A 41,859-nucleotide genomic window follows, 5' to 3' on the forward strand; every position below is an offset into this window, starting at 1 on the left:
GTCATCGGGACCGAGGGGTTCGAACCCCTCGGTCCCGATGCGTGCCCGGTCGGCCGAGGCTGGTCCCGCGCGGGCCCTGAGGTGTTATGGAACCGTCATGTCCCGCGCCGGGCTCAGAACCAGCCCCGCCGGGCGCCGAGCTGCCGGACGGCGGCGTCGAGGTGCGCGGCCACGGTGCGGACGTCGGTGTCGGAGTGGCTCAACCGCAGCCGGCCGCCGACGTCCCGTCCCTCGCTGAGCAGCCCGCCCCGCCGGTCGACCTCCAGGACGACGTCCACGCCCTGCGGGTCGGCGAGGAAGGTGACCTCCAGCTCGTTCACCCGGCCTCGCAGGCCGGGCGGCGGGCTGAACTCGACCTCCTGGTAGAAGGGCAGCTCGCTGCCGCGGACGTGGCCCTTCTCCACGTCGGCGCCGCGGAAGGCGAAGCCGAGACCGTCGAGCGCGTGCAGCACGGTGCGCTGCACGGGCAGCGGCAGCACGGTGACCGGGTCGAGGTCGCCGGGGTCGACCGAGCCGGGGATGTCGACCCGGGTGCGCAGGCCGACGCGCATGCCGCGCAGGTGCCAGCCGTCGATCGCCGTGATCGGGCACTGCCACGGCACCGGCAGGCTGAACGGGACCTGGTACTGCTGGCCCGGCTCCAGCCGCCCGGCCCCGGCGATGGCGGCGGTGCCGAAGGTGACCTCCTCGCGCCACGAGGAGTCGCCGCTCTCCACCTCCACGGTGGCCTGCAGCGCGACGCGCACCTCCGTGACGTCCTGCGGCACCGTGCCCCCGGTGACGTGCACGGTGCCGGTGACAGCGCCGCCCGGGGTCGTCTCCGGCCGGTCGAGCACGGTCTCGACGCCGGCGCCGCCGGAGCCCAGGCGCGCCATCATGCCGCGGAAGGCCATCGGTCCTCCTCGTTCGTGGGGGTCGTCGGACGGGGTCGGGATCACGACGGTCGGAGCCTGTCACGGGGCTCGTCCGCGTGTCACCGCCCCGTGACCAGGGCACCGGGTCCGGATGGACCTCCCACCGGCACCGTCACCGAGGAGGGGAACGTGAGGGAGACCTTCAGCCTGGGCCGGATCGCCGGCATCCGCGTCGGCGTGAACGCCAGCGTCCTGGTGATCGTGCTGATCATCGCCGGGGGACTGGCGTTCGGCCGCTTCCCCCCGGTGCTGCCCGGCCGCGGTGCCGCCGCATACGTCGTCGCCGCGTTGGCCGCCGCCGTCGCCTTCCTCGCCTCGCTGCTGGCACACGAGCTGGCCCACGCCCTGGTGGCCCGCCGCAACGGGGTCGAGGTCGAGGGCATCACCCTGTGGCTGCTGGGGGGCGTGGCCCGCCTCCGGGGAGGGGCCCGCACGCCCGGGGCGGAGTTCCGCATCGCCGGCGTCGGCCCGCTCACCAGCCTCGTCCTCGGCCTCCTCCTCATGGCCGGTGCTGTGCTGGCGCGGCTGGCGGGCGCCGACGGGCTGCCGGTCGCCGTCCTGGAGTACCTCGCCGGCATCAACGTGGTGCTCGCCGTCTTCAACCTGGTCCCGGCCGCCCCGCTCGACGGCGGGCGGCTGCTGCGCGCGTTCCTGTGGCGCCTCCGCGGCGACGCCTGGTCCTCGGCGGTGACCGCGGCGCGGGCGGGCCGGTTCTTCGGCTTCGCCCTGATCGCCCTGGGCTTCCTGCAGCTGGTCACCGGCCGGGGGTTCGGCGGGCTGTGGCTGGCCCTCGTCGGGCTGTTCGTGGTGAACGCGGCGACCGCCGAGGAGCAGCACGCGCACGTGTCCGGCCGCCTGGGCGGGCTGACCGTCGGCGCGGTCATGAGCAGCCCCGCGCTGGTCGCCGACCCCGACCTGGCCGTCGAGCGGTTCCTGCACGAGGTGGCGCTGGTGCGGCGCTTCAGCACCTATCCGCTCGTCGACAGCTCCGGCGCACTCGTCGGCCTCGTGACGCTCAACCGGTTGCGCTCGGTCCCGCCCGCGGCCCGGGCCACGACCCGGCTCCGGGACGTCGCCTGCCCGTCGCCGGAGATCCCGGTCGCCCGGCCCGGCGAGCCGCTGACCGAGCTGCTGCCGCGCATGGAGGGGTGCAGCGACGGCCGCGCGGTCGTCCTCGACGACGGCCGGGTCGTGGGCGTCGTCTCGCCGAGCGACGTCGCCCGGACCCTCCAGCTCGCCGACCTCGCCGCCTTCGACCGCTACCCGTCGGCAGGCGGCGGGGCCGACGTCGCCCGCGTGCCGGACGCGGGCCGGCCCTGACCGGCCCGGCCCTGACCGGCCCTGACCGGCTCTGCCCTCGACCGCCCGGGAGCGGGTCAGGCGCCGCCGGCGAAGCGGCGCTCGGCGCGGGCGACCAGCACCGGGTAGAGCCGCGGCGCCAGCCGGACCAGCAGGTCGACGACCTTGGCGTCGTTGCCGACCAGGATGCGCGGCCGGCCGGCCTCCACCCCGTCGACGACGATCCGCGCGGCCTGCTCGGGCGGCATCCGCAGCAGCTTCTCGTTGTACCGACGGTGCCGGGCCTCCTCGGCGGCGGTGACCTCCTGGCCCTGCGCCTTGGCGTGCTCCCACGCCGCCGTGGCGATGTTGGTCCGCACCCCGCCGGGGTGGACGACGCTGACCTGCACCGGGTGCCCGGCGGCCAGCAGCTCCGCGCGCAGGCTCTCGGTGAGGCCGCGCACGCCGAACTTGCTGGTGCAGTACGCCGTCATGCTGCCCTGGCCCATGATCCCGTTGAGGCTGGAGACGTTGACGACGTGCCCGTCGCCGGAGGCGATCAGGTGCGGCAGGAACGCCTTGGTGCCGTGGAGGACGCCGAACAGGTTGATCGACAGGACCCGGTCGTACTCGGCCCAGTCGGTGTCGAGCACCGCACCGCCGCCCGCGACACCGGCGTTGTTGTAGACCTGGTGGACGACGCCGAAGTGCTCCGCCACCGCGGTCGCGTACGCCTCGACGGCCGCGCGGTCGCTGACGTCGAGCCGGGCGGTGTGCACCTCCGCGCCCAGCGCCCGGGCCCGGTCGGCGGTCTGCCCCAGGCCCAGCTCGTCGACGTCGGACAGCGCCAGGCGCGCGCCGCGCCTCGCCAGCTCGAGGGCCAGCTGCCGGCCGATGCCGGAGCCGGCGCCGGTGACGACGGCGACCTTGCCGCGCACGGTGCTCATCGGGGGTCTCCTGAGGGGGTCGAGCGGGCGAGGTCGGTGGTGAGCTCGACGAGGCGGTCCACGACGCCGGGCGCCAGGTGGTGGCCCATGCCGGCGATCTCGACGTGCCGCGCCCCTGCGATGGCGTCGGCGGTGGCCCGCCCGCCGGTCGGGTGCACCATCAGGTCGCGGTCGCCGTGCACGACCAGGGTGGGCGCGGTGATGCGGGCCAGCTCCGCCGTCCGGTCGCCGGAGGCCTGGATGGCGCCGATCTGCCGGGCCACCGGCGCGCCGGCACCGGAGTCGCCGCCGCGGTGCCACACCGCGGTCGCCCAGGCCCGCTCGACCTCCTCGTCGGGCGGGAAGGCCGTCGAGCCGAGGTGCGCCAGCATCGCCAGGTGCCGCTCGACGGACGCCTCGACCGTGCGCGCCGGGCTCCTGGCCAGCCGCAGCAGCGTCGAGCGGGCCGGCTGACCCACCCGCCGGTGCCCGGTGGTCGAGAAGATCGACGTCAGGCTGAGCACCCGCGCCGGGTGCCTCGCCGCGACGGTCTGGGCGATCATGCCGCCCATCGACATCCCGACCAGGTGCACCTGCTCGATGCCCAGGGCGTCGAGCAGGCCCACGGCGTCGGCGGCCACGTCGGCCAGGTCGTAGGCGTCCGGCCGCGGCCGGGCCAGCAGCTGGCGCAACCGGCCGGGCGGCGGGACGCCGATCCGCGAGGACCGGCCGGCGTCGCGGTTGTCGAGGCGGACGACGCGGAAGCCCCGCTCGACGAAGCCGTCGACCATCCGCTGCGGCCACGAGGTGAGGTCCAGGCCCAGGCCGGCGATGAGCAGCAGCGGCGTCCCGTCGTCCGGCCCGTCGATCCGGTGGCAGATCCGCGGGCCGGCCGGGAGGTCGACGAAGCGATCCGTGTCCTGCGCCGTCGCTGTCATGCGGTCACCACCGCGCGGTCGGCGGAGCGGGACAGGTGCAGCTCGGGGTCGGTGACGCTGTCGGCGCGCAGCAGCTTGACGTCGGCCGAGTAGCTCATCGAGGTCAGCCACGGCATCCGGTCGCCCTGGCGGGGCAGCTGGTCGACCGCACGCTGGATGTAGCCCGCGGCGAAGTCGAGGAACGGCCGGGTCGGCATGTCCGGGTCGCTGGGCTCGGGCCGGGCCACGTCGTACCCGTGGGCGTCCATGTACGACAGCAGCCGGCAGAAGTGCTCGCAGAGCAGGCCGATCTTCAGCGTCCAGGAGGAGTTCGTGTAGCCGATCGCCAGCACGAAGTTGGGGACGCCGGAGAGCATCATCCCCTTGTAGGCGACCGTGTCGGGCAGGTGCACCGGCTCGCCGTCGACGGTCAGCGAGATGCCGCCGATGGCCTGCACGTTGAGCCCGGTCGCGGTGACGATCACGTCGGCCTCGAGCTCCCGGCCGGAGGCCAGCCGCACGCCGTCCTCGGTGAAGGTCTCGATCCGGTCGGTGACGACGTCGGCCGTCCCGTTGCGGATGGCGCGGAACAGGTCCCCGTCCGGCACGGCGCACAGCCGCTGGTCCCACGGGTCGTACGGCGGGTTGAAGTGCACGTCGACCGGATAGCCCTCGGGCAGCTGCTTGGTGTTCACCCAGCGGATCAGCCGGCGGGCCGCCCTGGGGTACTTCTGGCAGAACCTCCAGATGCCGATGCCGCGGGCGATGTTCTTGCGCCGGGTCAGCGCGAAGGCGCGCTCCTCACCCAGCAGGGCGCGCAGCCGGTCGGCGAGGGCGTCGTTGCGCGGGACGGGCATGACGTAGGACGGCGTGCGCTGCAGCATCGTCACGTGCCCGGCGGTCCCGGCCATCGCCGGCACCAGGGTGACCGCGGTGGCGCCGCTGCCGATCACCAGCACCCGCTTGCCGGCGTAGTCGAGGTCCTCGGGCCAGGCTTGAGGGTGGACGACCGGGCCGCGGAAGCGCTCCCGGCCGGGGAAGACGGGCGTGAAGCCCTCGTCGTAGCGGTAGTAGCCGCCGGCGCAGAACAGCCAGCCCGCCGAGAGCTGCAGCCGCTCGCCGGTGTCGGTGCGCTCGACGTCGACGGTCCAGCGGGCGTCGGCGGTCGACCACGAGGCCGCCAGCACCCGGTGGGAGTACCGGATGTGGGCGTCCAAGCCGTTCTCGGTGATCGTCTCGCGCAGGTAGGCGAGGATCCGCGACGCGTCCGCGATCGACTGCTCGTCCCGCCATGGCTTGAACTCGTAGCCGAAGGTGTGCAGGTCGGAGTCCGAGCGGATGCCGGGGTAGCGGAACAGGTCCCAGGTGCCGCCGGAGGCCGCGCGGGCCTCGAGGACGGCGAAGCTCTTCGCCGGCAGCTCGGTCTTCAGGTACCGGCCGGCCCCGATGCCGGAGATCCCGGCCCCGACGACGAGGACGTCGAGGTGCTCGACCGGCGTCTGCGTGGTGGTCACCCGTCCGACTCTCCGTGGTGGGCACCACTTGCGCCACTGCATCGTGCACCACGATGCTCACCACGTGGTGCAGTCTGCTGCAGGCGGGCGGTGGCCCGAGGTCTCCCCTCGGGTGCGGGAGCTCTTCCGGAGGGGTGCCGAGGTGGCCCTCGACCCCCACGACGCGTGGGTCGAGGAGCTGCACACGGCCTCCCTGGGCGGGCCGCGGATGCGGCCGGTCGCCGAGGACCCGGTCCTCGCCGCGGCGACCCGGCGGGTCAGCCTGGCCAACCTGCTGCACTGGGCGGCGGCCAACGTGCAGCACCCGGGACGACGGGTGCCGCCCAACACCGGGCCGGAGTCGCTGGAGGCGGCGCGTGACCTGGTGCGCCGGGGCCTGGACGAGTCGGCCCTGGACGCCTACCGCGCCGCCCAGGGCGTGGCCTGGCGGCGGTGGATGGAGATCTGCTTCGAGCTGACCTCCGACCCCGCCGAGCTGCGCGAGCTGCTCGACGTCTCCGCCCTGTCCATCGCCACCTTCATCGAGGACACCGTCGCGGCCACCTCCGAGCGGATGCGGGCCGAGCGCGACGAGCTCACCCGCGGCGCGCACGCCGAGCGGCGGGCCGCGGTCAGCCTGCTGCTGGAGGGAGCCCCCATCAGCCGGGCCCGCGCCGAGGCCCAGCTCGGCTACGGCCTGGCCGGCCCGCACACCGCCGTCGTCGTGTGGAGCCGATCGGGGACGGCCTCCGACCAGCTCGAGGCCGCGGCCGAGGCCGTCGTCCGGGCCGGCGGGGCCGCGCACCGGCTGACCGTCGTCGCCAGCGCCGCCGCGCTGTGGGTCTGGCTGCCGGTGGCGACCGCGCCGAACGCGGGGCAGCTCGCCGACGAGCTGGCCGCGCACCCCGACGTCCGGGTGGCCGTGGGCCGCCCGGGCCGGGACGTCGACGGCTTCCGCCGCAGCCACCTCGACGCCGCCACCACCCAGCGCATGGTCGCCCGGCTGACCAGCCCCCAGCAGGTGGCCCGCTACGAGGACGTGCAGCTGGTCGCGCTGCTCACCGCCGAGCCGACGCAGACCGACGAGTTCCTCGCCGACACCCTGGGCGGCCTGCTGCACGCCGACGCCGACACCCAGCAGGCGGTGCGGACCTACGTCCGCGAGCTCGGCAACACGTCGCGCACCGCCGAGCGGCTCTACACCCACCGCAACACGGTGCTGCGCCGGCTGGCCCGCGCCGACCAGCTGCTGCCGCGCCCGCTCGCCGAGAACGTCGTCAGCGTCGCCGCGGCGCTGGAGGTGCTGCGCTGGCGGGGGACCGCCCACTGAGCCTCAGCGGACGCGCAGCAGCACCTTGCCGGTGGCCCGGCGCTCGTCGAGCTCGGTGACCGCCGCGGCGGCGTCGGCGAGGTCGTGCACCGAGCCGAGGACCGGGGCGAGGGCGCCGCGCTCGAGCAGCGGCTGCAGGTCGCGCCACTGCTCCTGGACGTAGCCGGGGTCGCCCGTCCAGAACGCGCCCCAGCCGACGCCGACGACCGAGACGTTGTTCAGCAGCAACCGGTTGACCTTGACCGTGGGGATCTCCCCGCCGGTGAAGCCGAGGACCAGCAGCCGGCCCTCCCGCGCCAGGCTGCGCAGCGAGTCGGTGAAGCGGTCCCCGCCCACCGGGTCGGCCACGACGTCCACGCCGCGGCCGCCGGTGAGCTCCTTGACCCGGTCGCGGAACCCGTCGGCGAGCACGACCTCGTCGGCGCCGGCGGCCCGCGCGGTCTCGCCCTTGCCCTCGCTGGACACCACCGCGAGCACGCGCGCGCCGTAGGCCTTGGCCAGCTGGATGCCCGCCGTCCCCAGGCCGCCGGCGGCGCCGTGCACCAGCACCGTCTCGCCCTCGCGCAGCTGACCGCGCCGGCGCAGCGCGAAGTGCATGGTCAGGTAGTTCATGGGCAGCGCCGCGCCCTGCTCGAAGCCCACGCGGTCGGGCAGGGGGAAGACCAGGCCCGGGTCGGCCGCGGCCACCTCGGCGAACCCGCCGAAACCGGGGAAGGCCGCCACCCGCTGCCCGGGCCGGAAGCCGCTGCCCTCCGGCGCGCTGCGCACCGTGCCGGCGACCTCGCTGCCGGGGACGAACGGCAGCTCCGGCTTGACCTGGTACTGGCCGCGGCTGAGCAGCACCTCGGGGAAGGTCACCCCGGCGACGTGCACGTCGATCAGCACACCCGCGTCCGCGTCGGGCTCGGGGACGTCGACGACCGAGATGGCCGAGGGGCCGTCGAGGGTGGCGATCTGGGCGGCGCGCACGGGTCCTCCTGGACAGTGGGGGTGCTCAGGCGGCGAGCTTGTCAGAGCGCGGAACCGGGGTCGCACCGCGGGGTGGCGGCCTCAGTCGGTCTCCGGCTGCTCCGTCGACTCCGGTCCGACGGCGGGGGCGGCGCCGCCGAGCTCCGTGCTCCGTGTCGACTCCGCGTCCTCGAGCCTCGGGACGCGCGGGTCGTCGGGCAGCGGGGGAGCGCTCTCCTGCGGGCCGTCGTCGCGCGGCGGGGTGCTCTCGGTGTCCATGACCCCCGGGGTACCCCGCCGGGCGGCGGACTCATCCCCTGGCGAGCCGGCGCAGCCGGCGGACCGGCTCCCGGACGGCACACAGCGTCAGCCGCACCGGCAGGGTCGCGACGGCCTGACCGACCCGGACGCCGAGGCGCCACAGGTCGGCGTAGTCCGGCGGCCGGGGCGCGGTCGGCGGAGGGTCGGGCGGGGGCGGCGTCGCGGGCACGATGAGGTCCACCGTCGTCCGGCGGCGCGTGCTGCGCAGCGACTCGAACGACGGGATCGCCGGCGCGGCGGGCGACTCCTCGTCGTCCGGGTGGGTGTTCGGCGGAGCGAGCCGTTCCTCGCGCTGGCCCCCGGGCGTGCGGCCGGGCGGCTCCGGGACGACGCGGCGGATCGCCGCGATGCTGCCCGGGCCCAGCCCGTTGACCGCCCGGAGGTCGGCCCGGGTGAGGCCGGCGAGCTGCGCGGTCGTGGTGATCCCGGCCCGGGCCAGTGCGGTGACCGCCCGCGCGGGCAGGCCGAGGTCGCTGACTGTCTCCCCGGGCGCGGTCCCCGGCGACGTGGTCGGCATGGTGTCCAACCTAGGACCGGCCGCCCGGCCGCACCGGTCCAGGGCTCCTGCAGGATGCGCACAGTCCGTACCCACAGGAGGCTCCCGATGGCCGCTGCCCGTCCCGGCGGGACCCCGCCCCCGATCCACACCGAGGGCACGCTGGCCTCGGGGCTGTACCGGCAGGCCTGGACCGTCGAGGACCCGGTCGGCGCCGTCGTCCTGGTGCACGGCGCGCACGAGCACGGCGGCCGGTACCGGCACGTTGCCGAGCGGCTGGCCGCCGCGGGGTACGCCACCCACGCCGTCGACCACCCCGGCCACGGCCGGTCCCCGGGCCGCCGCGGCAACATCGGCAGCATGGCCGCCGCCGTCGAGGGCGTGGCCGAGCTGGTGCGGTCCGCCGGCGAGCAGCACCCCGCCGTCCCGCTGTTCGTCTACGGGCACAGCCTGGGTGGGCTGATCGCGCTGCAGTACCTGACCGGGACGCCGGACGCCCGGGTCACCGGCGCGGTGGTGTCGGCGGCGGCGCTGGACACCAGCACCGCGAACGCCGTCCAGCGGGCCGTGGCGCCGCTGCTGTCGCGGGTCCTGCCCGACCTCGGCGTCCTGCAGCTCGACGTGGAGGCGGTCAGCCGGGACCCCGAGGTGGTCCGCGCCTACCGGGCCGACCCGCTCAACCACAACGGCCGGATGGTCGCCCGCACCGGCGCCGAGCTGATGACCGCTGCGCTGGCCATGCCCCGGCGGCTGCCCTCGCTGACCATGCCGCTGCTGGTGCTGCACGGCACCGCCGACCGGCTGGTGCCGCCGGCCGCCAGCGAGGTCGTCCGGGCGCACGCCGGCTCGCCCGACCTCACGCTCCGGACCTACGAGGGCCTGTTCCACGAACCGCACAACGAGCCCGAGAGGGACGAGGTCCTGGCCGACGTCGTCGCCTGGCTCGACGCCCACCGCCCCTCCTCCTGACCGCTTGCCGCCGGGCGGGAGGCCGTGCGGCGGGAGCGGGAGTGACCACGGCTACACCGGCGCGACACGCCGCGTCGACCTGCGGCGCGCCGGTTCCGGGGCTGATCTGTGACGGCCGTCACGACGACAATGCACATGACTGCACGTAGCTTTTCGTGTGCGCTCAGCAAACGAGAGAGCGCGGCGCCGGTCCGCCAAACCCTGCCCACCGGTCGCCCTCCAGATCCCAGGGCAGGGGTGGGGGACCCACGACCACGGCGCGCCACGACTCGAGCCGCACGACTCGAGCGGAGGACCGCCTCGGGGTGAAGCCGCGGACCGCGGCCGGGCACCGATCGCCCGAACCCGACAGCTCACCTCGCCGGCGGTGATCGGAGATCACCATGGCCAAGCACCGCGCACCCCGCTACGTCCGCACCAAGAAGGCCCTCGCCAAGGCGCCCGTCGCCGCCGGCGCCACCGTCGTCGGGTTCAGCGTCCTGGGCTCCCCGGCCCAGGCCCTCGCCGCCACCACCCACGACTGGACCGGCGTCGCCGAGTGCGAGTCCGGCGGCGACTGGAGCATCAACACCGGGAACGGCTACTACGGCGGGCTCCAGTTCAGCCAGTCGACCTGGGCCGCACACGGCGGCACGGCGCTCGCACCCCGCGCTGACCTGGCGACTCCCGCCCAGCAGGTCGAGATCGCCGAGAAGGTCCTCGCCGGCCAGGGCATCGGCGCCTGGCCGACCTGCGGCAGTCGCCTGACCGACGGCACCACGGCGGCCGCCGCCGAGACGCCGGGGGCCGCGCCGAGCGCCGCCCCGGCGACCAGCCCGGAGGACGCCGACACCCACGGCCGCCACGCCTCCGGGTCGGGCTACACCGTCGAGCGCGGCGACACGATCGCGACGATCGCCGCCGCCCACGGCCAGTCCTGGCGGGACCTGTACCAGCGCAACGTCGACGTCATCGGCGCCGACCCGGACGTGATCCTCCCGGGACAGGTCCTGCACACCGCCGGCCCGGCGGCCGCTCCCACCGCCGGCCTGGCCGGGAACGCCGCGCCCGCGCCGATGATCGCCCCGCTCGCAGCTGCGGCTCCGGCGGCTGCTGCCGCCCCCGCGGCCACCGCGAGCATCACCAACAGCGCCGGCGAGGTGGCCTCGCAGGTGCAGGCCGCGGCGGACCGGGTGGTCAGCGAGGTCCCCGGCGCCGGCTCGATCACCATCGGCGGCACCCGGGCCAGCGCGACCGACCCGAACGGCCACCCGTCCGGCCTCGCGCTGGACTACATGGTCACGTCCGACGCCGCCCTCGGTGACGCCATCGCCGAGTACCACATCGCCCACTGGGACGAGCTCGGCGTCGAGTACGTCATCTGGCAGCAGCGGATCCTGACCTCGCCCGACGGCGTGTGGAAGGCCATGGCCGACCGCGGCAGCGCGACGGCGAACCACATGGACCACGTGCACGTGAACTACGCCGGCTGAGTCCCCGGCCCGCACGTCGGCGGCCCCCCACCCGTTCCGCGGGTGGGGGGCCGCCGCCGTGCGAGGATCCGTGGGCGACGCCGGCTGGCGCACCGCGGCCCCGTCCGGGGCACCGCCCCGAGCCGATCGGCCCCGCCGCGGGGCCCGGCCCGGGCGTGCGGAGGCCGGGGAGGACGGGGTCCTCCCTCAGAGCAGCTCGTCGAGGTCATCCGGGCCCGGACCGGTGCCGCCGGAGTCGCGCAGCGGCGAGGTGTCGGGCAGGTCGTCCTCCGGCGGCTCGGGCGCCACCGGACCCTCCGAGTACAGGGTGCTCGGGTCCCGCGGGTCCATCTCGCTCATGCCGACCCAGGTGCCCCGGTGAGCCGCGGGGAACCGTCCGCGGACGGACCGACTCGCGCGTGGCGCTCGGTGTCCATGGCCAGACGTCCTAGACATCTGTTGCGGACCTGTTCCGTTCCCCGCATGCTGTCCCCGGCGGGGCCCCGGGGCAGGACCTGGGTGAGCTCCGCCGCCAGCTCCCCGCCGCCCACCGGGCCGCGGGTGCGGACCGGGCGGTAAGCGGTCAGGCGGGACGGTCGAGCAGTTCCTTCAGCGTCCGGTCGACGAAGGCGTTGTCGGCGGCGTTCATCCCGAGGCCGGCGAAGTGCCCCCAGATCGTGTCGATGACCCGGACCTCGCCCTGCTCGATGAACTGCGAGGCCCACTGCTCGTCCTCGGGCGGGAAGTACAGGTCGGTCCGGGCGGGCATGGCCACCAGCGGGCAGCGGATGGAGCGCAGCGCCGCCTCGGTGTCCCCGTCGAAGCCCGGGGTCCGGCCGACGTCGCCGTGCTCCCAGGTCCAGAGCATCGCCAGCAGGTTGTTCGGGTCCCGGTCCTCGTCGAGCCAGAACCCCTCCCAGAACCCCACCAGGAAGTCCTCGAGCGAGGAGTAGCCCATGGTCCGGTACTCGCGCTCCCAGTAGAACGCCTGCGACAGGCCCCACCCGGCGTAGATCCGGGCGAAGGCCCGCATGCCGGCGGTGGGGCGGGCGTCGGGGGAGTACTCGCCGCCCCGGAACGCCGGGTCGAGCGTCAGCGTGGCCCGCAGGCTCTTCAGGAAGACCTGGTTGTGCTCGCTGGTGCGGCTGGAGCCGACGATCGGGGCGGCCCGCTTCACCATCTCGGGGTGGCTGACCGCCCACTGGTAGGTCTGGCCGGCGCCCATGGAGGAGCCGAGCACGAGCTCGATCGACTCGATGCCCCACTGCTGCGTCAGCAGCCGGTGCTGGGCCTCGATCTGGTCGGCGAAGGTGACCGGGGGGAAGTGGGGGCCGTCGAACGGGGGTGGGGTGGTGCTCGGGGAGGTCGACAGGCCGTTGTTGAGCTGGTTCGGGACGACGATGAAGTACCGCTCGGGGTCGCAGGCCAGGCCCGGGCCGATCGACCACTCGTTGGCGTCGTGCCAGGCGCTGAACCAGGTGGGGTGCACGATCACGTTGGACCGGTCGGCGTTCAGGGTCCCGTAGGTCTTGTAGGCCAGCTGCGCGCCCCGCAGCGTCGCACCGCTCTGCAGCGGCAGGTCGCCGAGGTCGAACAGCTCGTGGTCCATCGGAGCCGGCACGGCGGGTTCCTCTCAGCCGGGAGGTCGGCCAGCCTGCTCGCCGGGCTGTGCTCGGCGCAACCCCGAACGCCGGGGTCAGGGGGTCGCGAGCCGCTCCAGCAGCCGGCGCAGGGTGCGCGCCTCGGTCGAGGACAGCGCGGCCAGGCCGTCGCGCTCGGCCTCGGCGATCCGCGGGGCCAGCGACCGGCACAACGCCCGGCCGCGTTCGGCGGCGTGCACGACGACACGGCGACGGTCGGTCGCGTCGACGTTGCGGTAGAGCAGGGAGCGCTCCACCAGCCGGTCCACGATCCGGGTCACGGTGGGCCCGGAGATGCGGGTGCGGCCGCTCAGGTCGCTCATGGACAGCGGGCCGCCCTCGGTCAGGGTGTGCAGCACCCGCCACTGGTCCAGGGTGAGGTCGCTCCCGACGAGGATCTCCTCGACGCGGGAGGTCAGGCCGGAGGTCACCTGCCGTAGCAGGTCGACGTGGGGCAGTGACCCCCCCGACGCCTCCTGCCGCATGCTCGCCTCTCCCTCGCCCGGGACCCTTCCCATGGCCGGGGCCGGTCAGCATAGTGAGGCCCGACTCGGGCCGATTCTCGCAGAGGTCCGGGACGTCCCGCCCCAACGACCACGCACTCCACGCCTGGGGGGATCGATGCGTCGTCGATCCACCGAGGTCGCGCGGGTCGGGCTGGTCGTACCCCTGCAGGGTCCCGCGGGCCTCTTCGGACCGTCCTGCGAGGCGGTCGCCGCGACGGCGGTGCGGAGCATCAACGACGCCGGCGTCCTCGGCCGGCAGCTGGCCGTCGAGGTCATCGACGGAGGCGCGCGCCCGGAGCAGGTGGGCGCCACCGTCGGCCGGTTGATCGATGCCGGGCGGATCGACGCGGTGACCGGCTGGCACATCTCGGCGGTCCGGCACGCCGTGGCCCCCGTGACCGCGGGGCGGATCCCCTACGTCTACACCTCCCTGTACGAGGGCGGGGAGTCCCGGCCCGGCGTCTTCTGCTCCGGTGAGACGCCCGCGCGGCAGATCGCCCCCGCCCTGCAGTGGCTGCGCGACGTGTGCGGCGTGCGGCGGTGGTTCGTGGTGGGCGACGACTACGTCTGGCCCCGTGCCTCGGTCGAGGTCACCCGGCAGTTCGCCCGGCGACTGGACCTGCAGCTGGTCGGGACCGCGTACGTGCCGCTGGGGACCGACGACTTCCGCGGCGTCGTCGAGCGCATCCGCGCCAGTGACACCCAGGGGGTGCTGCTGTACCTGGTCGGGCAGGACGCGGTCCAGTTCAACCGCGTGTTCGCCGAGCACGGGCTGCAGGACGGGCTGATCCGCTTCACCCCGCTCATGGAGGAGAACATGCTCCTGGCCAGCGGGGCGGAGGCGACGAGGAACCTCTTCGTCTGCGCGTCCTACTTCCGGTCGCTGGCCACGCCGTCGGCGCTGGAGTTCTGCGGCGACTACGTCGACCAGCACGGCCCCGACGCGCCACCCCTGAACAACGCCGCGGAGTCCTGCTGCGAGGGGCTCATGGCCCTGGCGGCCCTCGCCCGGCGGGCCGGCAGCCTCGACGTCCACCGGATGGTCGCCGTCGCCGACGGGCTCGGGTACGACGGGCCGCGCGGCCCGGTGTCCTTCGCCGGCAACCACCTCCAGCAGCGGGTCCACCTCGCCGTGGCCGACGGCTACGACTTCGACGTCCTCGCCACGCTGTAGTGGAGGTCGTGCCCCCGGCACCTCTTGACACTTCCTTTCACCTGAATAAGTTGCACCTGAAAGGAAGTGAGGAGCCATGGCCACGTACGTGTTCCGGTGCCCCGACTGCACGGTGTTCGAGGTGGTGATCCCGATGTCCGCGCTGCGCCCCACGCACCCCTGCCCCACGTGCGCGGGGGAGTCCCGCCGGGTGTGGACCGCGCCCGCGCTGGCGACGACACCCGGCGCACTCCACCGCGCCGTCGCGGCCGCCGACGCGAGCGCCGAGGCGCCGCAGGTGGTCCGGTCGATCCCCGCCGGCAGGCCGCGGCCGCGGAGCCGCCGCTGGAGTCCCGTCACCGGCGCCGCCCCCGTCAACGCGGCACACCGCCCCGCGGGCCCGCACCCCGCACTGCCGCGCTGGTGACCCGTGGGCGCCGTCGGCCTGCTCTACGTCGGTGCCGTGCTGGTGGTCAACGGCGTCATGCTGCTGGGGCACGTGAGCCCAGCCGGTGCCGCACCGCTGAACCTCTTCGTCGGTGGGCTCCAGGTGGTCACGCCGACCTACCTCATCATCGCCGCGGACGGCGACCAGGCGCAGATCGCGCTCGCCGCCGGGCTTTACTACTTCGGCTTCACCTACCTGTGGGTGGGGATCAACGGCATCGCCGGCTGGCCGGGCGAGGGGCTCGGCTGGTTCTCCCTGGTCGTGGCCGCTGCCGCCGTGGGGTTCGCCGCCCACTCCTGGCTGGTGGTGGGTGACCGGACCTTCGCCGTCATCTGGCTGCTGTGGGCGGTCCTGTGGTTCGGCTTCTTCCTGCTGCTGGCCCGGCACGAGGACCACCTCACCGGCGCGGTCGGCGTCCTGGCCCTGGGCGAGGGGCTGCTCACGGCCGCCGTCCCGGCCTTCCTGATCATCACCGGCTGGTGGAGCGAGTCGCTCACCACCGCCCTCGTCGTCGCCGTCCTCGGGGTGCTCCTGCTCGCCGTCAGCGTCCCGCTCGGCCGGACCCTGTCCGTCCCCGCTCCGCCCGCCCCCACCCAGCCCGGTGCCGCACCGGGCGCCCAGTGAGAGGAAACCGCCATGCCCGAGGTCGTGTTCACCGTCGACCAGAGCCGGTCCATGCGGGACCAGGCCGTCCCCGGCCACAACCGCTGGCACCCGGACATCCCGCCGGCGGTCACCGTCCGTCCGGGGCAGGACTTCCGGGTGGAGTGCCGGGAGTGGACCGACGGCCAGATCGGCAACAACGACTCGGCCAACGACGTGCGGGACGTCGACCTCTCCCACGCCCACATGCTCTCCGGGCCGATCGCCGTGGAGGGGGCCGAGCCGGGTGACCTCCTGGTCGTGGACATCCTCGACCTCGGGCCGGTGCCGCAGACCCAGGGCCCCAACTGCGGGGAGGGCTGGGGGTACTCCGGCATCTTCGCCAAGGTCAACGGCGGGGGCTTCCTCACCGACTACTTCCCGGACGCCTACAAGGCCATCTGGGACTTCCGCGGGCAGAAGTGCACGTCCCGCCACGTCCCCGGGGTCGAGTACACCGGCATCACCCACCCCGGCCTGTTCGGGACCGCGCCGTCGGCGGACCTGCTGGCCCGCTGGAACGCCCGCGAGCGGGCGCTGATCGCCACCGATCCCGACCGGGTCCCGCCGCTCGGGCTGCCGCCGCTGCCGGACAACGTCCTGGGCGGCACGGCCACCGGCGACCTGCTCGAGGCGATCGGGCGGGACGGCGCCCGCACCGTGCCGGCGCGGGAGAACGGCGGCAACCACGACATCAAGAACTTCACCCGCGGCAGCCGGGTCTTCTACCCGGTGTACGTCGACGGCGGGCTGCTCTCCGGCGGGGACCTCCACTTCAGCCAGGGGGACGGCGAGATCAACTTCTGCGGCGCCATCGAGATGGGCGGCTTCATCGACTTCTCCGTCGACCTCATCAAGGGCGGCATGGAGACCTACGGCGTCACCACGAACCCGATCTTCATGCCCGGCCGGGTCGAGCCGCGCTACTCGGAGTTCCTGACGTTCATCGGTGTCTCGGTCGACCACCGCGACGACACGAACGTCTACATGGACGCGACGCTGGCCTACCGCAACGCCTGCCTGAACGCCATCCGCTACCTGGAGAAGTGGGGCTACACCGGCGAGCAGGCCTACCTCATCCTCGGCACCTCGCCGATCGAGGGCCGGATCGGCGGTGTGGTGGACATCCCCAACGCCTGCTGCTCGGTGTTCCTGCCGACGGAGATCTTCGACGAGGACATCCGGCCCGGCGGCCGGGGCCCGCAGCGCAGGGACCGCGGGCAGGTCTGCGTCACCTCCTGACCGGGGTGCTGCGGCCGGGCGCGGGTGGACGACGGTCCGCCCGCGCCGCCGCGCCGTGACCCGGGTCCCCGCGGGCGGGCCGGGAGCCGTCCGCCTGGTTGCCGCCGGCGTGGTGGCCAACCTCGCGGTCGGGACGCTGTTCGCCTGGAGCCTCGTGGCGCCCCGGGTGGTGGCCGACGTCGGGGCGCCGCCGGGGAGCGGCCCGGCGGTGTTCGCCCTCGCCCTCGGGGTGTTCACCGTCGTCCTGCTCGGTGTGGGGCGCCTGCTGGCGCGGCTGGGACCGCGCCGGCTGCTCGTCGCGGCCGCCCTCGCCGCCGGGGCGGGGTTGGGGCTGACCGCCGCGGGGGAGGAGCCCGGGACGCCGTGGCTGGGGATCGGCCTGCTGTTCGGCGCGGCCAACGGGTCGGCCTACGGCGTCGCGGTCGCCCTCGCCGCCCGGGTCCCCGCTGCCCGCCGGGGCACGGCCAGCGGTCTGGTGGTCGGCGCGTACGCGGCCGGGCCGGTGGTGCTCGGCCTGGTGTCCCCGCACGTCCTGCCGGCGGTCGGCTGGCGGGCCTGCCTGGCCGTCCTCGCCGTGCTCGTCGCCGGTCTGGTGGGCCTCGCCGCAGCCCTCGCCCCCAGCGATGCGGGGGACCGGCAGCGCCACGAGCGCGTCGAGGAGCCGGTGCCCTGGACGACGGCGGGAGCCCTGTGGGTCCTCTTCGCCGGGGGTGCCGCGCCCGGTCTGGTCGTCTTCGCCGCCGCCGCGCCCCTGGCCGCCGCCCGGGGCCTGGGGCCCGGAGCCGTGGGAGCGGCCGTCTCCCTGCTGGCCGCCGGCAACCTGGCCGGCCGGCTGGGTGCCGGGTGGTGGTCGGACCGCGTCGGACGCCTCCCCGCCCTGGCGACCGCGCTCGCGGCCACCGCCGTCGCGGTCGCCGGGCTGGCCGTGGAGGCCGCACCCGGCGTCGTCCTGACCGGCCTGCTCGTCGTCGGGCTGGCGTACGGCGCGGTCTCCGCGCTGGTCCCGGCGGCGACGGCGGACCGCGTCGGCGTCCGCGCCTTCCCGACGGTGTACGGCCGGGTCTTCACCGCGTGGGGGTGTGCAGGCCTGCTCGCGCCCCTCCTCGGTGGGCGGCTGACCGACGCCGGCGGTCCGCAGGCCGCACTGCTCTGGCTCACCGTCCCGCTCGCCCTCGCGGCGGCCGCGCTGGCCGTCCTCGCCCGGAGGTGAGCCCTACACCCTCCGGCCGTCGATGAGGAGGTGCGCGACGCGCATCACCTCACGAAAAGAGGTCCGCGGATTGTCACAGTTGGATAACGCCGTTACGGTCGAGGGGTCCGATCGGTCGTTCCGCCTCCCAACGGGGGGCCCGAGCGGACGCCGCCGAGTCGCCTTCCGGGGCGAGCCGGGGACCCACCGCAGTACTGGGGTGAATCCCGCTCCTGGACGCACGTCCGGGGCCGGGTAGGGCTGCTTCCCGCCCGAACCCGTCAGCTAACCCGGTAGGCGGCAGTCGGAAGAACGGAGAGCCGCCGGATGGCGTGCGCCTGCCCCGCTGCACCACCCCGCCGGCTCCGGTCCCGGGGGCGCTCCCGCACCTGACCGCCCGCGGCCGTCCGCGGCGGACGTCGCCCGCGCAGGCCCACCGGACCCCCGAGCACCCCGGCTCGACCGGCACCCCGCCGTCCCCCTCCGGTGCGCCCGCCCCGGCGCTCGCCGCACGGCCGCGGCCCCCTGCCGTCCGCACGCCTCCGCAGACCCGCGCGCCCGCGCGCGCCGCTGCGCCCGCACCCCGGAGGACCCCATCCCCATGGACCCCCGCACCACCAGCTCTGGCCGCCTCTCCTCTCGCCGCCCCGCCCGCGCACGCCGCCGCCCCGCCCTGTACCTGGGGGTGGCCACCGCCGGCGCCGTCCTGGCCGGCGTCGTCGTCGGCCCCGAGCCGGCCGCGCAGGCCGAGGCCGCACCGCCGGAGACCGTCAGCGTCGCCCGGGAGCTCGGGCTGACCGCCGGCTCCGGCCCCGTCGACGTCGCCACCGAGCTGCAGCCGCTGCAGGACCTCGCCGCCACCCGCAGCACCCGCGAGGCCGCCGAGACCGCCGCCCAGCAGGTCCAGGCCGCCGCCGACCAGGCGGTGCTCGACCGGCAGCGGGCCGAGGCCGAGGCCGCCGCGAAGGCGAAGGCCGAGGCGGAGGCCGCTGCGAAGGCGGAGGCCGCGGCGGCCGCGCAGGCCGCCGCCGCTCCCGCCCCGGCGCAGGCGGGTGCGGCAGCTCCCGCGGCGGCCGCGCCCCGGGCCTCGGCCGCCGCGGCCGGCACGGTCGCGCGCATCAGCAACACCGCCGGTCCCGTCGCCGCGGTGGTGCAGGCCGCGGCGAACCGGGTGGTCAGCAACGTGCCCGGCGCCGGCTCGATCACCCTGGGCGGCACCCGCCCGAGCGCGGCCGACCCGGGCGGCCACCCGTCCGGCCTGGCGCTGGACTACATGGTGCTGTCCGACGCCGCCCTCGGGGACGCGATCGTCGAGTACCACATCGCCCACTGGGACGAGCTCGGCGTCGACTACGTCATCTGGCAGCAGCGGATGCTGTCCTCGCCGAACGGCTCCTGGAAGGCGATGGCGGACCGCGGTGGCGCGACGGCGAACCACATGGACCACCCGCACGTGAACTACCGGGGCTGACCTGCGGTTGCCCGCGGCGCCGGCGGGGCAGGACGGCACGATGGGCACCAGCTCCTCCCGTCCCGTCCCGCCGACCCTCGTCGACGCCAACCGGCTGTGGGTCGACTCGCGCGTCCGTGCGCTGGTCCAGCGCCGCGTCGAGGCGCCGGTCCTGCTCCGGCTGGGCGGGCCGGTGCCCGGCGGCCGGGTCCTGGAGCTCGGCACCGGGCGGCGCGGCACCGGGCTGCGCCTGGCGCTCGAGATCTTCGGCGCCGCACACGCCGACGGCGTCGAGCGGTACGAGACGAGCGTCGCGGCGTGCCGGGAGGCGGTCCGGGACCTGAGCGGCCGGGTCGACGTGCAGCGCGGCGACGCGACGGCGCTGACCGCGCAGGACGGGGCCTACGACGCGGTCTTCGGCTACCACGTCCTGCACCACGCCGACGCCTGGCGGGACGTCGTCCGGGAGGCGGCGCGGGTGCTGCGGCCCGGCGGGCGCCTCTACTCGTGCGAGATGACCGCGCGCTTCGTCGACAGCCGCCCGCTGCGGGCGGTCTCCCGCCACCCCGCCGACGGCGACCGGCCCACCCCGGACGGCCTGGCCGCCGCGTGCCGGGCGGCGGGGCTGACCGTGACCGCGCAGGACACCCGGCTCGCCGGCTGCTGGACGGCGCTCGTCGCGACCCGGCCCTGAGCCGGCCGCCCGCCGGGCGTCAGAAGAGCGGGGCGACCGTCCGCTCGGTGTCGTGCTCGGCGATGAACGCGCGGATGACCGGGTAGATCTCGGCCTCCCAGCGCGAGCCGGCGAACACGCCGTAGTGACCCACGCCCGGCTGCAGGTGGTGCCGCCGCCGCTCGGGTGCGAGCCCGGTGCACAGCGCGTGCGCCGCCTCGGTCTGCCCGGGCGAGCACATGTCGTCCTGGGCGCCCTCGACGGTGAGCAGCGCGGTCTCCTCGATGAGCGAGGGGTCCACGCGCCGGCCGCGCCAGGTCAGGACGCCGCGGGGCAGGTCGTGCCCCATGAAGACGCGCTCCAGCGTCTCCAGGTAGAACTCCGCGGGCACGTCCATGACCGCGCCGTACTCGTCGTAGAAGGCGCGGGTGGCGGCCGCGGTCGCCTCGTCGCCGGCCACCATGGCCCGGTACATCCCCAGGTGGGCGCCGAGGTGCCGGCGCGGGTTCATCGACATGAAGGCCGTGAGCTGGGCGACCCCGGGGTAGACCCGCCGTCCGGCGCCCGGGTACCGTGCCGGGACGGTCGTGGTCAGCAGCCGCTCGTACCGGGACAGCGGGATGCGGCCGGCGCCGGCGTTGACCCGGTTGGGGTTGACCCGGGTGTCGATCGGGCCGGCGATCAGCGTGAGGCTGCGCGGCTGGGCGGGGTCGTCGTCGGCGGCCAGCAGGGCGACGGCGGCGAGCACGAGCGGCGCGGGCTGGCACACGGCCAGCACGTGGGTGTCGCGGCCCAGGTGCCGCACCGCCCCCAGGACGTGGTCGACGTACTCGTCGAGCCCGAAGCGGCCGGCGCTCACCGGGACCTCGCGGGCGTTGTGCCAGTCGACGACGAACACGTCGTGGTCGGCCAGCAGGGTGCGCACCGTGGGGCGCAGCAGCGTGGCGAAGTGCCCGGAGATCGGCCCCACCACCAGCACCTGCGGCTGGCCGGCGACGTCGGGCTTGGAGAAGTGCAGGACGTCGGCGAACGGCGTCGACAACACCGGCTCCACGACCACCTCGGCGGCCCGCCCGTCGACGTCCACCGCGTCGATGCCCCAGTCGGGACGGACGTGCGTGGGGCGCGCGTCGGCGACCACCCGGCAGGCCGCCCGCAGCCGACGGGTGCCGGGCAGCCCGGCCAGCGGCGCGGGCAGCGACTCCAGGGCACGCGCGGTCAGCGCCGACGTCGTCCGGGCCGGAGCGGTCAGCCGCCGCTGCCACTCGTACGCGGTGTAGAGCACGGGTGTCCGCCCTTCGGAGCTCCTGCTGTGTGGCCGACGCCACACCCTGCCGACGCTAACCGACGGTCCCGGGGAGGGCCCGTCGGGACGCGCGGGCGCCGGTCAGCCGGCGAGGTCCGCGTACGCCGTGCGCAGCTCGCGCTTGAGGATCTTGCCGCTGGCGTTCTTCGGCAGGCCGTCGGCGACGGCCACGTACCGGGGCGTCTTGTAGCCGGCGAGCCGCTCACGGCAGAAGGCCACGAGCTGGTCGGGGTCGACCGGCTGCCCGTCCCGGGGGACGACGACCGCGGCGACGGCCTCTATCCAGCGCGGGTGGGGGATGCCGAAGACGGCGACCTCCGCGACGGCGGGGTGCTGGTAGAGGACCTCCTCCACCTCGCGGCTGGCCACGTTCTCCCCTCCGGTCTTGATCACGTCCTTCTTGCGGTCGACGATCGTGATGTAGCCGTCCTCGTCGGCCACGCCGAGGTCGCCGCTGTGGAACCAGCCGTTGCGGAACGCCTCGGCCGTCTTCTCCGGGTCGTTCCAGTAGCCGGCGGTGGCGTGCGGGCTGCGGTGCACGATCTCGCCCTCGACACCCGGGCCCACCGGGTCGTCGGCGTCGTCGACGATCCGGGTCTCGCTGTTGACGACCGCCGTGCCGGCGGACCCCGGCTTGCGCAGCTGGTCCTCGGGGGAGAGCACGAGGGCCACCGCGGACATCTCGGTCTGGCCGTAGAAGTTGAACAGCGCCATGTCCGGCAGCCGGCGGCGGAGCTCCTCGACGATGGAGACCGGCATGATCGACGCGCCGTAGTAGCCGGTGACCAGGGACGAGAGGTCGCGGCGGTCGAAGTCGGGGTGCCGCAGCAGCCCGATCCACACCGTCGGCGGGCAGAACAGGCTGGTGATCCGCTCCCGCTCGACGGTCTCGAGCACGGTGGCCGGGTCCGGCCCGTCCAGGACGACGTTCGTCCCGCCCAGGTAGAGGTTCGGCATCAGGAAGCAGTGCTGGGCGGCGACGTGGAACAGCGGCAGCGCGTGCAGGGCGACGTCCCCCGCGGTGTAGCGCCCGTCGACGATGCAGCTGACGTACTGAGCGATGAGGCTGCGGCTGGTCATCATCACGCCCTTGGGCCGCGACTCGGTGCCGCTGGTGTACATCAGCTGGAGCACGTCGTCGTCGGCGACGTCCACCTGCGGTGCGGTGGCGTCGGGGTGCGCGGTCCAGGTCTCGACCGCCTCCCAGCCCTCCGGGAGGCTCCCGCCGGCGCCGCCCAGGACGCCGCGGACCCGGACGGACTGCGCGCGCCCGGCCTGCTCGATGGCCTCCTGCGCCACCGGCAGCAGCGCGGACTCGGCGACGACGCCGATGGCCGCGGCGTGCTCGAGGATGTAGGCCACCTCGCTGGCCCGGAGCATGAAGTTCACCGGGACGGCGATCGCACCCAGCCGCGCCAGCGCGAAGGTCAGCACCACGTACCCGTCGTCGTTGTGGGACAGCAGCGCGCCCCGGTCGCCCTTGGACACGCCCCGTTCGGCCAGGGCGTTGGCGGTGCGGTCGGCCGCCGCGTCCAGCTCGGCGTAGGTGTGGGAGCGGTCCCGGAAGCGCAGGGCGGTCCTGCCCGGCACCCGGGCCGCGGAGCGGCGCAGCAGGTCGCCGAGGGCGTGCCGGCGGGCGCGGGCGATCGTCGTGGTCAGCGCGTCGTCGAACACGGGGGCCTCCCGGTGGCCGGCAGCGGTCGGGGTCGGTGGAGCCCGGGTCGGTGAACCGGACTGCACACGAGTACCACGGGATGCCGGGGACGGGCCCCGGTGCTACCGCCCGGACTGCGCGCCGACCGGCTCGACGGAGGCGCCGGCGTCCTGGTCGCACAGGAAGTCCTCGACCAGCGCGCAGCTCTGCTGGGGGTCCTCGAGCAGGAACAGGTGGCCGCCGTCGACCATCTCCAGCCGGGCGTGCGGCAGGGCGGCCGCGAGGATGTCGGCGTTCCGCGGCCGCGCGAGCGGGTCCCGCCGCGCGCCGATGACCAGGGTCGGGTGGTCGAGCTGGCGCAGCCACCACCGGCTCGACCAGCCGGAGATGGCGTGGAGCTGCTGCGTGTAGCCGACGATGCTGGGTGGCCGGTGCAGCCGGGCCCGGCCGTGGAGCGAGTCGGCGGCTGCCCGCGGGCCGGTGCCGAACACCAGTGGCGCGGTCAGCCGCAGGTAGGTGCGCGAGTAGTAGCGCGCCGGCGAGCTCATCAGCGCCAGGACCCAGGGCCACGGGGGCTGACCGCCCACGCCCGGCGTCGTGGCGGCGAGCACCAGCGCCCGCACGCGCTCCGGCGCCTGGTGGGCCAGCTGCTGGGCCAGCGCGCCGCCCCACGAGTAGCCCAGGACGTCGACCCGGTCGAGCCCCAGGGCGTCGAGCACCTGCGTCACCAGGTGCGCGTAGCCGCGCATCCTCAAGCCCACCCGCAGCGCGGGGGACCCGCCCGTCCCGGGCACGTCCAGCATGACCAGCCGGCGCCGGGTCAGGTGGCGCGCGGCGGGCTCCCACATCTCGATGTTGGCGCCGATGCCGGTGAGCAGCAGCAGCGGCGGACCCTCACCGGCGACCGCGACCCGCACCGTGGCCGAGTCCGTGCGCACCGTCGAGTAGACGGGGGACCATGCCGTGCTGGCTGCGCCTGCGCCGTCCCGGGACACCCGGGGGACGATACGCAGCGTCTCCGGGAGCCGCTCGGCGCGCCCGTCCGGCCGGGCCGGGTCAGAGGACGCCGGCGACCCGGGCCGCGTGGACGGCCGCGGTGCGGTTGTGCACCCCGAGCCGGCGCATGGCCGAGCGCAGGTAGGCCTTGACCGTCTCCGGGGTCAGGCCGAGCCGGGCGGCGATCTCCAGGTTGCTGGCGCCGACCGCCACCAGGCGCAGCGCGTCGAGCTCCCGGGGCGCGAGCAGGGCGGTGCCTCCCGGTGCGGACCCGACCAGCCCCCGCTGGATGCGCAGCAGCCGGGCGCGCAGGGCCGGGTCGGTCGTCTCCCGGATCACCGCGGCGAGCTCCTCCAGCGCGACCGACGAGGCCGACGGCAGCTCCGGCGGCGGGGCCGTCACGTCCCGGCCGAGCTGCTCGGCGACGACGGCGGCGGTGCGCAGGGTGCGGTCGCCGATCGGCCGGCTGTCCCGCACCGCGCCGTAGAGCACCGCCCGCACCGACCCGCCGAGGACCACCGGGACGGCGAGGACCGAGGTGATCCGCTCCTGCTCGACCACGATCCGGTCGTAGGTGTGCGTGATGGTGGTCGTGGTGGCGTAGTCGTCGACCCGGCGGGCGACGCCCTGCTGCAGCACCGAGCCGCCCAGGCCCAGGCCGGGCGCGACGACCAGTCCGCGCAGCGCGTCGCCGTGGGTGCCCGACAGCCGGCCGATCACCAGCCGGTCGCCGTGCGGTGTGCGCCGGGTGGTGCCGCCGAAGACCACCGGGACGCCGGTCAGCTGCTGCAGCCGCCGCAACCGCTCGGGCAGCATCCGGTCGATCGCCGCCGTCGCCGTCGCGCCGTCGTCCACCCGGGCCTCCGTCCGTCGTCCCCGTGCCGGCGGCGAGTGTCGCAGGCTGCCGATACCCCCGTACGGAGGTGGTGACCTGCGCCACCATGGACGACGCTGGGCGCGCTCCGCCACGCAGAGGGAGGACCCCGATGGACGTCGCCGAGGCCTACCGGGCCAGCCGGGACCAGCTGCTGGCGCTGCGCGGCCGGCACGAGACGGCGGTCGCCGAGTTCCGCTGGCCCGAGCTGGGGGAGCGGTTCAACTGGGCGGTCGACTGGTTCGACGCCGTCGCGCGGGGCAACGACCGCCCCGCCCTGGTCCTCGTCGCCGAGGACGGGACGACGACGCGGCGCTCCTTCGACGAGATGGCGCGGCGCTCCGACCAGCTGGCCGCCTGGCTGGCCGGCCGCGGCGTGCGCAGGGGCGACCCGGTGCTGCTCATGCTCGGCAACCAGGTCGAGCTGTGGGACTCGATGCTGGCCGTCATGAAGCTCGGCGCGGTGATCATGCCGACCACCACGGCGGTCGGCCCCGCCGACCTGGTCGACCGGATCACCCGCGGCGGGGCGCGGCACGTCGTCTGCAACGCCGTCGACGTCGGGAAGTTCGACCAGGTCCCCGGCGACTACACGCGGATCAGCGTGGGGCCGGCCGAGGGCTGGGCCGACCTGCGGGCGGCCGCCGACCTCGAGCACGCGCCGGTCGGGCACCCGGGGACCGCGCCCGGCGACCCGCTGCTGCTGTACTTCACCTCGGGGACGACGTCGCGGCCCAAGCTGGTCGAGCACACCCAGGTCTCCTACCCGGTCGGGCACCTGTCGACGGTGTACTGGCTGGGCCTGCAGCCCGGCGACGTGCACCTCAACATCTCCTCGCCCGGCTGGGCCAAGCACGCCTGGTCCTGCTTCTTCGCCCCGTGGATCGCCGAGGCGACGGTCGTCGTGCACGACTACCGCCGCTTCGACCCGACCACGCTGCTGGGGTTGATCCGCGAGCACGGCGTGACCACCTTCTGCGCACCCCCCACGGTGTGGCGGATGCTCGTCAACGCCGACCTCTCCGGCGGGCCCGGCGCGCTGCGGGAGGTCCTCGCCGCCGGCGAGCCGCTCAACCCCGAGGTCATCGAGCAGGTCCGCCGTGCCTGGGGGCTGACCGTCCGCGACGGCTACGGCCAGACCGAGACGACCGCGCAGGTCGGCAACACCCCCGGCTCGGAGGTTCGCCCCGGCTCCATGGGGCGCCCGCTGCCCGGAGTGCCGGTGGCGCTGGTCGACCCGGTCAGCGGCCGTCGCGTCGAGGGGCCCGGGGAGGGGGAGATCTGCCTGGACCTCTCGCAGCACCCGCTCCCGCTGATGACCGGCTACCAGGGCGACCCGGACCGCGACGCCGAGGCCAAGGCCGGCGGCTACTACCACACCGGGGACGTCGCCAGCGTCGACGCCGACGGCTACATCACCTACATCGGGCGCACCGACGACGTCTTCAAGGCCAGCGACTACAAGATCAGCCCGTTCGAGCTGGAGTCGGTGCTCATCGAGCACCCGGCCGTCGCCGAGGCCGCCGTCGTCCCCGCGCCCGACGCCCTGCGCCTGGCCGTGCCCAAGGCCTACGTCACGCTGGCACCGGGGCACGAGCCGACCGAGGAGACGGCGCTGTCGGTGCTGCGGTACGCGCGCGAGCGGCTCAACCCCTACCAGCGGGTGCGGCGCATCGAGTTCGCGGAGCTGCCCAAGACCATCTCGGGGAAGATCCGGCGGGTGGAGCTGCGCGCCCGCGAGGAGGAGCTGGCCACCGCCGACACGCGCTCGGGCGTCGAGTGGCGCGACGACCAGTTCCCCGAGCTCAAGAGCTGAACCGACCCGGGAGGGACCCGCTGTGACCGTCGACCGCCTGCTGCCCGGCGAGGAGGCCGAGGACCTGCTCGCCCTCGTCCGCGAGGTCGCGGACAAGGAGCTGGCGACCCGCGTGGACGAGCACGAGCGGGCCGAGACCTATCCCGAGGGGCTGTTCGCGACCCTCGGGGGGCTCGGCCTGCTCGGCCTGCCCTACCCCGAGGAGATCGGCGGGGGAGGGCAGCCCTACGAGGTCTACCTGCAGGTGCTGGAGGAGCTCGGCGCGCGGTGGGCGGCCGTGGCCGTGGCCGTGTCGGTGCACGGGCTGTCCTGCCACCCGCTGGCCACCTTCGGCACCCCGGAGCAGCGGGAGCGCTGGCTGCCCCGGATGCTCGCCGGTGAGCTCGTCGGCGGCTACTCGCTGTCCGAGCCGCAGGCCGGGTCGGACGCCGCGGCGCTGGCCTGCCGGGCGGAGCGGACCGAGGGCGGGTACCGGGTGACCGGCACCAAGTCGTGGATCACCCACGGCGGGAAGGCCGACTTCTACGCGCTGTTCGCGCGCACCGGCGAGGGCTCCCGCGGGATCTCCTGCTTCCTGGCCCCCGGGCAGGTCGACGGCCTGTCCTTCGGCCGGCCGGAGGAGAAGATGGGCCTGCACGCCATCCCGACCACGATGGCCAACTGGGACGGCGCGCTGCTCGAGGCCGACCGGCTCATCGGGGCCGAGGGGCAGGGGCTGCCGATCGCGTTCTCCGCGCTGGACTCCGGGCGGCTGGGCATCGCCGCGGTCGCCACCGGCCTGGCGCAGGCGGCCCTGGACACGGCGGTCGACTACGCGCACCAGCGCAGCACCTTCGGCCGCAGGATCATCGACCACCAGGGGCTGGGCTTCCTGCTGGCCGACATGGCCGCCGCCGTCGACGCCGCGCGGGCCACCTACCTCGACGCCGCCCGCCGCCGCGACGCCGGGCGCCCGTACAGCCGGCAGGCGTCGGTGGCCAAGCTGGTGACCACCGACGCGGCGATGCGGGTGACCACCGACGCCGTCCAGGTGCTCGGCGGCTACGGCTACACCCGCGACTTCCCGGTCGAGCGGTACATGCGCGAGGCCAAGGTCATGCAGATCTTCGAGGGCACCAACCAGATCCAGCGCCTCGTGATCAGCCGCCAGCTCGCCCGCTGACCGCCCGGCCGGCTCCGGACTCGCCGGGGAGCGCCCGGACCGGCCGTCCAGGCATGGACACCGGCGGCCCCGAGGACCACGGTGGTGGTCCTCGGCCGACCCGGAGAGGGGCCTCCGCCATGGACACCGCACCGCAGGCGACCGCGACCGACTCCGGCCGGCACCCGGTCGTCGTCCCGCTCCGGGACCTCGACGCGGGCGACCTGGCCCAGGCCGGCGGCAAGGCCGCCAACCTCGGCGAGCTGATCGGCGCCGGCTTCCCGGTGCCCGACGGCTTCTGCGTGACCACGGACGCCTACGCCGAACTGGCGGAGGCCGCCGGGCTCGCCGACCTGCTCGACGACCCCGCGGCCGACCTCGCCCGGACGGCCCGGGAACGGATCCTGGCCGCCCCCGTGCCCGCGCACGTGGCCGAGGCCGTCGCGGCCGCGTACGCGGAGCTGGGGGAGTCGGTCCCGGTGGCCGTCAGGTCCTCGGCCACGGCCGAGGACCTGCCCTTCGCCAGCTTCGCCGGACAGCAGGACACCTACCTCGACGTCGTCGGGACCGACGCCGTCCTCGACGCGGTGCACCGGTGCTGGGCCTCGCTGTGGACCGACCGCGCCGTCGTGTACCGGGCGCGCAATGGCATCGACTCCGCGACGACCCGGCTGGCCGTCGTGGTGCAGCGGATGGTCCCGGCGTCGGTGGCGGGCGTCATGTTCACGGCCAACCCGGTGACCGGGCGGCGGACCGAGACGGTCGTCGACGCCGCGCCCGGCCTCGGGGAGGCGGTGGTCAGCGGCTCGGTCGACCCGGACCACGTCGTGCTGGACAGCGGCACCGGCACCGTGCTGGAGCGGCGGCCGGGCGGGGGCCGGGAGGCGTGCCTGACCGACGGGCAGCTGCGGGAGCTGGTCCGGCTCGGCGCGCGGGTGCAGGAGCACTACGGGCGGCCGCAGGACACCGAGTGGGCCATCGACGCGGACGGCACGCTGTGGCTCACCCAGGCCCGCCCCGTGACGACGCTGTTCCCGGTCCCGCAGGCCGGCACGGCCGACGGCGGCCTGCGGGTCTGGTTCTGCGCCAGTCTCGCCCAGGGCCTGACCCGGCCGCTGACCCCGATGGGGATCTCGGTGTTCCAGGTGGTCGGGGGATCGGTCCAGCGCCTCGCCGGCCGTCCGCCGGCCGATCCGGTGGCCGGCTCACCGCGCGTGCGCGCCGCCGCGGGGCGGCTGTTCTTCGACGTCACGCCGATCGTGCGCAGCACGGCCGGGCGGGCGGTCTTCCCCCGGCTGCTCGACGTCATGGAGGCGCGGTCGGCCGTCGTCCTGCGGGCTCTGTTCGACGACCCGCGGCTGTCGCTCGTGCACCGGTCGTGGTTGCCGGTGGTGCGGCGGCTGGCCCGGGTGGCGGCGCGGTACGGCGTCCCGCTGCAGGTGGTGCAGGCGCTGGTCCGGCCCGCGGCCGCCCGCCGCCGGGTGGACCGCGTCGGGGCGCGGCTGCGGGCCCGGCGCCTCCCGGGGGACGACGCACCCGCGGACGAGCGGCTCGACGCCGTCCTCGGCCTGCTGGGGAACGCGGTGCCCACGGTCGTGCCCCGGGTGCTGCCTCCGGTCGCCGCCGGGTTCGCGGCGTTCGGGCTGGCCGCGAGGCTGCTCGGGGACACCGCGCAGCCCGGGGACCTCGGGACGGTGCTGCGCGGGCTGCCGCACAACGTCACGACGGAGATGGACCTCGAGCTGTGGCGGCTGGCGACCGCGGTGCGCGCGGACGAGCCGAGCGCGGCTGCGCTGCGGGACGGGACGCCGGCCGCGCTCGCCGAGCGGTACCGGTCCGACGCGCTGCCCGCCGTCCTGCAGCGCGGGCTGCGGCTCTTCCTGGCTCGCTACGGGATCCGGGCCGTGGCCGAGATCGACGTCGGCGTGCCCCGCTGGGCGGAGGACCCGGCCCACCTGCTCGGCGTGCTCGGCAACTACCTGCTGCTCGACGACCCGGATCGCGCGCCGGACGGCGTGTTCGCCCGGTCCGTAGCGGAGGCCGAGGACGTGGTGGCGACGTTGACCGCCCGCGCCCGGCTGCGGGGGCGGGCGCGCGGTGCCGTCGTCGGCTTCGCGCTCGACCGGACCCGGCAGCTGGCGGGCCTGCGCGAGCTGCCGAAGTACGACCTCGTGCTGGTGCTGGACCGGGTGCGCGCCCTGCTGGCGTCGATCGGTGCGGACCTCGCCTCGCGCGGGGTGCTCGCCCGGGCGGACGACGTGTTCCTCCTGGACCTGGCGGAGGTGCGGGTCGCGCTCGGCGACGGCCGGTCGCTGCAGGACGTGGTCACCGAGCGGCGGGAGTCCTACGAGCGGGAGATGGGGCGGCGGCACGTGCCGCGGGTCCTGCTGAGCGACGGCACCGAGCCCGAGGCGGTGTCGGCCGGCCCAGCGGTGGCCGACGGTGCCCTCCTGGGCACCGCGGCGTCCGCGGGGACGGTGACCGGCCGGGCGCGCGTGGTGCTGGAGCCGACCGGGGCGCAGCTGCAGCCCGGCGAGGTGCTCGTCGCGCCGTCCACCGACCCCGGGTGGACGCCGCTGTTCCTCACCGCCGGCGGGCTGGTCATGGAGATGGGCGGGGCCAACTCCCACGGGGCCGTCGTCGCCCGCGAGTACGGCATCCCGGCGGTGGTCGGCGTTCCCGGTGCGACGAGCCGCGTGGAGACCGGCCAGGAGGTCACCGTGGACGGCACGCGCGGCGTGGTGGTCCCCCTGGGGGCGACTCCGAGCTGAGCCGAACCGGGTGTGCCCCGACCCCGGACCGCGAACGCCCGGACACCTGCGGGGAGACCTCCGAGCTCCCCGAGGAGTCACCTGACCCGATGCCCTCGGGGCAGCCGCTCCAGCGCCACGGTGGTGCTCACCCGTGGGCCCGGCACCCGCTCCAGCGCGAGGTGGATCGGTTCCCACCCGTGAGTTCGACGGGGGACAGCTCCACCAGCGGGAGAGGGGGACCCACGGCCCTGCCGGTGGAGCAGGCGCATGCCGCGCAGGACCTGACGCGGGCCGCCGCGCAGCGGCCGGCCCACTGGCAGCGCGTCGCCGCGCACCAGGCGTCCCGCGCCGCCGTCCACCGCCTCGCCGGCGCCCTCGTGCAGCGCCGCGAGGGGTTGCTCGCGGCGCTCACTCGGCGCTGAGCCGGGGACCCCACCCCCGATGCCGAGCGGGGGAGGACCCCACGCGAGAACGGGGGGTCCGCGTGCCGGATCCGGGGGTCTGCTCGCTGGTCCCGCCGCTCGCCGGAGGACAGCCTCTTCCTCATCGGGAGAGCCACCGGCGGCTCGGGCCCGGCTCGTGAAGAGGAGAGGGCGATGTCCGCCTCGACCACCACCACCTTCACCGCCCGCCCCCTGCACACCGGCCCCCGGCCTTGCTCCAAGCACACGGCTTGCCGCTGGCTGGCCTACTGCGACGACTGCACCGCCTGGCACCTCGGCCGCCAGATCGCCGCCCGCGAGGCCGCCCGCACCCGCACCGCCCCCGTCCTGGCGCTGGTCCGCTCGACCGACCGCCGTCCGGCCCGCCTGCTGCGCCTCGCCGCCTGACCCGACCGGCGGCGCACCGCTCCCGCCGGCCTCCGGCTCCGACCGATCCAGGCCCGCCCGCCAGCCCACGGGTCTGCCCCACCCGATCAGCCGCGCCGGAGCCCGGCGTCGGCGAGACGAGGAACGACATGACCACCGACCTGCGCCAGTCCACCCGCCGGTGGGTCGCCTCCCCAGCCGGGGAGTGCGTCACCGTCCTCCACCGGGATGCGTCCGAGGACCGGGTCCTCGCCGACCTCGTCCAGCGGGCCGCGGACGGGAACCAGGAAGCGTGGCGGGCCATCGTCGAGCGGTACAGCGCCCTGCTGTGGTCAGTGGTCAGGAGCCACCGGTTGTCGGACGCCCAGGCGGCCGACGCCGTCCAGGCCACCTGGCTGAAGCTCCTGGAGAACATCCGGACCATCAGGGAGCCAGCGCGACTGGCCGGATGGCTGCGCACCACCGTCCGCCGCGAGTGCCTCGAGACGCTGCGCCGAACCGGCCGCGAGCGTCCCTCGGACCCGCACTCCGCGGAGCCCGTCGCCGCGGCGGCATCGGACCTGGTCGACGGCGATCCCGAGGGCTCCGCGCTGCGCCGCGAGCGGGTGGACCTGGTCCGCGCGGCCGTGGCGGACATGCCGGAGCGCTCGCAGCGACTGCTCGAACTGCTCGTCGCCTCCCCGCCGCTGCGGTACGAGGAGATCGGTGCGCGGCTCGGCATGCCGGTCGGCAGCATCGGCCCGACCCGGGCGCGGCTGCTGGCCCGGCTGCGCGCGACCCTCGCCGCGGCCGACCTCTGCGATGCCGCCTGACCCTCCGCGGCGCCGGACCGGGCCCGATGACGCGCCGCGCGCTCCCCGGGCCGGTGACCAGGGGCCTGGCCTCCGGACGTCGCGCTGGAGGACCCTGGGCGCCCGGCTGATCCCAGGGAGGACCCGATGCGCCGACCGGTCGCCACCTCCGTCCTGTCCGCGTGCGCGCTCACCGCCGTCCTGGGCGGCTGTGCGGCCGGTGGCGACGAGGCGTCGTCCCCACCGACTGCGGACCCGGCGGCGGCCGGGTCCGGCGCGGCGGCCGGGTCCCCGCCGGCCGGGGACGGCGGCGCGAGACTGACGGCGCGGCTGGTCGACCTCGAGGGCGCGGAGGTGGGCGTCGCGACCCTGACCGAGACCGAGGGCGGCATGCAGGTCGACGTCCGGGTCACCGGCCTGCCGCCGGGGTTCCACGGCTTCCACGTGCACGCGGTCGGGCGCTGCGAACCGGACAGCCCCAGCCCGGCCGACCCCTCGATGACGGGCGACTTCCTCTCGGCCGGCGGGCACATCGGTGCCGGCGAGGCTGATCACGGGGAGCACGCCGGTGACCTGCCCCTCCTGTACGTGACCGAGGCCGGCACCGGGAGGCTCACGGCCGTCACCGGCGCGCTGACCCGTGATCGGCTCACCGACGAGGACGGCAGCGCGGTCGTGGTGCACGCCGGCCGGGACAACTACGCGAACGTCCCCGAGCGCTACGCAGCCGGCGGCCCCGACGAGATGACGCGGAACACCGGCGACGCCGGAGGCCGCATCGCCTGCGGAGCCGTCGAGGGCTGATCCGCCCGCGTCCCGGGGCGGTCGGACCGCGGTCCGGCAGCAGGGTCCCCGCCGCCCCGCTGCGTGGTCCCCCCCCCCCCGACCGCCGCGCAGCCCCGCGGACGACCCGGTCCCACGGGACTCGTACCGTCGTCCGGTGCCGCTCGGGCGAGGCCGGGCGCGGAGGGATCGGAGAACAGTGAACGCAGACGTGCCCCCGGTCGTGGAGCAGATCTACGACGACGTCCTCCGCCGCAACCCGGGTGAGGTCGAGTTCCACCAGGCCGTCCGCGAGGTGCTCGAGTCCCTCGCCGTCGTGCTGACCCGGCACTCCGAGTACACCGAGATGAAGACCGTCGAGCGGATCTGCGAGCCCGAGCGGCAGATCATCTTCCGCGTGCCGTGGCAGGACGACCGCGGCGAGGTGCACATCAACCGCGGCTTCCGGGTGGAGTTCAACTCCGCGCTGGGCCCCTACAAGGGCGGGCTGCGCTTCCACCCGTCGGTCAACCTGAGCATCATCAAGTTCCTCGGCTTCGAGCAGGTCTTCAAGAACGCCCTCACCGGGATGCCGATCGGCGGCGGCAAGGGCGGCTCCGACTTCGACCCCAAGGGCCGGTCCGACGCCGAGATCATGCGGTTCTGCCAGTCGTTCATGACCGAGCTCTACCGCCACCTGGGCGAGTACACCGACGTGCCGGCCGGCGACATCGGCGTCGGCAGCCGCGAGATCGGCTACCTGTTCGGCCAGTACAAGCGGATCACCAACCGCTACGAGTCCGGCGTGCTCACCGGCAAGGGCCTCGGCTGGGGCGGCTCGCTGGTGCGGACCGAGGCGACCGGCTACGGCGCGGCGTTCTTCGCCGACGAGATGCTCCAGGCACGCGGCGAGTCCTTCGACGGGCAGCGGGTCGTGATCTCGGGGTCGGGCAACGTGGCCGTCTACGGCGTCGAGAAGGTGCACCAGCTCGGCGGGACGGCGGTCGCCTGCTCGGACTCCAGCGGCTACGTCGTCGACGAGAAGGGCATCGACCTCGACGTCCTCAAGCAGGTCAAGGAGGTCGAGCGCGGCCGCATCGGCGACTACGCGGACCGGGTCGCCTCGGCGACCTTCGTCGAGGGCGGCAGCATCTGGGACGTCCCGTGCGACCTCGCCATCCCCAGCGCCACGCAGAACGAGCTGGACGGCGACGCCGCGACGACGCTGGCCCGCAACGGCTGCCGGTACGTCGTCGAGGGCGCGAACATGCCGTCGACCCCCGACGCGGTGCGGGTCTTCCGCGAGGCCGGGATCGCCTTCGCCCCGGGCAAGGCCGCCAACGCCGGCGGGGTCGCCACCTCCGCGCTGGAGATGCAGCAGAACGCCTCGCGCGACCGGTGGACCTTCGAGCACACCGAGGCCCGCCTCGAGGAGGTCATGCGCGGCATCCACGCCCGCTGCCACGAGACGGCCGAGGAGTACGGCTCGCCGGGCGACCTCGTGCTGGGGGCCAACGTGGCGGGGTTCCTGCAGGTCGCGGAGGCGGTGCACGCCCTCGGGCTGGTCTGATCCCCATCCCGGGTGGGGCCCCGCTTTGTGACCGCGGCGGACCGGTGGCAGTGTCGGGGGGAGAGTCGTCAGAGAGGGAGGCCGGCATGGCAGCGGAGGACGACACGCGTGAGGTGGCCGGGGCGGCCGGGCCGCTCGACCTGCTGCTGACGCAGGCGGCCCAGGGGACGCTGAGACGGCTGTCCCCGGGGAAGCCCGGGTTGAGGTTCCTGGGCGGGCTGGCGCGCCGCCCGGACCGGGTGGCCGCGCGGGCGCGGTCGCTGGCCGGGCAGCTGGCGCAGATCGCCGTGGGCACCAGCGACGTGGCCCCCTCCAAGCGGGACCGGCGCTTCGCCGACCCGGCGTGGACGGAGAACCCGCTGCTGCGGCGGCTGGTCCAGGCCTACCTCGCCACGGGCGAGACCGCGCTGGGCCTGCTGCACGACGTGCCGCTGGAGTGGAAGGACGCCGAGCGGGTGCGCTTCGCCGGCACCAACCTGGTCGACGCGCTCGCGCCCAGCAACAACCCGCTGATCAGCCCGGTGGCGTGGAAGGCCCTCATCGACACCGCCGGCGCCAACCTCGTGCGGGGACCGCGGAACCTGGTGCGCGACCTGGCCAGCCCGCCTCGCGTGCCCACGATGGTCGACCCGGACGCCTACGAGGTGGGCCGGGACCTCGCCGTCACCCCCGGCGCGGTGGTGCTGCGCACGCCGGTGTTCGAGCTGATCCAGTACCGGCCGACGACGGAGACCGTCCGCACGGTGCCCGTGCTCATCGTGCCGCCGACGATCAACAAGTACTACGTGCTCGACCTCGCGCCCGGACGCAGCCTGGTCGAGCACCTCGTCGGCCAGGGCCAGCAGGTCTTCATGGTGTCCTGGCGCAACCCCGACGCCCGGCACCGCGACTGGGGCTTCGACACGTACGCCACGGCCATCCTCGACGCGCTCGACGCGGTCGAGGAGATCAGCGGCGAGGACGCCACCCACCTGATGGGCACGTGCTCGGGCGGCATCCTGGCCAGCATGACCGCCGCCGTCCTGGCCGCGAGGGGGCGGCAGGACCGGCTGGCCAGCCTGAGCCTGCTGGTCACCGTGCTGGACCAGACGCGCGCCGGCCTGCTCGGCGCGACGATGGACCCGGACACCGCCGCGCAGTCCGTCGCGGCCTCCCGGCGCGCCGGCTACCTCGACGGCCGCAAGCTCGCCGAGGTGTTCGCCTGGCTGCGGCCCAACGACCTGATCTGGAACTACTGGGTCAACAACTACCTGCAGGGCAAGCGGCCGCCGAAGTTCGACATCCTGTCCTGGAACTCCGACACCACCCGGATGACCGCCCAGCTGCACGCCGACTTCGTCGACATGGCCCTGAACAACAAGCTGACCCGGCCCGGCAGCGTGACCCTGCTCGGCACCGAGGTGGACCTCAGCCAGATCACCGTCGACTCCTACGTGCTGGCCGGGTCCGCCGACCACATCTGCCCGTGGCAGTCGTGCTACCGCAGCAGCCAGCTGCTCGGCGGCAAGATGCGCTTCGTGCTCTCCACCAACGGGCACATCGCGGCGCTGGTCAACCCGCCGGGCAACCCCAAGTCCAGCTACCGGGTCACCGACGACAACTCGGCCGCGGTCGAGGAGTGGAGCGACACCGCCCGCACCGAGAAGGGCTCCTGGTGGCCGGACTACTCCGCGTGGCTCGGGGAGCGCTCCGGGCCCGACAAGCCGGCGCCCGAGCAGCTCGGCAGCGCCCGGTTCCGGGTCCGGGAGGACGCCCCGGGCAGCTACGTCCGGGACAAGTGACACGCGGACCGGCACGCTGCGACGGGAGGAGACTGACGTGACGCTGGCAGAGGGCATCGGCAACGACCTCGCCGAGGGCATCGGCAGGGCACTCTCCACCGACTACTTCCAGTTGCGCGAGGAGCTCTCGCCCGAGCAGATGGACCACCTGCTGCGCACCCGGGCCTTCGTCGAGGACCGGGTGCTGCCGGTGATCAACGGCTACTGGGAGCGCGCGGAGTTCCCCCGCGAGCTGGCCGAGGAGCTGGGCGCGGCGGGCCTGGTCGGTGACGGCATCGAGGGCTACGGCTGCCCGCCGATGGACCACCTCTCCGCCGGCCTCGTCCACATGGAGCTCAACCGCGGCGACGGCAGCCTGGGCACCTTCCTCGGCGTCCAGGCGGGGCTGGCGATGAAGTCGATCGCCATGCTCGGCTCCGAGGAGCAGAAGCAGCGCTGGCTGCCGCCGATGGCCCGCTGCGAGGCGCTCGGCGCCTTCGCGCTCACCGAGCCCGACCACGGGTCGGACTCCATCGCCCTGGAGACGTCGGCCCGCAAGGACGGCGACTCGTACGTCCTCAACGGGTCGAAGAAGTGGATCGGCAACGGCACCGTCGCCGACGTGGTCGTGGTGTGGGCCCGTGACACCGACGACGGTCAGGTGAAGGGCTTCCTCGTCGAGAAGGGGACGCCGGGCTACCGGGCGCGGCGGATCGAGGGCAAGGGCTCGCTGCGCGCCGTGTGGCAGGCCGAGATCGAGCTCCAGGACGTGCGCGTCCCGGCCGAGAACCACCTGCCGGGCTCGCGCAGCTTCAAGGACACCGGCGCGGTGCTGGCCACCACCCGGGGCTCCTGCGCCTGGATGGCCCTGGGCCACGCCGTCGCCGGGTACGAGGCGGCGCTGACCTACGCCGGGCGGCGCAAGCAGTTCGGCAAGCCGCTGGTGGAGTTCCAGCTGATCCAGGAGCGGCTGGTCGGGATGCTGGCCAAGGTCACCGCGATGCAGCTGTACTGCCGGCGGCTGGCCGACCTGGGCATGGCCGGCCGGGTCGAACCGACGCTGGCCGGGCTGGCCAAGGCGCACAACACCAGCACCGCCCGCGCGGTGCTCGCCGAGGCCCGCGACCTGCTCGGCGGCAACGGGATCCTGCTGGACTTCCACGTCATCCGGCACATGGCCGACATCGAGTCGATCCACACCTTCGAGGGGACCGAGACCATCCAGACCCTCATCGTGGGCCGGGACATCACCGGCGCCTCGGCGTTCGCGTGAGGCCGGCGGAGGTCCGCACCATCCAGGTGGGGGAGGTGCGGCTGCGGACGTCGGTCCGCGGCTCGGGGCGGCCGCTGCTGCTCATCACCGGCCTGGGCGCCAGCCTGGAGCTGGCCGAGTCGTTCGAGCGGGAGCTGGCTGCGCGCGGCCGGCAGGTGATCAGCTTCGACGCGCCCGGTATCGGTGGCTCGACGCCGTACCGCAGCCCGCGGCGGATGCCGGGCCTGGTGCGGACCGTGATCGGGCTGCTCGACGCCCTCGGGCTGGACCAGGTCGACGTCTTCGGCGTCTCCCTCGGCGGCGTGGTGGCCCAGCAGCTGGCCCACCAGGCACCCCACCGGGTGCGGGGCCTGGTGCTCGCGGCCACCGCTCCCGGGGTGGGGGGCATGCCGGGGGCACCGTCGGCCCTGCTGGCGCTGGCGACGCCGCGCCGGTACCGCGACGTCGAGCACTACCTGCAGATCGCCGGGCGCATCTACGGCGGCATGGCGCGCACCGACCCGCACCGGCTGCTGCGCACGGTCATCGGCCGGGTGCGGCCCCCGTCGGTGATCGGGTACGTCGGCCAGCTCTACGCGATCGCCGGGTGGAGCAGCATGCCCTGGCTGCACACCCTGCGGCAGCCGACGCTGGTGCTGGCCGGGGACGACGACCCGATCATCCCGCTGGTCAACGGGCGGATCCTCGCCTGGCGCATCCCGAACACCACGATGCACGTCGTCCGCGGCGGGGGACACCTGTTCATCCTCGAGCGCCCGGCGGAGATGGCCGCCCTGGTCACCTCCTTCCTCGAGGGGGAGCCCGACGCGACGACGGTCAGATCCGGCGCGACCAGGTGGACAGACCACCCGAGCGGCGGAAGCCCAGTGCCTCGTTGACCGCGACCATCGGCCGGTTGGACTCCGCGTTGTAGGTGCTGATCCGTCGCACCTGCGGCAGCGTCGCGGCCAGCTCCCGCAGCACCGCGACCTTGACGCGGGCGCCGAGGCGGTGCCCGCGGTGCTCGCGCAGCACCAGCGTGGCGCCCTGGTGGGCGCGCTCGGGCTCCTCCAGCGGCACGTGCAGCTCGCTGTAGGCGACCAGCCGGCCGTCGCGGACCGCGCCGCCGGTGAGCACCGTGCGGCCCCGGGCGAGGTGCGCCGCCTCGTCCTCGCGGATCCGGGCGACGTCCCAGTGCTCCTCCTCGACCGGCACGTCCCCGCTCGGCGCGTCGGTCGACATCCGGCGGCCGAGCAGGGCGCGGTCCTCGGCCAGGGCGTCCGGCGTCCGGTCCCGCCAGGTCAGCACCTCGTAGTCCTCGCCAGCGGCGCGGGCCTCCGTCTCCAGGGCCGACAGCCGGTCCTCGTCCACCGGTAGCGCCAGGTCGCGGCGGCTCTCCTGCAGGTCGCACGTCCACCCGTGGTGCCGGGCGAACGCGCGCCCGGGGGGATCCGGCACCGGCTCGTCGACCTCCGCGACCATCGCCGTCCGCCCGGCCGCTGCGGCGATCCGACCGGCCTCCTCCAGCAGCGCGCTGCCGACGCCCCGGCGGCGGGCGTCCGGGTGCACCGCCAGGTCGACGTACGCGACGGCCGTGTTGTCGCGCACCGGCAGGAGCAGGCGCAGCGCGCCGACGACGGCGTCCCCGGCGACCGCGGCCCGGTGGGTGCCCGCCATCGAGCCGCCCGGCTCGACCAGCCGGCGCCCCAGGGCCACGTGCTCGCGCGCCGGCCGCGGCAGCTCGTCCGGGCGGTCGGCGCGCTGGCTCGCCGCCCACACCCCGCACCAGGCGGCGAAGCGCGCGTCGTCGGGGTCGGTCTGCAGGATCCGCACCTCCCCGTTGTAGCGAGGGGCGCAACGGGGTTTCCCGGTCAGGGGAGGAGGGCGAGCTTGCCCACGACCTCCCGCCGCGCCAGCCGCGTCAGGGCGTCCGCGGCTGCGTCGAGCGGGAGGGAGGTGGGCGCCGGCGGCCGGAGCTCGCCCCGCGCGATGCGACCGAGGACCTCGGACACGAGCGCGTTCGCGGCCTCGGGCTCCGTCCGGGCCCAGTCGCCCCAGTCGACCCCGACGACGGTGCGGTTGCGCAGCAGGACGACGTTGGCCGGCAGCCGGGGGATCTCCCCGCCGGCGAACCCGACCACGCAGAACCGCCCGTAGCCGGTGAGCGAGCGCAGCGCCGTCTCGGCCAGCGGGCCGCCGACCGGGTCGATGACGACGTCCGCCCCGCCCCCGGTCACCTCCCGGACGCGGTCCTTCAGGTCGGTGTAGTCCAGGACGACGTCGGCGCCGGCCGCCGTGGCGGCGGCCCGCTTGGCCTCGCTCGAGGCGGCGGCGATCGTCCGGGCACCGGCCGCGCGGGCGACGTCCACCGCCGCCAGGCCGATGGCCCCGCCCGCGCCCAGCACGAGGACCCACTCGCCGGGCTCGACGCGCACGCGGTGGGTGAGGGCGAAGGACAGCGTGCTGTAGTTCTCGATCGCGGTGGCCGCGAGCTCCGGCGCCAGGCCCGGTGGCAGCGGGCTCAGCGCGGAGGCACGGACCACGAGGTCGGTGGTGAACCCGCCACCGGCCATCGACAGCACGGCCACCGGGTCCCCGACCCCGACCGTGCCGACGCCCTCGCCGACGGCTCGCACCCGGCCGGCGACCGCGGACCCCGGCGTCCAGGGCAGCGGCGGCCGCACCTGGTAGCGCCCCTCGACCATCAGGCCGTCCACGAAGCTGACCGCGGCCGCCTCGACGGCCACCACCACCTCGCCGGGCCCCGGCGTGGGGTCGGGCTCCTCCACGAGGGCCAACCCGTCGACCGGACCGAACTCCCGGCACACGATGCGTCGCACGCGTCCTCCTCCCGAGACGGCGTCCCGACGTCCCGAGATCGGGGGCGGGACCGCAGGGACCACAGACTGCGCGACCGGCTGCCGTCGCGCGAGGGCCGCCGATGCAGCCCGGTCCGGGCCACGACCGACCCGGCGGGCGTGGTGACGCAGTCGTGACGACCAGGTGACGGCGGGAGCTCATGCTGGACTGTCCAGCCGCCCAGCACGAGCGCCTCGGGAGGCGCCGGCTGCGCCATCGAGCACGCGGAGAGATCCCTGCTCGAGGCACTGGACCGCTGGATCACCGCACTCCCGTCGTGTGCCCGGGGCGTGCGGCTCGCCATCACTCACACCGAAAGAGCCCCTCCAGTGGAGAGAAGGCGACATGAACGGCACGACCAACACCAGTTGCACCACAGCCCACCGGACCCGTGAGGCGGCGGTCGTCCTCTCAGCCGGGGTCCTCGTCACGTCACTCGGCGTCGCTCCGGCGTCGGCACAACCCCTGACGTGCGGGACCACCATCACCGTGAGCACGTACCTCACCGTCGACCTGATCGACTGCACGGGCGACGGAATCGTGATCGGCGCTCCCAACATCACGCTGGACCTCCAGGGTCACCTGATCGATGGCGACGGGCTGACCCAGGGAGATGGCGTCGACAACAGCGGCGGACACGACAGGGTGACCATCAGGAACGGCCGCATCCAGGAGTTCAGTGAGGGCGTCGGCCTGGAGAACGCGGAGCGGAACACCGTGACCAACCTCTCGGTGTCCTACAACGAGTTCTCGGGCATCGAACTGTCGGACTCGGACCGGAACGTCGTCCAGCGGAACGTCGCCCACCACAACAGCGAGGGCATCGGTCTCGGACAAGCGCTGAACGGCAACGGATCCGACCGGAACACGGTCGACGACAACTGGGTGCACGACAACGAGAACGAGGGAATCGCCCTCGAGAACGGCGCCGAGCGGAACGAGGTGACCGACAGCGTCGCGTTCGCCAACGGGTTCGGCATCCTCGTCGACTCCGAGGGTTCGACGCACAACCGGATCGAACGCAACTTCGCGAACAGCAACACCCAGCAGGGGATCTACGTCGGTGAGGTGACGACGTTCGTGAGACGGAACAGCGCCAACCTGAACGTCGACTACGGGATCACCGCTCCCTTCGGAGCGGTCGATGGCGGGGGGAACAAGGCCAGGGGCAACGGGAACCCGGCCCAGTGCGAGAACGTGATCTGCACCTAGCTGTCGTGACCAGGGAGGTTGTTCACGCGGCGAGTCGGCTGATCGGTGGGCGGCCGCCGAGGGCGGAGTGGCTGCGGGAAGTGTTGTAGTGGGTCAGCCAGCTGTCCAGGGCGGCGGTGCGCTCGTCGTTGCAGCTCCAGGCGGTGGCGTAGGCCCACTCGGTCTGCAGGGTGCGGTTGAACCGCTCGGCCTTGCCGTTGGTCCAGGGCCGCCCGGGCTTGATGAACCGGCGGCCGATGCCCAGCTGGGCGCAGACGGCGATCCAGGCCCGCCCGACGCGGTAGCTCTTGGCGTTGTCGGTCAGCACCCGCCGGAGGG

The 41,859-nt window shown here is 75.0% G+C and carries 40 protein-coding genes and 2 riboswitches; of the genes, 23 read left to right on the plus strand and 17 right to left on the minus strand.

Going from position 1 to position 41,859, the window contains the following annotated elements; translation table 11 throughout:
- Positions 1 to 113 precede the first annotated feature (113 nt).
- Positions 114 to 893 carry a sporulation protein gene (locus BLS21_RS19490; protein ID WP_091222379.1) on the minus strand — a complete coding sequence of 260 codons (780 nt, stop codon included), beginning with the start codon at positions 891 to 893 and terminating at the stop codon, positions 114 to 116.
- A gap of 150 nt (positions 894 to 1,043) precedes the next feature.
- Between BLS21_RS19490 and BLS21_RS19495 the strand changes: the two genes are divergently transcribed.
- A complete protein-coding gene (locus BLS21_RS19495; protein WP_091222382.1) occupies positions 1,044 to 2,234 on the plus strand; it encodes a site-2 protease family protein in 1,191 nt (396 codons plus the stop codon).
- 56 nt (positions 2,235 to 2,290) lie between these two features.
- Here the strand turns inward: BLS21_RS19495 and BLS21_RS19500 are convergent, their stop codons facing one another.
- From BLS21_RS19500 to BLS21_RS19510, 3 genes are read right to left on the minus strand one after another with little or no spacing between them, the layout of a single operon-like run.
- A complete protein-coding gene (locus BLS21_RS19500) occupies positions 2,291 to 3,139 on the minus strand; it encodes an SDR family NAD(P)-dependent oxidoreductase (RefSeq protein WP_091222384.1) in 849 nt (282 codons plus the stop codon).
- Positions 3,136 to 4,056, minus strand: coding sequence for an alpha/beta fold hydrolase (locus BLS21_RS19505; RefSeq protein WP_091222387.1), 921 nt, complete (start codon positions 4,054 to 4,056; stop codon positions 3,136 to 3,138). Before BLS21_RS19505 ends, BLS21_RS19500 begins: the two co-directional genes overlap by 4 nt.
- Positions 4,053 to 5,549, minus strand: a complete 1,497-nt coding sequence (locus BLS21_RS19510) for a flavin-containing monooxygenase (RefSeq protein ID WP_091222389.1) — start codon at positions 5,547 to 5,549, stop codon at positions 4,053 to 4,055. The genes BLS21_RS19505 and BLS21_RS19510 overlap by 4 nt, the downstream gene beginning before the upstream one ends.
- 112 nt (positions 5,550 to 5,661) lie before the next feature.
- On the opposite strand from BLS21_RS19510, the gene BLS21_RS19515 reads away from it, so the two are divergent.
- On the plus strand, positions 5,662 to 6,858 hold the full coding sequence (locus BLS21_RS19515; protein WP_245700599.1) for a PucR family transcriptional regulator: 1,197 nt from the start codon (positions 5,662 to 5,664) through the stop codon (positions 6,856 to 6,858).
- A 3-nt stretch (positions 6,859 to 6,861) separates the two neighbouring features.
- Here BLS21_RS19515 and BLS21_RS19520 read toward each other — a convergent pair whose 3' ends face one another.
- The 3 genes from BLS21_RS19520 to BLS21_RS19525 all read right to left on the minus strand — a co-directional run bounded on the left by BLS21_RS19520 (position 6,862) and on the right by BLS21_RS19525 (position 8,644).
- Positions 6,862 to 7,827 (minus strand): NADPH:quinone oxidoreductase family protein, encoded by a 966-nt coding sequence (locus BLS21_RS19520; RefSeq protein ID WP_091222395.1) that lies wholly within the window; start codon positions 7,825 to 7,827, stop codon positions 6,862 to 6,864.
- Positions 7,828 to 7,908: 81 nt separating this feature from the next.
- Positions 7,909 to 8,085: a hypothetical protein gene (locus BLS21_RS25290; RefSeq protein ID WP_175479653.1), complete on the minus strand. Its 177-nt coding sequence runs from the start codon at positions 8,083 to 8,085 to the stop codon at positions 7,909 to 7,911.
- A gap of 31 nt (positions 8,086 to 8,116) precedes the next feature.
- The gene (locus BLS21_RS19525) at positions 8,117 to 8,644 is read right to left on the minus strand and encodes a DNA-directed RNA polymerase subunit alpha C-terminal domain-containing protein (protein ID WP_091222398.1); all 528 of its coding nucleotides are present in this window, start codon (positions 8,642 to 8,644) and stop codon (positions 8,117 to 8,119) included.
- An 87-nt stretch (positions 8,645 to 8,731) separates the two neighbouring features.
- Here BLS21_RS19525 and BLS21_RS19530 point away from each other — a divergent pair, with 87 nt between their 5' ends.
- Both BLS21_RS19530 and BLS21_RS26280 read left to right on the plus strand, forming a co-directional pair.
- Entirely contained in the window at positions 8,732 to 9,592 is an 861-nt protein-coding gene (locus BLS21_RS19530; protein WP_091222400.1) for an alpha/beta hydrolase, read from the plus strand.
- Between the two features lie 262 nt (positions 9,593 to 9,854).
- Positions 9,855 to 9,974, plus strand: a riboswitch (cyclic di-AMP (ydaO/yuaA leader).
- A gap of 1 nt (position 9,975) precedes the next feature.
- The gene (locus BLS21_RS26280) at positions 9,976 to 11,064 is read left to right on the plus strand and encodes a LysM peptidoglycan-binding domain-containing protein (protein ID WP_091222403.1); all 1,089 of its coding nucleotides are present in this window, start codon (positions 9,976 to 9,978) and stop codon (positions 11,062 to 11,064) included.
- Between the two features lie 186 nt (positions 11,065 to 11,250).
- Here the strand turns inward: BLS21_RS26280 and BLS21_RS25300 are convergent, their stop codons facing one another.
- From BLS21_RS25300 to BLS21_RS19545, 3 genes are all read right to left on the minus strand, one after another.
- A complete protein-coding gene (locus BLS21_RS25300; RefSeq protein WP_175479654.1) occupies positions 11,251 to 11,403 on the minus strand; it encodes a hypothetical protein in 153 nt (50 codons plus the stop codon).
- A 223-nt stretch (positions 11,404 to 11,626) separates the two neighbouring features.
- Entirely contained in the window at positions 11,627 to 12,664 is a 1,038-nt protein-coding gene (locus tag BLS21_RS19540) for an alpha/beta fold hydrolase (RefSeq protein WP_175479655.1), read from the minus strand.
- A 75-nt stretch (positions 12,665 to 12,739) separates the two neighbouring features.
- On the minus strand, positions 12,740 to 13,114 hold the full coding sequence (locus BLS21_RS19545) for a MarR family winged helix-turn-helix transcriptional regulator (protein WP_217636212.1): 375 nt from the start codon (positions 13,112 to 13,114) through the stop codon (positions 12,740 to 12,742).
- Between the two features lie 190 nt (positions 13,115 to 13,304).
- Here BLS21_RS19545 and BLS21_RS19550 point away from each other — a divergent pair, with 190 nt between their 5' ends.
- From BLS21_RS19550 to BLS21_RS19580, 7 genes are all read left to right on the plus strand, one after another.
- Entirely contained in the window at positions 13,305 to 14,363 is a 1,059-nt protein-coding gene (locus BLS21_RS19550; protein WP_091222407.1) for a substrate-binding domain-containing protein, read from the plus strand.
- Positions 14,364 to 14,439: 76 nt separating this feature from the next.
- The gene (locus BLS21_RS19555) at positions 14,440 to 14,769 is read left to right on the plus strand and encodes a zinc ribbon domain-containing protein (RefSeq protein ID WP_091222410.1); all 330 of its coding nucleotides are present in this window, start codon (positions 14,440 to 14,442) and stop codon (positions 14,767 to 14,769) included.
- Positions 14,770 to 14,772: 3 nt separating this feature from the next.
- Positions 14,773 to 15,414: an AmiS/UreI family transporter gene (locus tag BLS21_RS19560; protein ID WP_091222413.1), complete on the plus strand. Its 642-nt coding sequence runs from the start codon at positions 14,773 to 14,775 to the stop codon at positions 15,412 to 15,414.
- A gap of 12 nt (positions 15,415 to 15,426) precedes the next feature.
- The gene (gene fmdA, locus BLS21_RS19565; RefSeq protein ID WP_091222416.1) at positions 15,427 to 16,674 is read left to right on the plus strand and encodes a formamidase; all 1,248 of its coding nucleotides are present in this window, start codon (positions 15,427 to 15,429) and stop codon (positions 16,672 to 16,674) included.
- A 55-nt stretch (positions 16,675 to 16,729) separates the two neighbouring features.
- Positions 16,730 to 17,884, plus strand: coding sequence for an MFS transporter (locus tag BLS21_RS19570; protein WP_091222418.1), 1,155 nt, complete (start codon positions 16,730 to 16,732; stop codon positions 17,882 to 17,884).
- Positions 17,885 to 18,025: 141 nt separating this feature from the next.
- Positions 18,026 to 18,178: riboswitch (cyclic di-AMP (ydaO/yuaA leader) on the plus strand.
- Between the two features lie 286 nt (positions 18,179 to 18,464).
- Positions 18,465 to 19,334 (plus strand): VldE C-terminal domain-containing protein, encoded by an 870-nt coding sequence (locus BLS21_RS19575; RefSeq protein ID WP_091222421.1) that lies wholly within the window; start codon positions 18,465 to 18,467, stop codon positions 19,332 to 19,334.
- 40 nt (positions 19,335 to 19,374) lie between these two features.
- Complete coding sequence (locus BLS21_RS19580; protein ID WP_091222424.1) at positions 19,375 to 20,007, plus strand: class I SAM-dependent methyltransferase; 633 nt, start codon at positions 19,375 to 19,377, stop codon at positions 20,005 to 20,007.
- A 19-nt stretch (positions 20,008 to 20,026) separates the two neighbouring features.
- Here the strand turns inward: BLS21_RS19580 and phaZ are convergent, their stop codons facing one another.
- From phaZ to BLS21_RS19600, 4 genes are all read right to left on the minus strand, one after another.
- On the minus strand, positions 20,027 to 21,271 hold the full coding sequence (gene phaZ, locus BLS21_RS19585) for a polyhydroxyalkanoate depolymerase (RefSeq protein WP_091222427.1): 1,245 nt from the start codon (positions 21,269 to 21,271) through the stop codon (positions 20,027 to 20,029).
- 102 nt (positions 21,272 to 21,373) lie between these two features.
- A complete protein-coding gene (locus BLS21_RS19590) occupies positions 21,374 to 22,966 on the minus strand; it encodes an acyl-CoA synthetase (RefSeq protein ID WP_091222428.1) in 1,593 nt (530 codons plus the stop codon).
- Between the two features lie 102 nt (positions 22,967 to 23,068).
- Positions 23,069 to 23,941 carry an alpha/beta fold hydrolase gene (locus BLS21_RS19595; protein ID WP_139177220.1) on the minus strand — a complete coding sequence of 291 codons (873 nt, stop codon included), beginning with the start codon at positions 23,939 to 23,941 and terminating at the stop codon, positions 23,069 to 23,071.
- Between the two features lie 61 nt (positions 23,942 to 24,002).
- Complete coding sequence (locus tag BLS21_RS19600; protein ID WP_217636213.1) at positions 24,003 to 24,797, minus strand: helix-turn-helix transcriptional regulator; 795 nt, start codon at positions 24,795 to 24,797, stop codon at positions 24,003 to 24,005.
- Between the two features lie 131 nt (positions 24,798 to 24,928).
- On the opposite strand from BLS21_RS19600, the gene BLS21_RS19605 reads away from it, so the two are divergent.
- The 11 genes from BLS21_RS19605 to BLS21_RS19650 all read left to right on the plus strand — a co-directional run bounded on the left by BLS21_RS19605 (position 24,929) and on the right by BLS21_RS19650 (position 38,369).
- On the plus strand, positions 24,929 to 26,632 hold the full coding sequence (locus tag BLS21_RS19605) for an AMP-binding protein (protein ID WP_091222433.1): 1,704 nt from the start codon (positions 24,929 to 24,931) through the stop codon (positions 26,630 to 26,632).
- 22 nt (positions 26,633 to 26,654) lie between these two features.
- Positions 26,655 to 27,794: an acyl-CoA dehydrogenase family protein gene (locus BLS21_RS19610; protein ID WP_091222436.1), complete on the plus strand. Its 1,140-nt coding sequence runs from the start codon at positions 26,655 to 26,657 to the stop codon at positions 27,792 to 27,794.
- Between the two features lie 119 nt (positions 27,795 to 27,913).
- On the plus strand, positions 27,914 to 30,544 hold the full coding sequence (locus BLS21_RS19615; RefSeq protein ID WP_091222440.1) for a PEP/pyruvate-binding domain-containing protein: 2,631 nt from the start codon (positions 27,914 to 27,916) through the stop codon (positions 30,542 to 30,544).
- A gap of 236 nt (positions 30,545 to 30,780) precedes the next feature.
- Positions 30,781 to 30,948, plus strand: coding sequence for a hypothetical protein (locus tag BLS21_RS25305; RefSeq protein ID WP_175479656.1), 168 nt, complete (start codon positions 30,781 to 30,783; stop codon positions 30,946 to 30,948).
- A gap of 174 nt (positions 30,949 to 31,122) precedes the next feature.
- Entirely contained in the window at positions 31,123 to 31,356 is a 234-nt protein-coding gene (locus BLS21_RS19620; RefSeq protein WP_091222443.1) for a hypothetical protein, read from the plus strand.
- 128 nt (positions 31,357 to 31,484) lie between these two features.
- Positions 31,485 to 32,147 carry an RNA polymerase sigma factor gene (locus BLS21_RS19625; protein WP_091222446.1) on the plus strand — a complete coding sequence of 221 codons (663 nt, stop codon included), beginning with the start codon at positions 31,485 to 31,487 and terminating at the stop codon, positions 32,145 to 32,147.
- A 126-nt stretch (positions 32,148 to 32,273) separates the two neighbouring features.
- Complete coding sequence (locus tag BLS21_RS19630) at positions 32,274 to 32,930, plus strand: superoxide dismutase family protein (protein WP_091222449.1); 657 nt, start codon at positions 32,274 to 32,276, stop codon at positions 32,928 to 32,930.
- 190 nt (positions 32,931 to 33,120) lie between these two features.
- Positions 33,121 to 34,458, plus strand: coding sequence for an NADP-specific glutamate dehydrogenase (gene gdhA / locus BLS21_RS19635; protein ID WP_091222452.1), 1,338 nt, complete (start codon positions 33,121 to 33,123; stop codon positions 34,456 to 34,458).
- A gap of 86 nt (positions 34,459 to 34,544) precedes the next feature.
- The gene (locus BLS21_RS19640; RefSeq protein ID WP_091222455.1) at positions 34,545 to 36,239 is read left to right on the plus strand and encodes a PHA/PHB synthase family protein; all 1,695 of its coding nucleotides are present in this window, start codon (positions 34,545 to 34,547) and stop codon (positions 36,237 to 36,239) included.
- Positions 36,240 to 36,276: 37 nt separating this feature from the next.
- Positions 36,277 to 37,491: an acyl-CoA dehydrogenase family protein gene (locus BLS21_RS19645; RefSeq protein WP_245700601.1), complete on the plus strand. Its 1,215-nt coding sequence runs from the start codon at positions 36,277 to 36,279 to the stop codon at positions 37,489 to 37,491.
- Positions 37,488 to 38,369, plus strand: a complete 882-nt coding sequence (locus tag BLS21_RS19650) for an alpha/beta fold hydrolase (protein ID WP_091222457.1) — start codon at positions 37,488 to 37,490, stop codon at positions 38,367 to 38,369. Before BLS21_RS19645 ends, BLS21_RS19650 begins: the two co-directional genes overlap by 4 nt.
- Here BLS21_RS19650 and BLS21_RS19655 read toward each other — a convergent pair.
- The gene (locus tag BLS21_RS19655; protein ID WP_091222460.1) at positions 38,308 to 39,303 is read right to left on the minus strand and encodes a GNAT family N-acetyltransferase; all 996 of its coding nucleotides are present in this window, start codon (positions 39,301 to 39,303) and stop codon (positions 38,308 to 38,310) included. The two genes, BLS21_RS19650 and BLS21_RS19655, sit on opposite strands and share 62 nt — an antisense overlap.
- Positions 39,304 to 39,341: 38 nt before the next feature.
- Complete coding sequence (locus BLS21_RS19660) at positions 39,342 to 40,310, minus strand: zinc-binding dehydrogenase (RefSeq protein ID WP_091222462.1); 969 nt, start codon at positions 40,308 to 40,310, stop codon at positions 39,342 to 39,344.
- A gap of 364 nt (positions 40,311 to 40,674) precedes the next feature.
- On the opposite strand from BLS21_RS19660, the gene BLS21_RS19665 reads away from it, so the two are divergent.
- On the plus strand, positions 40,675 to 41,541 hold the full coding sequence (locus BLS21_RS19665; RefSeq protein ID WP_091222465.1) for a right-handed parallel beta-helix repeat-containing protein: 867 nt from the start codon (positions 40,675 to 40,677) through the stop codon (positions 41,539 to 41,541).
- 22 nt (positions 41,542 to 41,563) lie between these two features.
- On the opposite strand, the gene BLS21_RS19670 is transcribed toward BLS21_RS19665, so the two are convergent.
- Positions 41,564 to 41,859 (minus strand): integrase core domain-containing protein (locus BLS21_RS19670; RefSeq protein WP_139177223.1); only part of this gene is annotated, 296 nt, incomplete at its 5' end.

Source organism: Geodermatophilus siccatus (assembly GCF_900103785.1).
In the GTDB taxonomy this organism is placed as follows: Bacteria; Actinomycetota; Actinomycetes; order Mycobacteriales; family Geodermatophilaceae; genus Geodermatophilus; species Geodermatophilus siccatus.

Excerpts from the sequence above, each read along its gene's own strand:
- BLS21_RS19550 (WP_091222407.1), top strand. The coding sequence starts at position 13,305 with ATGCGTCGTCGATCCACCGAGGTCGCGCGGGTCGGGCTGGTCGTACCC.
- BLS21_RS25300 (WP_175479654.1), bottom strand. The coding sequence starts at position 11,403 with ATGAGCGAGATGGACCCGCGGGACCCGAGCACCCTGTACTCGGAGGGT.
- BLS21_RS19640 (WP_091222455.1), top strand. The coding sequence starts at position 34,545 with ATGGCAGCGGAGGACGACACGCGTGAGGTGGCCGGGGCGGCCGGGCCG.
- BLS21_RS19530 (WP_091222400.1), top strand. The coding sequence starts at position 8,732 with ATGGCCGCTGCCCGTCCCGGCGGGACCCCGCCCCCGATCCACACCGAG.
- BLS21_RS19490 (WP_091222379.1), bottom strand. The coding sequence starts at position 893 with ATGGCCTTCCGCGGCATGATGGCGCGCCTGGGCTCCGGCGGCGCCGGC.
- BLS21_RS19505 (WP_091222387.1), bottom strand. The coding sequence starts at position 4,056 with ATGACAGCGACGGCGCAGGACACGGATCGCTTCGTCGACCTCCCGGCC.
- fmdA (WP_091222416.1), top strand. The coding sequence starts at position 15,427 with ATGCCCGAGGTCGTGTTCACCGTCGACCAGAGCCGGTCCATGCGGGAC.
- BLS21_RS19580 (WP_091222424.1), top strand. The coding sequence starts at position 19,375 with ATGGGCACCAGCTCCTCCCGTCCCGTCCCGCCGACCCTCGTCGACGCC.
- BLS21_RS19555 (WP_091222410.1), top strand. The coding sequence starts at position 14,440 with ATGGCCACGTACGTGTTCCGGTGCCCCGACTGCACGGTGTTCGAGGTG.
- BLS21_RS19525 (WP_091222398.1), bottom strand. The coding sequence starts at position 8,644 with ATGCCGACCACGTCGCCGGGGACCGCGCCCGGGGAGACAGTCAGCGAC.
- BLS21_RS19665 (WP_091222465.1), top strand. The coding sequence starts at position 40,675 with ATGAACGGCACGACCAACACCAGTTGCACCACAGCCCACCGGACCCGT.
- BLS21_RS19625 (WP_091222446.1), top strand. The coding sequence starts at position 31,485 with ATGACCACCGACCTGCGCCAGTCCACCCGCCGGTGGGTCGCCTCCCCA.
- BLS21_RS19620 (WP_091222443.1), top strand. The coding sequence starts at position 31,123 with ATGTCCGCCTCGACCACCACCACCTTCACCGCCCGCCCCCTGCACACC.
- BLS21_RS19575 (WP_091222421.1), top strand. The coding sequence starts at position 18,465 with ATGGACCCCCGCACCACCAGCTCTGGCCGCCTCTCCTCTCGCCGCCCC.
- BLS21_RS19500 (WP_091222384.1), bottom strand. The coding sequence starts at position 3,139 with ATGAGCACCGTGCGCGGCAAGGTCGCCGTCGTCACCGGCGCCGGCTCC.
- BLS21_RS26280 (WP_091222403.1), top strand. The coding sequence starts at position 9,976 with ATGGCCAAGCACCGCGCACCCCGCTACGTCCGCACCAAGAAGGCCCTC.
- BLS21_RS25290 (WP_175479653.1), bottom strand. The coding sequence starts at position 8,085 with ATGGACACCGAGAGCACCCCGCCGCGCGACGACGGCCCGCAGGAGAGC.
- BLS21_RS19615 (WP_091222440.1), top strand. The coding sequence starts at position 27,914 with ATGGACACCGCACCGCAGGCGACCGCGACCGACTCCGGCCGGCACCCG.
- BLS21_RS19630 (WP_091222449.1), top strand. The coding sequence starts at position 32,274 with ATGCGCCGACCGGTCGCCACCTCCGTCCTGTCCGCGTGCGCGCTCACC.
- BLS21_RS19605 (WP_091222433.1), top strand. The coding sequence starts at position 24,929 with ATGGACGTCGCCGAGGCCTACCGGGCCAGCCGGGACCAGCTGCTGGCG.